General features: G+C 55.1%; 53 protein-coding genes and 1 pseudogene (2 of these 54 running past the window's edge). 33 read left to right on the top strand and 21 right to left on the bottom strand.

Going from position 1 to position 57,671, the window contains the following annotated elements; translation table 11 throughout:
- The 6 genes from FFS28_RS21790 to FFS28_RS02650 form a co-directional block, all read left to right on the top strand.
- Nucleotides 1-662 carry the 3' portion of a mechanosensitive ion channel family protein gene (locus tag FFS28_RS21790; RefSeq protein ID WP_137848691.1) on the top strand. It extends 595 nt beyond the left edge of the window, so the window shows 662 of its 1,257 coding nt (coding positions 596-1,257); its start codon lies off the left edge, out of view; the stop codon is at nt 660-662.
- 301 nt (nt 663-963) lie between these two features.
- Nucleotides 964-1,095 (top strand): hypothetical protein, encoded by a 132-nt coding sequence (locus FFS28_RS21785; RefSeq protein WP_088209180.1) that lies wholly within the window; start codon nt 964-966, stop codon nt 1,093-1,095.
- Between the two features lie 317 nt (nt 1,096-1,412).
- Nucleotides 1,413-1,832 (top strand): translesion error-prone DNA polymerase V autoproteolytic subunit, encoded by a 420-nt coding sequence (locus FFS28_RS02665; protein WP_006175525.1) that lies wholly within the window; start codon nt 1,413-1,415, stop codon nt 1,830-1,832.
- Between the two features lie 2 nt (nt 1,833-1,834).
- Nucleotides 1,835-3,100: a Y-family DNA polymerase gene (locus FFS28_RS02660; RefSeq protein ID WP_137848690.1), complete on the top strand. Its 1,266-nt coding sequence runs from the start codon at nt 1,835-1,837 to the stop codon at nt 3,098-3,100.
- A 108-nt stretch (nt 3,101-3,208) separates the two neighbouring features.
- Entirely contained in the window at nt 3,209-3,406 is a 198-nt protein-coding gene (locus tag FFS28_RS02655; RefSeq protein WP_042319888.1) for a hypothetical protein, read from the top strand.
- Between the two features lie 3 nt (nt 3,407-3,409).
- On the top strand, nt 3,410-3,826 hold the full coding sequence (locus tag FFS28_RS02650; protein WP_042319885.1) for a GFA family protein: 417 nt from the start codon (nt 3,410-3,412) through the stop codon (nt 3,824-3,826).
- Here the strand turns inward: FFS28_RS02650 and FFS28_RS21855 are convergent.
- The 4 genes from FFS28_RS21855 to nifJ form a co-directional block, all read right to left on the bottom strand.
- Nucleotides 3,823-3,948: a hypothetical protein gene (locus FFS28_RS21855; protein ID WP_254915577.1), complete on the bottom strand. Its 126-nt coding sequence runs from the start codon at nt 3,946-3,948 to the stop codon at nt 3,823-3,825. The genes FFS28_RS02650 and FFS28_RS21855 overlap by 4 nt on opposite strands.
- Before the next feature lie 31 nt (nt 3,949-3,979).
- Entirely contained in the window at nt 3,980-4,192 is a 213-nt protein-coding gene (locus tag FFS28_RS02645; protein ID WP_006175511.1) for a KTSC domain-containing protein, read from the bottom strand.
- A gap of 134 nt (nt 4,193-4,326) precedes the next feature.
- A complete protein-coding gene (gene ompC, locus FFS28_RS02640; RefSeq protein WP_006175508.1) occupies nt 4,327-5,436 on the bottom strand; it encodes a porin OmpC in 1,110 nt (369 codons plus the stop codon).
- Between the two features lie 389 nt (nt 5,437-5,825).
- Nucleotides 5,826-9,350, bottom strand: a complete 3,525-nt coding sequence (gene nifJ / locus FFS28_RS02635) for a pyruvate:ferredoxin (flavodoxin) oxidoreductase (RefSeq protein WP_137848689.1) — start codon at nt 9,348-9,350, stop codon at nt 5,826-5,828.
- A 272-nt stretch (nt 9,351-9,622) separates the two neighbouring features.
- Between nifJ and FFS28_RS02630 the strand changes: the two genes are divergently transcribed.
- Nucleotides 9,623-9,889: a putative hemolysin gene (locus FFS28_RS02630; protein WP_042319882.1), complete on the top strand. Its 267-nt coding sequence runs from the start codon at nt 9,623-9,625 to the stop codon at nt 9,887-9,889.
- Here the strand turns inward: FFS28_RS02630 and hslJ are convergent, their stop codons facing one another.
- From hslJ to FFS28_RS02610, 4 genes are all read right to left on the bottom strand, one after another.
- Complete coding sequence (gene hslJ / locus FFS28_RS02625) at nt 9,890-10,327, bottom strand: heat shock protein HslJ (protein ID WP_137848688.1); 438 nt, start codon at nt 10,325-10,327, stop codon at nt 9,890-9,892. It abuts the gene before it with no gap.
- A gap of 125 nt (nt 10,328-10,452) precedes the next feature.
- Nucleotides 10,453-10,581 carry a DUF2474 domain-containing protein gene (locus FFS28_RS02620; protein ID WP_006175504.1) on the bottom strand — a complete coding sequence of 43 codons (129 nt, stop codon included), beginning with the start codon at nt 10,579-10,581 and terminating at the stop codon, nt 10,453-10,455.
- Nucleotides 10,581-11,591 carry a cytochrome d ubiquinol oxidase subunit II gene (cydB, locus tag FFS28_RS02615; RefSeq protein ID WP_137848687.1) on the bottom strand — a complete coding sequence of 337 codons (1,011 nt, stop codon included), beginning with the start codon at nt 11,589-11,591 and terminating at the stop codon, nt 10,581-10,583. Before cydB ends, FFS28_RS02620 begins: the two co-directional genes overlap by 1 nt.
- On the bottom strand, nt 11,591-12,991 hold the full coding sequence (locus FFS28_RS02610; protein ID WP_137848686.1) for a cytochrome ubiquinol oxidase subunit I: 1,401 nt from the start codon (nt 12,989-12,991) through the stop codon (nt 11,591-11,593). Before FFS28_RS02610 ends, cydB begins: the two co-directional genes overlap by 1 nt.
- Nucleotides 12,992-13,389: 398 nt before the next feature.
- On the opposite strand from FFS28_RS02610, the gene ymcF reads away from it, so the two are divergent.
- The 7 genes from ymcF (at nt 13,390) to patD (ending at nt 20,691) form a co-directional block, all read left to right on the top strand.
- The gene (gene ymcF / locus FFS28_RS02605) at nt 13,390-13,578 is read left to right on the top strand and encodes a cold shock small protein YmcF (RefSeq protein ID WP_006175493.1); all 189 of its coding nucleotides are present in this window, start codon (nt 13,390-13,392) and stop codon (nt 13,576-13,578) included.
- A gap of 82 nt (nt 13,579-13,660) precedes the next feature.
- Nucleotides 13,661-15,073, top strand: coding sequence for an aminotransferase-like domain-containing protein (locus FFS28_RS02600; protein ID WP_006175491.1), 1,413 nt, complete (start codon nt 13,661-13,663; stop codon nt 15,071-15,073).
- A gap of 248 nt (nt 15,074-15,321) precedes the next feature.
- The gene (ydcS, locus tag FFS28_RS02595; protein ID WP_137848685.1) at nt 15,322-16,467 is read left to right on the top strand and encodes a putative ABC transporter substrate-binding protein YdcS; all 1,146 of its coding nucleotides are present in this window, start codon (nt 15,322-15,324) and stop codon (nt 16,465-16,467) included.
- A gap of 16 nt (nt 16,468-16,483) precedes the next feature.
- Nucleotides 16,484-17,497, top strand: coding sequence for an ABC transporter ATP-binding protein (locus tag FFS28_RS02590; RefSeq protein ID WP_137848684.1), 1,014 nt, complete (start codon nt 16,484-16,486; stop codon nt 17,495-17,497).
- Between the two features lie 7 nt (nt 17,498-17,504).
- Complete coding sequence (locus tag FFS28_RS02585; protein ID WP_137848898.1) at nt 17,505-18,443, top strand: ABC transporter permease; 939 nt, start codon at nt 17,505-17,507, stop codon at nt 18,441-18,443.
- On the top strand, nt 18,433-19,239 hold the full coding sequence (locus FFS28_RS02580; protein ID WP_058608712.1) for an ABC transporter permease: 807 nt from the start codon (nt 18,433-18,435) through the stop codon (nt 19,237-19,239). Before FFS28_RS02585 ends, FFS28_RS02580 begins: the two co-directional genes overlap by 11 nt.
- A gap of 24 nt (nt 19,240-19,263) precedes the next feature.
- Nucleotides 19,264-20,691, top strand: coding sequence for an aminobutyraldehyde dehydrogenase (gene patD, locus FFS28_RS02575; protein WP_137848683.1), 1,428 nt, complete (start codon nt 19,264-19,266; stop codon nt 20,689-20,691).
- A gap of 132 nt (nt 20,692-20,823) precedes the next feature.
- Here patD and FFS28_RS02570 read toward each other — a convergent pair whose 3' ends face one another.
- A complete protein-coding gene (locus FFS28_RS02570) occupies nt 20,824-21,882 on the bottom strand; it encodes a YncE family protein (RefSeq protein ID WP_137848682.1) in 1,059 nt (352 codons plus the stop codon).
- A gap of 164 nt (nt 21,883-22,046) precedes the next feature.
- Between FFS28_RS02570 and fhuE the strand changes: the two genes are divergently transcribed.
- From fhuE to FFS28_RS02530, 7 genes and pseudogenes are all read left to right on the top strand, one after another.
- A complete protein-coding gene (fhuE, locus tag FFS28_RS02565; protein WP_137848897.1) occupies nt 22,047-24,215 on the top strand; it encodes a ferric-rhodotorulic acid/ferric-coprogen receptor FhuE in 2,169 nt (722 codons plus the stop codon).
- A gap of 6 nt (nt 24,216-24,221) precedes the next feature.
- Nucleotides 24,222-24,399: pseudogene (locus FFS28_RS21780) on the top strand (PIN domain-containing protein); the annotation flags it as partial.
- 313 nt (nt 24,400-24,712) lie between these two features.
- Nucleotides 24,713-26,863, top strand: a complete 2,151-nt coding sequence (fdhF, locus tag FFS28_RS02550; RefSeq protein ID WP_137848681.1) for a formate dehydrogenase subunit alpha — start codon at nt 24,713-24,715, stop codon at nt 26,861-26,863.
- An 863-nt stretch (nt 26,864-27,726) separates the two neighbouring features.
- Nucleotides 27,727-28,044 carry a colicin V family bacteriocin gene (locus FFS28_RS02545; RefSeq protein WP_006175480.1) on the top strand — a complete coding sequence of 106 codons (318 nt, stop codon included), beginning with the start codon at nt 27,727-27,729 and terminating at the stop codon, nt 28,042-28,044.
- Between the two features lie 184 nt (nt 28,045-28,228).
- The gene (locus tag FFS28_RS02540; RefSeq protein ID WP_137848680.1) at nt 28,229-28,918 is read left to right on the top strand and encodes a CPBP family intramembrane glutamic endopeptidase; all 690 of its coding nucleotides are present in this window, start codon (nt 28,229-28,231) and stop codon (nt 28,916-28,918) included.
- A gap of 95 nt (nt 28,919-29,013) precedes the next feature.
- Nucleotides 29,014-30,291, top strand: a complete 1,278-nt coding sequence (locus FFS28_RS02535) for an HlyD family secretion protein (protein WP_137848896.1) — start codon at nt 29,014-29,016, stop codon at nt 30,289-30,291.
- A complete protein-coding gene (locus FFS28_RS02530) occupies nt 30,281-32,398 on the top strand; it encodes a peptidase domain-containing ABC transporter (RefSeq protein WP_137848679.1) in 2,118 nt (705 codons plus the stop codon). The genes FFS28_RS02535 and FFS28_RS02530 overlap by 11 nt, the downstream gene beginning before the upstream one ends.
- A 52-nt stretch (nt 32,399-32,450) precedes the next feature.
- On the opposite strand, the gene FFS28_RS02525 is transcribed toward FFS28_RS02530, so the two are convergent.
- The 4 genes from FFS28_RS02525 to FFS28_RS02510 form a co-directional block, all read right to left on the bottom strand.
- Complete coding sequence (locus FFS28_RS02525) at nt 32,451-32,774, bottom strand: colicin V family bacteriocin (RefSeq protein WP_006175475.1); 324 nt, start codon at nt 32,772-32,774, stop codon at nt 32,451-32,453.
- Nucleotides 32,775-33,646: 872 nt separating this feature from the next.
- Nucleotides 33,647-33,829, bottom strand: coding sequence for a DUF1869 domain-containing protein (locus tag FFS28_RS02520; RefSeq protein ID WP_003856955.1), 183 nt, complete (start codon nt 33,827-33,829; stop codon nt 33,647-33,649).
- Between the two features lie 3 nt (nt 33,830-33,832).
- Nucleotides 33,833-34,186, bottom strand: coding sequence for a TehB family protein (locus FFS28_RS02515; protein WP_137848678.1), 354 nt, complete (start codon nt 34,184-34,186; stop codon nt 33,833-33,835).
- Between the two features lie 27 nt (nt 34,187-34,213).
- A complete protein-coding gene (locus tag FFS28_RS02510) occupies nt 34,214-34,540 on the bottom strand; it encodes a TehB family protein (RefSeq protein ID WP_137848677.1) in 327 nt (108 codons plus the stop codon).
- A 244-nt stretch (nt 34,541-34,784) separates the two neighbouring features.
- Here FFS28_RS02510 and FFS28_RS02505 point away from each other — a divergent pair, with 244 nt between their 5' ends.
- The gene (locus FFS28_RS02505; RefSeq protein WP_003856960.1) at nt 34,785-34,958 is read left to right on the top strand and encodes a GhoT/OrtT family toxin; all 174 of its coding nucleotides are present in this window, start codon (nt 34,785-34,787) and stop codon (nt 34,956-34,958) included.
- Between the two features lie 32 nt (nt 34,959-34,990).
- Here FFS28_RS02505 and FFS28_RS02500 read toward each other — a convergent pair whose 3' ends face one another.
- From FFS28_RS02500 to FFS28_RS02490, 3 genes are read right to left on the bottom strand one after another with little or no spacing between them, the layout of a single operon-like run.
- A complete protein-coding gene (locus FFS28_RS02500) occupies nt 34,991-37,165 on the bottom strand; it encodes a virulence factor SrfC family protein (protein WP_137848676.1) in 2,175 nt (724 codons plus the stop codon).
- A complete protein-coding gene (locus tag FFS28_RS02495; protein WP_137848675.1) occupies nt 37,162-40,143 on the bottom strand; it encodes a virulence factor SrfB in 2,982 nt (993 codons plus the stop codon). The genes FFS28_RS02500 and FFS28_RS02495 overlap by 4 nt, the downstream gene beginning before the upstream one ends.
- A 4-nt stretch (nt 40,144-40,147) precedes the next feature.
- Nucleotides 40,148-41,488 (bottom strand): SrfA family protein, encoded by a 1,341-nt coding sequence (locus FFS28_RS02490; protein ID WP_137848674.1) that lies wholly within the window; start codon nt 41,486-41,488, stop codon nt 40,148-40,150.
- A gap of 282 nt (nt 41,489-41,770) precedes the next feature.
- Between FFS28_RS02490 and FFS28_RS02485 the strand changes: the two genes are divergently transcribed.
- Both FFS28_RS02485 and FFS28_RS02480 read left to right on the top strand, forming a co-directional pair.
- The gene (locus tag FFS28_RS02485; RefSeq protein ID WP_137848673.1) at nt 41,771-43,369 is read left to right on the top strand and encodes an ABC transporter substrate-binding protein; all 1,599 of its coding nucleotides are present in this window, start codon (nt 41,771-41,773) and stop codon (nt 43,367-43,369) included.
- Between the two features lie 96 nt (nt 43,370-43,465).
- Nucleotides 43,466-43,699 carry a YdcY family protein gene (locus tag FFS28_RS02480; protein ID WP_137848672.1) on the top strand — a complete coding sequence of 78 codons (234 nt, stop codon included), beginning with the start codon at nt 43,466-43,468 and terminating at the stop codon, nt 43,697-43,699.
- A 1-nt stretch (nt 43,700) separates the two neighbouring features.
- Here the strand turns inward: FFS28_RS02480 and FFS28_RS02475 are convergent, their stop codons facing one another.
- Nucleotides 43,701-44,150 (bottom strand): DMT family transporter, encoded by a 450-nt coding sequence (locus tag FFS28_RS02475; RefSeq protein ID WP_137848671.1) that lies wholly within the window; start codon nt 44,148-44,150, stop codon nt 43,701-43,703.
- Nucleotides 44,147-44,665 carry a GNAT family N-acetyltransferase gene (locus FFS28_RS02470; RefSeq protein WP_137848670.1) on the bottom strand — a complete coding sequence of 173 codons (519 nt, stop codon included), beginning with the start codon at nt 44,663-44,665 and terminating at the stop codon, nt 44,147-44,149. The genes FFS28_RS02475 and FFS28_RS02470 overlap by 4 nt, the downstream gene beginning before the upstream one ends.
- A 150-nt stretch (nt 44,666-44,815) precedes the next feature.
- Here FFS28_RS02470 and FFS28_RS02465 point away from each other — a divergent pair, with 150 nt between their 5' ends.
- From FFS28_RS02465 to FFS28_RS02455, 3 genes are all read left to right on the top strand, one after another.
- Nucleotides 44,816-45,391 (top strand): helix-turn-helix domain-containing protein, encoded by a 576-nt coding sequence (locus FFS28_RS02465; protein WP_137848669.1) that lies wholly within the window; start codon nt 44,816-44,818, stop codon nt 45,389-45,391.
- Between the two features lie 60 nt (nt 45,392-45,451).
- The gene (gene curA / locus FFS28_RS02460; RefSeq protein ID WP_137848668.1) at nt 45,452-46,492 is read left to right on the top strand and encodes an NADPH-dependent curcumin/dihydrocurcumin reductase; all 1,041 of its coding nucleotides are present in this window, start codon (nt 45,452-45,454) and stop codon (nt 46,490-46,492) included.
- Nucleotides 46,493-46,739: 247 nt separating this feature from the next.
- Nucleotides 46,740-47,408: a GntR family transcriptional regulator gene (locus tag FFS28_RS02455; RefSeq protein ID WP_058608728.1), complete on the top strand. Its 669-nt coding sequence runs from the start codon at nt 46,740-46,742 to the stop codon at nt 47,406-47,408.
- A gap of 154 nt (nt 47,409-47,562) precedes the next feature.
- On the opposite strand, the gene pqqU is transcribed toward FFS28_RS02455, so the two are convergent.
- On the bottom strand, nt 47,563-49,677 hold the full coding sequence (gene pqqU / locus FFS28_RS02450; RefSeq protein WP_137848667.1) for a TonB-dependent receptor PqqU: 2,115 nt from the start codon (nt 49,675-49,677) through the stop codon (nt 47,563-47,565).
- Between the two features lie 241 nt (nt 49,678-49,918).
- Between pqqU and yncE the strand changes: the two genes are divergently transcribed.
- Nucleotides 49,919-50,980: a 7-bladed beta-propeller protein YncE gene (gene yncE / locus FFS28_RS02445; protein ID WP_088209161.1), complete on the top strand. Its 1,062-nt coding sequence runs from the start codon at nt 49,919-49,921 to the stop codon at nt 50,978-50,980.
- 92 nt (nt 50,981-51,072) lie between these two features.
- Here yncE and ansP read toward each other — a convergent pair whose 3' ends face one another.
- On the bottom strand, nt 51,073-52,569 hold the full coding sequence (ansP, locus tag FFS28_RS02440) for an L-asparagine permease (RefSeq protein ID WP_137848666.1): 1,497 nt from the start codon (nt 52,567-52,569) through the stop codon (nt 51,073-51,075).
- A gap of 425 nt (nt 52,570-52,994) precedes the next feature.
- Between ansP and FFS28_RS02435 the strand changes: the two genes are divergently transcribed.
- The gene (locus tag FFS28_RS02435) at nt 52,995-53,978 is read left to right on the top strand and encodes an aldo/keto reductase (protein ID WP_137848665.1); all 984 of its coding nucleotides are present in this window, start codon (nt 52,995-52,997) and stop codon (nt 53,976-53,978) included.
- Between the two features lies 1 nt (nt 53,979).
- Here the strand turns inward: FFS28_RS02435 and FFS28_RS02430 are convergent, their stop codons facing one another.
- Nucleotides 53,980-54,870: a LysR family transcriptional regulator gene (locus tag FFS28_RS02430; protein WP_058608732.1), complete on the bottom strand. Its 891-nt coding sequence runs from the start codon at nt 54,868-54,870 to the stop codon at nt 53,980-53,982.
- Nucleotides 54,871-54,982: 112 nt separating this feature from the next.
- Here FFS28_RS02430 and FFS28_RS02425 point away from each other — a divergent pair, with 112 nt between their 5' ends.
- The 4 genes from FFS28_RS02425 to FFS28_RS21910 all read left to right on the top strand — a co-directional run.
- Entirely contained in the window at nt 54,983-55,381 is a 399-nt protein-coding gene (locus FFS28_RS02425) for a (R)-mandelonitrile lyase (protein WP_137848664.1), read from the top strand.
- 147 nt (nt 55,382-55,528) lie between these two features.
- Nucleotides 55,529-56,530 carry an LLM class flavin-dependent oxidoreductase gene (locus FFS28_RS02420; RefSeq protein ID WP_137848663.1) on the top strand — a complete coding sequence of 334 codons (1,002 nt, stop codon included), beginning with the start codon at nt 55,529-55,531 and terminating at the stop codon, nt 56,528-56,530.
- Nucleotides 56,527-57,648 (top strand): M20 peptidase aminoacylase family protein, encoded by a 1,122-nt coding sequence (locus FFS28_RS02415; RefSeq protein WP_137848662.1) that lies wholly within the window; start codon nt 56,527-56,529, stop codon nt 57,646-57,648. The genes FFS28_RS02420 and FFS28_RS02415 overlap by 4 nt, the downstream gene beginning before the upstream one ends.
- Nucleotides 57,649-57,663: 15 nt before the next feature.
- Nucleotides 57,664-57,671, top strand: partial view of an LLM class flavin-dependent oxidoreductase gene (locus FFS28_RS21910; protein WP_137848661.1) — the beginning only. It continues 1,309 nt past the right edge of the window; only the first 8 of its 1,317 coding nucleotides appear in the window; it begins with the start codon at nt 57,664-57,666; the stop codon falls past the right edge of the window.

Raw genomic sequence — 57,671 nt, 5'->3', positions numbered from 1 at the left:
TCCAGCTGGGAGACTGGATTGAGATGCCGGATAAAAACCTGAGCGGGGAAGTGACTGACATTGCGCTCCACACCATTACGATCCGCAACTGGGATAACACCATCTCACGTATCCCGACGAAAAACTTTCTGACGGAAACCTACACCAACTGGCAGGCGATGTTTTCGTCCGGCGCGCGCCGAATTATGCGCAGCACAACCATCGATCAGCACTCGGTGACCTTTCTTTCTCAGGACATTCTGGCCCCGATGTTGACGATCCGCGGCGTGAGCGAACCGCTGGGGAAACTGATCGATGGCCGCGATCCCATGGGGATTGCCGACAGTTGGTTTGTTGAAAATGGACTGACGAATTTAACGCTATTTCGCCATTATTTGATGGCTTATCTTGCTGAAAGACCGGATATTGTTAAAGACATGTACATCGTTGTGAGGACACTCAAGCCCTCGCCATCTGGCATCCCGCTGGAAATATATTGCTTTACCACCTCAACGCTGTGGATGGATTATGAAAATACGCAATCCGCTATTTTTGAATATATCACTGCGGTTGTCGGGAAATTCTCGCTTCGTTTATATCAGTACCCGGCCGGTCACGATTTCTGGCGCTTATCTCAGGAAAGCCATGCGCAAAAAAGTGCGCTCCCGCCAGGTGAGGGGTAATTATTTCAGGATTAACCTGTGATAACGCAATAGCACGAATTGTACGAAATAAGTCGCCTTTAAATTCAACGGCATGAAGAATAACGCATTCCCGCCTCGCTCGAAGGATAGGTTAACACGGCTTATAGTTACAGGGCAGCCTTCTGCTGCGTACATTTCGGAGTGTCAAATGAAAGCCACGATATCAAACGTCAACAAAGAGCAACCTAAGCAACCGGCCAAGTCGCCGAAAGACGATCAAGGCAAACAACAACCGAGCAAAGGCAAATAAGCCCACTTTTCCCTGTTCGACGGAGGCTGTATGGCTGAACGTCCTGATTTGATTGATCCCATCCCTGAGGATGAGCCGATTCCTGGTGACGATGTACCGGATGTCCCTGATGTGAATGATCCTCTGGCACCGGAAGACCCGGATGTTAAGAGACCGCTGTAATACTGTTCGCATCTCAACCGCCTCACGGGGCGGTTTTTTGTGGCTGAAATTCAGAGATAAACGTTCATGAAGACGGTGAAATAACACAACCAGAGCCTTAGCTTTTATGCGATATAGATCATTTTCGGCCAGGAAAATGATTTAATTTTGTTCGCCTGAACCGCCAATGAAAAAATTTACAATGCCTAACTTTGCAGGGCTAATAGAAACTTACAAACGAAATGATGAAGCTTTGTACAGTTGCGTCGTGCCTCACCCCTTGCAGACAACCTCGCTTAAAACTACTGTATATAAAAACAGTATCGGAGGTGAGCAATATGGAATTCTTAAGACCGGCAGAGTTACGGGAAATTATCGGTATCCCACTTTTCAGCGATCTCGTTCAGTGCGGGTTCCCAAGCCCGGCCGCTGATTATGTTGAGCAACGCATCGATCTCAATGAGCTACTGGTTTCCCATCCCAGCTCGACCTATTTTGTGAAAGCCGCAGGCGATTCAATGATAGAGGCAGGAATTGGTCACGGTGACCTGCTGGTGGTGGACAGTTCCCTGAACGCGGAGCATGGCGATATCGTTATTGCCGCCGTTGAGGGTGAATTTACCGTTAAGCGCCTTCAGTTGCGCCCGACGGTTCAGCTTAACCCCATGAACAGCGCCTACAGCCCAATCATCGTGGGCAGTGAAGACACGCTGGATATTTTTGGTGTGGTGACCTTTATCGTTAAATCAGCGAGCTGAATATGTTTGCACTCTGTGATGTGAATTCTTTCTACGCATCATGCGAAACCGTATTCAGGCCGGATCTGAAAGGCCGTCCGGTGGTCGTTCTTTCAAATAACGATGGCTGCGTCATTGCGCGCAGCGCCGAAGCTAAACCGCTGGTGGTTATGGGCGAGCCCTATTTCAAGCAGAAAGAGGCATTCAGGCGGCATGGCATTGTCGCGTTCAGCAGTAATTACGAGCTTTACGCTGACATGTCGCAGCGGGTGATGACCACCCTGGAAGAACTCGCTCCGCGCGTGGAAATTTACAGTATTGACGAGGCCTTTTGCGATCTGACCGGCGTCCAGCACTGCTGCGACCTTACCGAGTTTGGGAAACGCATCCGGGAAACGGTGCTTAAGCGGACCCATCTGACGGTGGGGGTCGGCATTGCGCAAACCAAGACGCTGGCAAAACTGGCCAACCACGCGGCAAAGAAATGGCAGCGGCAAACCGGCGGGGTTGTCGATCTCTCAAACGTCGCCCGTCAGCGTCGGCTGCTGGCCTTACTGCCCGTGGAAGACGTCTGGGGAGTGGGCAGACGTATCAGCAAGAAGCTCAACGCGATGGGCATCAACACGGCACTGGATCTCGCCGGGCAAAGCACCTGGATTATCAGAAAACACTTCAATGTTGTGCTCGAGCGTACGGTGCGCGAGCTGCGCGGTGAACCCTGCCTCGAACTCGAAGAGTTTGCGGCGGTTAAGCAGGAAATTGTGTGCAGCCGTTCATTCGGCGAACGTATCTCCGACTATGAGCAGGTGCGCCAGGCTATCTGCGCCTACGCCGCCCGCGGCGCGGAAAAGCTACGCGGCGAGCACCAGTATTGCCGCTATATCTCCGCCTTTTTGAAGACATCACCGTTTGCCATCAACGAAACGTATTACGGTAACAGCGCTTCTGTGAAGCTACTCACACCCACGCAGGACAGCCGGGATATTATAAACGCGGCGTCGAAGTGTCTGGACGTTATCTGGCGGGAGGGACGCCGGTACCAGAAGGCGGGCATTATGCTCGGCGATTTTTCCAGCCGGGGTATTGCTCAGCTTAACCTCTTTGATGAGAGCGCCCCCCGCGCCGACAGCGAGAGGTTAATGGCGCTTCTGGACACGCTGAATGCGAAAGAGGGCAAAGGCACACTTTACTTTGCCGGTCAGGGCATCCAGCAGCCGTGGCAAATGAAGCGTGAGATGCTTTCACCGCGATACACCACGCGCATTTCAGACGTCTTGAGAGTTAAGTGATTCATTGCATACGTTTTTATATTGCTACCACGCGGTCTGTGGCAGCGATTATCAGCGCATTTTACAACGTGCCTGCTACGCTTTTGAGAAGGATCAGGGATCATGAGCATGAAGAATAAAGACGAACAAACAGGATTAGTCGGTCTGGCGATTGGCGCAGCGGTCATCGGGTTGGTCTCAGCGCAGCAACACATCAATCGTGACAGTATCATCAACGAGTTGCTCAGGCTCGGCAGGCAGAAGGGCGATGGCGTCGAAGACGACGTGTTCGTGAAGGCCGCTGAACTGGTCAGAAAAGGGGTATAGAAGATGGCTGAAATTCGTCATGCACAGTGCCACTGCGGCGCGGTGGCATTTACCGTTGAACTGACGGACGGGTTTAATACCGCCCGCCGTTGCAGCTGCTCGTATTGTCGAATGCGCGGCGCAATAGCGGTGTCCGCCCCGTTATCGGGGATCACCGTGACCAAAGGGGAAGACACGCTCACCGAATACCGTTTCAATACCGGTACGGCACGACATTTCTTTTGCTCGGTCTGCGGGATTTACACTTTCCATCAGCGACGTTCCAATCCGAACCAGTACGGCGTTAACGTGGCGTGCTTTGAAAACGTCTCGCCTTTTGATTTCGCGGAGGTCGTGGTCATGGACGGCGTTAATCACCCGCTGGATGGGGACAGTGGAGTGTACGGCTATCTGTCGTTTCGTCAAAAAGAGGCTGACTAATTTTGATCCAGAGCGTTTAGCCATTCGCTCAGATGGCCCATCACACCGCCAAAATCAAAAATTAGCGCTATCCAGATACAGCCTAACAGGGCAAGCAGAGCCAGAGAGAGTCGGGTGAACACGCACCTATCCTTATACGTCGCAGACACGCCGTTACTGTACTCTGGTCTCTTTAAACTTGCCCTTAACGACGCCGTCATAAAAGCGGCCTTTTGAGACAACGCTCAAAAAATCAGAAAAAATGCGGGCGGGGACGCGCTGATACTGCAGCGTTTTGCGATCGCGAAAGCGGATTTCAAGCGTGGCGCTTTTTTCGTCGTAGGCAACAGAGGCAATACGTGATGATTTTACAGGATGATGAACCATGGAGATGCCCCTTACCGCAGTGACAGTAGGGTCATCATCTTACAGGAGGGCGCAACTGCGCAAGTTGAAAGTATTATGACGTTTTCCGTTAAAAAGCTAAAAAACAGGCCCGCCAGACAGGCGGGCCTGAGTCATTAGAACTGGTAAACCAGACCTAACGCTACAACATCGTCGGTACCGATGCCGTTGTTTTTATAGAATTGATCGTCTTCATCCAGCAGGTTGATTTTATAATCAACGTAGGTGGACATATTTTTGTTGAAGTAATATGTCGCGCCGACGTCAGCATATTTAACCAGATCCTGATCGTCCTGGCCGTTGCCCAGGTCTTTACCTTTAGATTGCAGGTAAGAAATTGCCGGGCGCAGACCGAAATCAAACTGATACTGCGCAGTCACTTCAAAGTTCTGCGTTTTATTTGCCACAGCGGCGTCATTATCACCGTAAGGCGTCATATTACGCGTTTCAGAATACATGGCCGCGAGATAAATATTATTCGCGTCATATTTCAGGCCAGCGGTCCACGCATCGGCTTTATCGCCACCCGCAGTGGTTTTAGTCACCTGATCGTTGGTTCGGTCAGATGAGGCGTAAGCCGCACCCGCGCTGAAGCCCATACCGAAATCATAGGTTGTGGAGATACCGAAGCCGTCACCGTTTTCATGGCGGGTATCGCGGCCATTGTTGGTGCCTTCCTGATTGTTGCTGGCGTCTTCGTTATTGCCCTGGTACTGCAGCGCAAAGTTCAGACCCTGCACCAGACCATAGAAGTCGGTGTTACGGTAGGTCGCCACGCCGTTAGCGCGGTTAGTCATAAAGTTATCGGCCTTGCTGTAGGAGTCGCCGCCGAACTCTGGCAGCATATCGGTCCAGCCTTCCACGTCGTACAGCACGCCGTAGTTACGCCCATAATCGAATGAGCCGTAGTCACCTGCTTTGACACCGGCGAACGCCAGACGCGTCCAGGACTGGTTGTCAGAGCCTTCGGTGTTGTTCGCCTGAATGTTGTATTCCCACTGGGCATAGCCGGTCAGCAGGTCGTTAATCTGGGTTTCACCTTTGAAGCCCAGACGCATATACGTCTGGTCACCGTCGGCACCCTGGTCATCAGAGAAGTAGTGCAGGCCATCGACTTTTCCGTACAGATCGAGCTTGTTACCATCTTTATTATAAATTTCTGCTGCATGTGCTGCGCCAGCCATTAACAGCGCTGGAATCATCAGTGCCAGTACTTTTCTTTGCATTTTAGTTTTTCCTTTGCAAATTTTTTATTTAATTACTACGTGAACTTTCCTGCATGGAAAGAGGTCTCATGCTAAATCAGTCTTACAGACGAGTAATAAAATATAATTGTTACCAGGTGAGAATTATCTAAAGTAAATAATGCAAAGGAAATGGTGATTTGTTTTGTGAATGGTTTAATTGAAATCATACAAAATTAAAATTATTAATTATCAGAAAAAACAGGTACTCTTTGCACTGTTATATGCCTTTAAGATTCTTCATCCATAATTTCCATGAATATCTTTGGCTGAATTAAACCGATATTCATCGATAATCTGGATTAGCCCGATGCGAATGCATCGGGCTTTTTTTATGGCAAAAAAATGCCCGGACGTGCCGGGCAGAGGAGTTACTCGCTGGTCGATTTTTCCGCTTTCCCGGCCATCTGCGCCAGGAAGTCATAGCGTTTTTGCAGGTCGGCCGCGGCATCTTTCCACAGCTGCTCTGCAACGTCAGGCTGCTGGGCGTTAAGACGACGGAAGCGTTGCTCCTGCATCAGCGTCTCGGCGAGCGCATCTGACGGCGGACGTGAATCCAGCGCCAGCGGCAGTTTGCCTTCGTCTGCACGGCGTGGATCGAACCGGTACAGCGGCCAGAAACCGGTCGCGGTGAGCTGGCGCATCTGATCGTGGCTCAGGGCCAAATCATAGCCATGCTCTTCGCACGGGCTGTAGGCGATAATCAGCGATGGCCCCGGATAGGCCTCCGCTTCCTGAATCGCTTTCACCGTCTGGTTCAGCTGCGCGCCGAGCGAAATTTGCGCGACGTAGACGTGGCCGTACATCATCATGCTGACGCCGAGATCTTTACGCGCCTTGCGTTTACCGTGTTCGCCAAACTTCGTCACCGCGCCGAGCGGGGTCGCTTTCGAGGCTTGCCCACCCGTGTTGGAGTAACACTGGGTATCAAGCACCAGAATGTTGACGTTTTCGGTCAGGCTCAGAACGTGGTCCAGCCCGCCAAACCCAATATCGTAAGCCCAGCCGTCACCGCCAATCAGCCAGATAGATTTCTCAACCAGCGCGTCAGCATCGGTCAGCAGCTGCTCGGCGCCTTCAGTGCCCTGAAGGGCGTTACGCAGCGCTGCAACCTGCTCGCGACGCACTTCAGGCGTGGCTTCCGCGTGCAGGGCCTCGTTCAGCTCTGCCGGGATTTTATCGGCAAACTGCGACAGGAGGCGCATCACGCGCGCGCGATGCTGATCGACGGTTAAGCGGAAGCCCAGGCCAAATTCGGCGTTATCTTCAAACAGCGAGTTTGCCCATGCCGGACCGCGACCGTTAGCGTCGGTGGTGTAAGGGGTGGACGGCAGGTTACCGCCGTAGATAGAAGAACAGCCGGTCGCGTTCGCAATCAGCATGCGGTCGCCATAGAGCTGCGTCAGCAGCTTGATGTACGGCGTTTCGCCGCAGCCGGAGCAGGCACCGGAGTATTCAAACAGCGGGGTAATCAGCTGCGAGGTGCGGATATCAATACGCTCCAGCTTGCTGCGATCGATCTCCGGCAGATTGAGGAAGAAGTCGTAATTAACTTTCTCTTCTTCAACGTGTTCCAGACGCGACATCATATTGATGGCTTTGATTTCCGGGTTCTGGCGATCTTTCGCCGGGCACACCTCAACGCACAGATTACAGCCGGTACAATCTTCCGGGGCGACCTGAAGGACATATTTCTGGCCGCGCATATCGCGGGACTTCACATCCAGCGAGTGCAGGCTGGCCGGTGCCGCTTCCATGTCCTGCGGAGAGACCACCTTGGCGCGGATTGCCGAGTGCGGGCATGCCGCCACGCAGTGGTTACACTGGGTACACAGCTCCTCTTTCCAGATTGGGATTTCTTCGGCGATGTTACGTTTTTCCCAGCGCGTGGTGCCCAGCGGCCAGGTGCCGTCCGGCGGCAGCGCCGAGACGGGGAGGGCATCGCCAAGTCCGGCCAGCATCGCCGCCGTGACGGTTTTGACGAAATCCGGTGCGGCGTCAGAAACCACCGGTGGACGGTTCGGGCTGTCGGCGTTTACCGGCTGCAGCGGAACCTCGAACAGCGATTCGCGTGCCAGCGCCAGCGCCTGCCAGTTGCGTTCAACCAGCTCCTGCCCCTTGCTGCTGTAGCTTTTGGCGATCGCTCCCTGCAGCTCCATCAGGGCGCTATCGCCCGGAAGAATATGGGTCAGGTGGAAGAAGGCCATCTGCATCACGGTGTTAATACGCGCCGCCAGGCCGCATTCACGGGCAATCTTCGCCGCGTTAATCACAAACAGTCGGGCTTTTTTCTGGTTGAGCACCGCCTGAACTTCCTGAGGCAGGCGCGCCCAGACTTCATCCACGCTGTACGGGGTGTTGATCAGGAAAATACCGCCGGGCTTCAGGCGCTCGGCCATCTGGTATTTATCGATAAACTGCAGCTGGTGGCAGCCCACAAAATCGGCCTGGGAGATAAGGTACGCCGAGCGGATCGGGCGCTCGCTGACGCGCAGATGCGATACGGTCAGGCCGCCGGCTTTCTTGGAGTCATAGACGAAATACCCCTGCGCATACCAGGGCGTCGAATTGCCGATGATCTTGATATTGTTCTTGGTCGCAGAGACGCTGCCGTCGCTGCCTAAACCATAGAACAGCGCTTCGAGCTTCGCACCCGAAGGCAGCGTGTTCTCCGGCAGCGCCAGCGAAAGGTTGGTCACGTCATCATAGATACCGACCGTGAAGCGGGGTTTTGGCTTCGCGGCAGCCAGCTCGTTGAACACCGCCAGCACGCAGTCCGGACCGAACTCTTTCGAGGAAAGACCGTAGCGGCCGCCGATGACGCGCGGTAGCGTTTCACGTTCGCCGTTGTTAAAGGCTTCTGCCAGGGCAGTCATAACGTCCAGGTAGAGCGGTTCTGCGAGAGCACCCGGCTCTTTGGTGCGGTCAAGTACCGCCACGCTGCGCGCGCTTTCCGGCAGGGCCGCAAGCAGATGTTTCGCCGAGAACGGTCGGTAAAGGCGCACTTTCAGCACGCCGACTTTTTCGCCGCGCGTCAGCAGTTCATCCACTACCTCTTCGCAGGTGCCAATGGCGGATCCCATCAGCACAACAACGCGCTCCGCCTGCGGATGGCCGTAATATTCGAACGGTTTATAGTCGCGACCGGTGGCGGCGCTGAAGTCGTTCATCGCCTGCTCGACGTGATCGTATACCGCGTTATACCACGGGTTGGTTGCCTCGCGGGACTGGAAATAGGTGTCCGGGTTAGCGGACGTGCCGCGGATCACCGGGTGCTCCGGGTTTAAGGCGCGGGCGCGATGCGCGTCGATCTCCGCCTGCGGCAGCAGGTTGCGAATAGTGTCGTCCGCCAGCGGGACGATTTTATTGATTTCGTGCGAGGTGCGGAAACCATCAAAGAAATGAATAAACGGCACGCGGCTTTTGAGGGTCGCGATATGCGAAATCAGCGCAAAATCCTGCGCTTCCTGCACGCTGCTGGCGCACAGCATGGCGCAGCCGGTCTGGCGCACGGCCATCACGTCTGAATGATCGCCAAAAATGGAGAGGGCGTGGGTGGCAACCGTCCGCGCGGCGACGTGCAGGACAAACGGGGTCAACTGGCCCGCCAGCTTGTAAAGCGTGGGGATCATCAGCAGCAAGCCCTGAGATGACGTAAAGGACGTCGACAAGGCTCCGGTCTGCAGCGCGCCGTGCACCGCGGCAATCGCCCCGGCTTCTGACTGCATTTCCACGACGCGAGGGACATCGCCCCAGACGTTTTTTAACCCATTTCCAGCCCAGGCATCCGCCTGCTCAGCCATCGTTGAACTTGGCGTAATCGGGTAGATGGCGATAACTTCGCTGGTGCGGAACGCGACGGACGCGACTGCACCATTACCGTCAATAGTTTGCATAGGACAACACCCTTACATTGCGCAAAAAAGAGGGACCCGTGAAACGGCGACGAGCCCAGATAATTATCTCCCTATTTTAGCAAAGGTCGGATTTTACGATTTTCGCTTTTGTGTCCTCGATATTCCCTTCATCAATGAGTAGATCAATATTTGGGTGAAAAAATTGCGAGAAATTGTTTCCAGGGCGCATAAATACGCACATCCGCTCTCGACGATACGGCGCACGATGCCTATTATGCATAGGTTTCGCTTAATCTAAGGGGGGAGAGAGTATGCGTTCAGCATTTTGGGTAGGGTGTGCCGCGTTAGTGTTATCGGCGTGCAGTAATGAACCTGTTCAGCAGGCGACGGCGGCGCACGTTACGCCAGGAATGAAAGCGGCGATGTCCAGTTCAGGACAGGCCAACTGCGCGATGATCGGCGGTTCACTGTCCGTTGCCCGCCAGCTGGACGGGACGGCGATGGGGATGTGCGCGCTACCCAATGGCAAACGGTGCAGCGAGCAGTCGCTTGCCGTGGGTTCATGCGGTAACTACTGATTATTCAACCTGCTTAAACATCAGCGTTTTATCCGCTGTCGCCAGCGTTAACTGGTCTTCCGTCAGGTCGACCTGCGCGCCTTTACGCAGCATATCGCTGAGCGTCTGATCCAGCGCGTTCAACTGCGGCTCGGTGCACAGCTTGCGGGTCATGGCCAGGTTTTTGACCTTAAGCTCGCCTTCGGATAATTTCCCCTGGCCGTTGAAGCTGTTACACATCACGCCGGAGACGGCGATATTGTTGATCAGACTGATGTCAGGCTGAGCGCTGAAACGAATTTCAGGCGGCGTTACCTTGCTGGTGACCGCTTTGCCGTCAATATTTTCCAGAACAAAGCGGTGAGTCTTAAGCTGGTCGGGCTGAACAGAGGCTTTGCCCGGGTTAACACAGCCTGCCAGCGCCAGGCTCAGTAAACTTACTGCAACGATCTTTTTCATTTTTCTTCTCGAACTATCAATACGATGAATCTTTTCACAGTGTAACCATACGCCCTGACGTGTTAATGGGGTTTATCTGAAAGTGCGAGAAGAGGCCGGGCTATGCGCTGCACCCGGCCTGAAAACTAATGTGATTTAAAGCCCGCCGCGGTCATCAGCATGCGGAAGAACATGCTGACGCACGCCAGCGCCAGTACGCTTCCACCCCAGATAATGACCAGCCACAGCAGTCTCTTCCAGACAGGTTGTTGCATCAGTGATAACCCTCCCCATGCTGAACTTTCCCGCGAAAAACGTAATAACTCCAGAAGGTATAAACAAGGATAACAGGTATGATCAATAGCGCACCTACCAGCATAAAGCCCTGACTTTGCGCGGGGGCGGCAGCCTGCCAGAGGGTGATGGAGGGTGGGATAATGTGCGGCCAGATGCTGATCCCAAGCCCGCTGAACCCCAGAAAAATCAGCCCAAGCGTCAGGATGAACGGACGGCTATGGCTGTCATCATTGTTCAGGCAGCGCCACTGAAGCACGCTCAGCAGAAGCACCAGTGCCGGAACGGGCAGCAGGAACCAGAGGTTCGGCAAAGAGAACCATCGCGCGGCAATGGCGGGATAGGACAGCGGCGTCCAGACGCTGACCGCAGCGATAATCGCCAGGAGCGCTATCAGCAAGCGTTTCGACAGCTGACGCATGCGGCGCTGCAGGGCATGTTCACTTTTCATCACCAGCCAGGTCGAGCCTAGCAGCGCGTAGGCCACCACAAGCCCCACGCCGCAAAAGAGAGTAAAACTGGTTAACCAGTCAAACGGCCCGCCGCTGTAGGCGCGTCCGGTCACGGCAAAGCCGTTAATGACCGCGCCCACCGTGATGCCCTGCGTAAAGGTCGCCAGAATCGACCCGCCGATAAAGGCTTTATCCCAGAACGGACGATGGGCCGGCGTCGCTTTAAAGCGAAACTCAAACGCCACGCCGCGAAAAATAAGCCCGATCAGCATTAACGTCAGAGGAATGGTGAGGGCGTCAATAATCACCGCATAGGCCAGCGGGAACGCGCCGAACAGCGCCGCGCCGCCCAGCACCAGCCAGGTTTCATTTCCGTCCCAGACCGGCGCAACGGTATTGACCATCACGTCGCGATCGTCCGCGTCCGGTATCGCCGGAAACAGAATGCCTATCCCCAGATCAAAGCCGTCCATAACGATATACATCAGGGTGGCGAAGACAATGATGACAAACCAGATAAGGGAGAGATCGATACCCATTATGGCTGCTCCTTATATTCAGTCGTAACCGCCGACAGCGGGCGGGAAGGGCGTCCGTCAGACTCCGTAGCGAACGATTCATGGGGCTGAGGTCCTTTCTTTATCAGCCGCACCATATAGCTGTAACCCACGCCAAACACCGAGGTATAGACGATGAAGAAGGCCAGCAGACTCACGCTCATATGCAGATCGCCATGGGCAGAAACCGCATCCCTGGTGCGCTGAAGCCCGTAAACCACCCACGGCTGGCGGCCCACCTCGGTGGTGACCCATCCGGCCAGGATCGCAACCAGCCCGGATGGCCCCATCAGCAGGGCAAACCACAGGAACGGACGCGAGGTATACAGCCGCTTTTTGTAACGCAGCCACAGCGCCGCCACGCCCAGCAAGAGCATCAACATCCCTAGACCGGCCATAATGCGGAAAGACCAAAAAACGATGGTGGAATTAGGTCGGTCTTCTTTTGGGAACGATTTGAGGGCCGGAACCTGTTTATCCAGACTGTGCGTCAGGATCAGGCTGCCGAGCGCCGGGATCGCCAGGCCAAAACGCGTGCGCTCCTGCTCCATATCCGGCCAGCCAAACAGCAGCAGCGGCGTTGGCTCACCCGGCGGATTTTCCCAGTGTCCTTCGATGGCGGCGATTTTGGCAGGCTGGTGCTTAAGGGTGTTAAGCCCGTGCATATCGCCCACCAGCGCCTGAATGGGCGCGACAATCAGGGTCATCCACAGCGCCATCGAGAACATTGTGCGAATGGCGGGGGTAGCGTTGCCGCGCAGCAAATGCCAGGCGGCAGACGCGCCAACAAACAGCGCGCTACTGAGGAACGCGGCGATAGACATATGCAGCAGACGATAGGGGAAGGAGGGGTTAAAGACCACGGCAAACCAGTCGACCGGCACCACCTGGCCGTTGACGATCTCATAGCCCTGCGGCGTCTGCATCCAGCTGTTCGAGGAGAGGATCCAGAAGGTAGAAATAATGGTCCCTAAAGCCACCATGCAGGTGGCAAAAAAGTGCAGCCCGGGCCCGACTTTATTCCAGCCAAACAGCATCACGCCGAGGAAACCGGCCTCGAGGAAGAAGGCGGTCAGCACTTCATAGGTAAGCAGCGGCCCGGTAATACTGCCGGCAAACTGCGAGAACCCGCTCCAGTTGGTGCCAAACTGGTATGCCATTACCAGCCCGGAGACCACGCCCATACCGAAGTTAACGGCAAAGATCTTCGACCAGAAATGGTACAACGCGCGCCAGACCGGTTTTTTTGTTTTCAGCCACAGGCCTTCCAGCACGGCGAGATAGCTCGCCAGGCCTATGGTGATCGCCGGGAATATAATGTGAAAGGATACGGTAAAGGCAAACTGTATCCGCGCCAGGTGAAAAGCATCTAAACCAAACATGCACAGCCTCAATGTCAATCGGTGTACTGTTATGGTATAGGGCGGGGAAGAACACTGTCAGACGCAGAAAAGTGAAATTTATATATAACAGTTTGTGAAAATCAGGTATTTTTCGAATCTGATATACTGTGCTTTAACGAATAAAAGATTCGTTTTTATAAATTTAATGCATTAAACCGCTTGCTTTGTCGTCAACCTCGTGCGTTAATGGTCTTCTGGTTTGGAAACCGAATAAATATCTGACGTAGTTTTATAAAAGCAGTTCTCATCACGTTGTGCCTCTCCGCAGCCTCTCTTGGGTCTTTTTCTACACTCCGATTAGCTTTTTGTTTCAGACCACTCTATCGCCTGAAAGGCCCATTAGCACTTTACGTATTTTACGTTTACAGGAGAATCTTATGATTTCTTATATCCATTTCCGCTGCCCATGCTGTCATGGCTCGCAGTACCGCACCTCAGCTTTTGATGTGTCTGACAAAAACCCGTACGGCGCAAAATGCATTTTTTGCAAATCGTCGATGATTACGCTGGACCACCTGGCCGCTGCGCACGCCGCACAGAGCCATGTGACTGAGTACCGTAAATAATCAACCTCGCTGACCATAACAGTTAGCAAAATCTTCTCTTTTTCTCCTGCTGATATACACTGTCGGCAATAAGGAGAATCTGATGAAAAAATACCAGCGTCTGGCGCAACAAATCATCTCGCAGATTGAGCTTGGCGTATGGTTGCCGGGCGATAAGCTGCCTTCTCTGCGAGAGCAGGTCGCCAGCAGCGGCATGAGTTTTATGACCGTGGGTCACGCGTATCAGATGCTGGAAAGCCAGGGGCGCATTGTCGCCAGGCCGCAGTCGGGCTACTACGTTGCCTCGCGCCCGACTGCACAGCAGCCAGCCCCTCCGGCTCAGGTGATGCGCGACGAAGTGGTCGACATTAACACCTACATCTTCGACGTGCTTCAGGCCAGCCGCGACCCGTCCGTCGTCCCCTTTGCCTCTGCGTTTCCCGACCCCCGTCTGTTCCCGCTCCAGCAGCTCAACCGCTCACTGGCTAACGTCGGCAAAACCGCCACGGCGATGAGCGTGATTGAAAACCTGCCGCCCGGTAATGTGGATTTACGTCACGCTATTGCCCGCCGCTATGCGCAGCAGGGGATGAACATCTCGCCGGACGAGATTGTGATTACCGCTGGCGCACTCGAAGCGCTCAATCTCAGCTTACAGGCGGTGACGGAGCCGGGCGACTGGGTGATCGTCGAAAACCCCTGTTTCTACGGCGCGCTGCAGGCGCTGGAACGCCTGAAGCTCAAGGCGTTGTCTATCGCAACAGACGTCCGGGAAGGCATCGATCTCAATGCGCTGGAGCAGGCGCTGAATGAGTATCCGGTCAAAGCCTGCTGGCTGATGACCAACAGCCAGAACCCGCTGGGATTTACCCTCACTGCCGATAAAAAGGCGCAGCTCGTGGCCCTGCTGACGAAGCACAACGTCACGCTGATAGAAGACGATGTCTACAGCGAGCTCTATTTTGGCCGCGAAAAACCGCTCCCCGCAAAAGCGTGGGATCGTCAGGATATGACGCTGCACTGCTCCTCGTTTTCGAAATGTCTGGTGGCGGGATTTCGCATTGGCTGGGTGGCCGCGGGGAAACATGCGCGCCGCATTCAACACCTGCAGCTGATGAGTACCTTATCCACCAGCTCACCGATGCAGCTGGCGCTGGTGGACTACCTGGCGACCAAGCGCTACGACGCTCACCTGCGCCGCCTTCGACGCACGCTCGCCGAGCGCAAACAGCAGGCCTGGCAGGCGCTGTTGCGCCACATGCCCGCGGGCGTCAAAATCCATCACAGCGACAGCGGCTATTTTTTGTGGCTCGAACTGCCCGCGCAGCTTGACGCAGGCTTACTAAGCGAGAAGGCGTTAACCCACCATATCAGCATCGCCCCGGGGAAGATGTTTTCGACCTCCGACGTCTGGACGCCGTTCTTCCGTTTTAATACCTCCTGGACGTGGGGCGAGCGGGAAGAGCAGGCCGTTATCCAGCTGGGAACGCTGATTAGCGACATGCTGGACGCCTGATTTTCGCCTCTCCTGCGGTCTGCCCGGTGACGCACTCGCCGGGCTGTATCATAGGAAATCCGCATACCATCTCCCAACGCTAACCCCTTGTCTATAATCCAGTTAACGGGGAATGCGCCCTCGGTCACACCTTGATGAAAATTCCTTAAGCCGCGCGGTGCGGCGCATTTGCGCGGTCTACGTTTAGTTAAGGAGATATTTTTACGGCACGGCTGCCGCTAAATTTCATTGCGACAGGAGTAAATCGAATGAGCAAGAATTTTGCCCGCAGCAGCCTGTGCGCGCTTGGCATGACGATCATGACAGCGCAAGCCGCCGAGCCACCTAAAGCCATTGGCGACGGGGAAGGCCGACTGGATATCATTGCCTGGCCGGGGTATATCGAACGCGGTCAGACGGATAAAAACTATGACTGGGTTACGCAGTTCGAAAAAGAGACCGGGTGTGCGGTTAATGTAAAAATGGCGGCCACGTCAGATGAGATGGTCAGCCTGATGGCGAAAGGGGGCTACGATCTGGTTACGGCCTCGGGTGATGCCTCGCTGCGCCTGATTATGGGCAAACGCGTTCAGGCGATTAACCCCGATCTGATCCCGAACTGGAAAACAATCGACCCGCGAATGGTGAAAGGCGAATGGTTTAACGTTGGCGGTAAGGCCTACGGCACGCCGTATCAGTGGGGGCCGAACCTGCTGATGTACAACACCAAAACCTTTCCCACGCCGCCGGACAGCTGGAACGTGGTCTTCGTAAAACAGGATCTGCCGGACGGTAAAACCAATCAGGGCCGGGTCCAGGCCTATGATGGCCCAATCTATATTGCCGACGCGGCGCTGTTCGTTAAAGCCACCCAGCCTGCGCTCGGCATCACCGATCCGTATCAGCTCACGGAAACCCAGTATGCCGCCGTGCTTAACGTATTGCGGGACCAGCATGCGCTGATCCACCGCTACTGGCATGACACCACCGTACAGATGAGCGATTTCAAAAACGAAGGCGTGGTGGCGTCCAGCGCGTGGCCATATCAGGCAAATGCCCTGAAAGCGGAAAACCAGCCAATCGCTACCGTATTCCCGAAAGAGGGCGTCACCGGTTGGGCGGATACCACCATGCTCCACGCCCAGGCGAAACACCCGATGTGCGCGTACAAATGGATGAACTGGTCGTTAACGCCAAAAGTGCAGGGCGATCTGGCGGCATGGTTCGGTTCGCTGCCGGTTGTGGCGGAAGGCTGTAAGGCCAGTACGCTGTTGGGCGAGAAAGGCTGCGAAACCAACGGTTATAACAACTTCGACAAAATCATGTTCTGGAAAACCCCGGTGGCGCAGGGGGGCAAGTTTGTGCCGTACAGCCGCTGGACGCAGGATTACATCGCCATCATGGGCGGGCGTTAATTGCCGGGAGCAGAACATGACGTACGCGGTAGAGTTCACTGACGTTTACCGCCTGTACGGTGACGTACGGGCGGTGGATGGGGTCACCATTGGCATTCATGACGGAGAGTTTTTCTCAATGCTGGGGCCGTCTGGCTCCGGCAAAACCACCTGCCTGCGCCTGATTGCCGGGTTTGAGCAGCTCAGCGGCGGCAAAATCACTCTCTTCGGCAAAGAGGCCAGCGAACTTCCGCCGTGGGAGCGTGATGTGAACACGGTGTTCCAGGACTACGCGCTGTTCCCGCATATGTCGATCCTCGATAACGTGGCCTACGGCCTGATGGTGAAGGGCATCGACAAAAAAACACGACACGCGCGGGCGAGCGAGGCGCTGGAAAAGGTCGGTTTAGGTTTTGCCCTTGCCCGCAGACCGTCGCAACTCTCGGGCGGCCAGCGTCAGCGCGTGGCGATTGCGCGCGCGCTGGTCAACGAGCCTCGGGTATTACTGCTGGATGAGCCGCTCGGGGCGCTGGATCTGAAGCTGCGTGAGCAGATGCAGTTTGAGCTGAAAAAACTGCAGCAGGAACTCGGTATCACCTTCATTTTTGTCACGCACGATCAGGGTGAAGCCCTGTCGATGTCCGACCGCGTGGCGGTGTTTAACAATGGGCGGATCGAGCAGGTAGATACCCCGCATGCGCTCTATATGCGCCCGCGCACGCCGTTTGTCGCCGGTTTCGTCGGCACCTCAAATGTGTTCGATGCGGGCATCGCCCGTAGCGTCTGTGGTATGGAGGGCATGTACTCGCTGCGCCCGGAACATATTCGCCTTAATCAAGGCGGAGAAGTTCAGGTTCAGGGCGTGGTACAGGCGGTCCAGTATCAGGGGGCGGCAACCCGCGTGGAGCTTGCGCTGGCAGATGGCGCAAAGCTGCTGGTCAGCCAGGCGAACCTCGGCGGTGGGATCTTACCGTCGGGCGTTGAACCCGGCCAGAAGGTGCTGGCATCCTGGTCGCGCGAGGCCATGGTGCGGCTGAATGAGGAGCGGTGAAATGGAGATGCGCGTTTCACCTGCGCCCGGGCCGCACGGCACCCTGCGCCGTATCACCGCGCTGTTCTGGCGCAAACCCGCATTAGGGCTGTTCCTGCTGCTCCTTGCCCCGCTGATGTGGTTCGGCATTATCTATTTAGGCTCGCTGCTTACGCTGCTGTGGCAGGGGTTCTATACCTTCGATGACTTCACGATGTCGGTCACGCCGGACCTGACGCTTGCGAACATTCAGGCGCTGTTCAACCCGGCAAACTACGACATCATCCTGCGAACGCTGGCGATGGCTATCGCCGTTACCCTTGCCAGCGCGATCCTGGCCTTCCCGATGGCCTGGTACATGGCGCGCTATACCCGCGGCAAATGGAAAGCGTTTTTCTATATTGCGGTGATGCTGCCGATGTGGGCCAGCTATATCGTCAAAGCCTACGCGTGGACGCTGCTGCTGGCGAAAGATGGCGTCGCGCAGTGGTTTCTTGGGCATATGGGGCTGGAGCCGGTGTTGATGTCGATACTCACTCTCCCGGCGCTTGGCGGCAATACGCTGTCGACTTCCGGGCTGGGGCGTTTTCTGGTGTTCGTCTACATCTGGCTGCCGTTTATGATTTTGCCGGTGCAGGCTGCGCTGGAGCGTTTACCTGCGTCATTGCTGCAGGCCTCTGCCGATTTGGGCGCGCGTCCGCGTCAGACGTTCCGCTACGTCGTATTTCCGCTAGCTGTACCCGGTATTGCGGCCGGGTCGATATTTACCTTTTCGCTGACGCTCGGTGATTTTATCGTGCCGCAGCTGGTTGGGCCGCCGGGATACTTCATTGGCAATATGGTCTATTCCCAGCAGGGGGCGATCGGCAATATGCCGATGGCGGCGGCATTTACGCTGGTACCGATTGTGCTGATTTCTCTCTATCTGGCGTTTGTGAAACGCCTGGGAGCGTTCGATGCACTCTGAGCGCGCACCGCTGTTTCTGAAAATTGCCGCGTGGGGTGGGGTGATCTTTCTCCACTTCCCGCTGCTGATCATCGCCATCTATGCGTTTAATACCGAAGACGCGGCCTTCAGTTTCCCGCCGCGCGGGTTGACGCTGAAGTGGTTTAGCGTAGCTGCCTCGCGCGGAGATATCATTGATTCCGTGACGTTGTCACTTCAAATCGCCGCCATGTCGACGGCTATTGCGCTGGTGCTGGGCACGCTGGCGGCCGCGGCGCTGTGGCGCAGCACATTTTTTGGCAAAAACGCCATCTCGCTGTTGCTGCTGCTACCCATTGCCCTGCCGGGGATCATCACCGGCCTGGCGCTGCTGACGGCGTTCAAAACCATCAACCTTGAACCCGGATTTTTCACGATCGTTGTCGGACACGCCACCTTCTGCGTGGTGGTGGTATTTAACAACGTGATCGCCCGGTTCCGCCGTACCTCCTGGAGCCTGGTCGAAGCCTCGATGGATTTAGGGGCCGACGGCTGGCAAACCTTCCGCTACGTGGTGCTCCCCAATTTAGGGTCTGCGTTGCTGGCGGGGGGGATGCTGGCCTTTGCCCTGTCGTTTGATGAAATTATCGTCACAACATTCACCGCGGGGCATGAGCGCACGTTGCCGCTGTGGTTGCTCAACCAGCTTGGACGTCCGCGCGATGTGCCGGTCACCAACGTGGTTGCGCTGCTGGTGATGCTGGTGACGACTCTACCCATTCTGGGAGCCTGGTGGCTCACCCGCGACGGCGAGACTGTCGCCGGTGGCGGAAAATAACGTCGATTTCAACAGGACAATGCTATGCAAAATCAACTGCTGATAAAGGGTGAACTGGTTAACGGCGAAGGGGAAAAGCAGCCGGTGTATAACCCCGCCACGGGGGCGGTACTGCTTGAGATCGCCGAGGCGTCTGCTGCTCAGGTCGATGCAGCCGTTCAGGCAGCCGATGAGGCTTTCGACACTTGGGCACAAACCACGCCAAAGACCCGTGCCGAGTGTTTGCTTAAGCTGGCGGATGCCATTGAGGCGAATGCGGATGAGTTTGCGCGTCTCGAATCGCTTAACTGCGGGAAGCCGCTGCACTGCGCGCGCGGGGATGAGATCCCGGCGGTGGTGGATGTGTTCCGCTTCTTTGCCGGTGCGGCGCGCTGTCTGAACGGTCTGGCAGCCGGAGAGTATCTTGAAGGGCACACCTCCATGATCCGCCGCGATCCGGTGGGCGTCGTGGCCTCGATTGCCCCCTGGAACTACCCGCTGATGATGGCGGCCTGGAAGCTGGCCCCGGCGCTGGCCGCAGGGAACTGCGTGGTGATCAAGCCCTCGGAAATCACGCCGCTGACGGCATTGAAGCTGGCCGAGCTGGCGAAAGATATCTTCCCGGCCGGGGTGCTCAACGTGCTGTTTGGCCGGGGTAAAACCGTTGGCGACCCGCTCACCGGACACGAAAAAATACGTATGGTCTCGCTTACCGGATCAATTGCAACCGGGGAGCACATCATCAGCCGTACGGCCTCCTCCATTAAGCGCACGCACATGGAGCTGGGTGGGAAAGCGCCGGTTATTGTGTTTGACGATGCAGATCTGGATGCGGTGGTGGAAGGCGTTCGCACCTTTGGCTTCTACAATGCCGGGCAGGACTGTACGGCGGCGTGCCGGATCTACGCCCAGAAGGGAATTTATCCCGCGCTGGTGGAGAAACTGGGCAAAGCCGTTGCCAGCCTGAAGATGGGCGCGCCCGAGGATGAATCCACAGAGCTTGGCCCGCTCAGCTCTGACGCGCACCTGGCCCGCGTCTGCAAGGCCGTTGATGAAGCTAAAGCGCTCAGTCATATCAGCGTCGTCACCGGGGGCAGTAAACGTGACGGGGCAGGCTATTACTTTGAACCGACTCTGCTGGCCGGGGCAAAGCAGGAGGACGCTATAGTGCAGCGCGAAGTCTTTGGGCCGGTGGTGAGCGTCACCGAATTTGACGACGAGGCGCAGGTCCTGGCCTGGGCCAACGCTTCGCAATACGGTCTGGCATCGTCCGTCTGGACAAAAGATGTGGGCCGCGCCCATCGGCTGAGCGCGAGGCTGCAGTACGGCTGCACCTGGGTCAATACCCACTTTATGCTGGTAAGCGAAATGCCGCACGGCGGGATGAAGCTCTCAGGCTACGGGAAAGATATGTCGGTATACGGGCTGGAGGATTATACGGTTGTCCGGCATGTCATGATAAAACACGACTAAATTCAGCGCCGCGCTGATGTGAAATAGCATTTGAGCGGCGCATCTTTTTCGGTCTTGCGGATTGCTGTTTAGATACAGCTACAACGACCACTTTGATAAATTAGCCATCCCTCACAGGATGGCTGTATTTATTTAATTTAATGAAATACGAACCACACTATCTGGGCCTTTCGTAGTGTTGTCGTCATTGAAGTCCTGCTTCACTGTTACGTATAACGTTTTACCGTCTGGTGTCACCAGGAGGCTGTTAGGATGGCTGGTGAACGTCCAGCTGTTTTTCACGGCATAGCTGCCAGCGTCAAGCTGCAGCACCTTCTTTGACTCGCGCTGGCTGATGTAAATTTCGTTGCGCGTAGCGTTGAACTTAATCCCCAGCGCATCGCCTTCAAGACGCTTGATAACTTTCCCGCTGCGCTCATCAAATACCAACGTGGTTTTGGCTTTTGAATCATCGGTCACGAACAGGCGGCCGGTGGTCGGATCTTCTGCCATGTTGAGAAACAAATACCCTTTTTTATCTCCCGGCGTCCAGCGCTGTTCGATTTTATACGTGCCCGGGTTAATCACCAGAATTTCACCGCCGCCATTGGCGGCATAAAGGCGATCTTTCAACGGCGAATAGATAATCCCCGTCACCCATTTTCCGGCATTCTCAATTCGGGCTTTTAGCGTCATGGTGCTGGCATCAACCACGGAGATAAAACCAGGGTCGGCAACGCCGCCGATAAACAGTTGTCCCTTGTGGAAGAGGATCTCACGTGCGCCAACCGGGTCGCCATCCTTATCTTTGCCTTCAAACATCAGGCGCTGCAGCACCTTGCCGCTTTGCACGTCCACTTTCGATACACCGCCATCAAGGGTGTTGGTGGTGTAGTAGACCTTGCCATTATCGTCCGCCGCCATGCCGAAGTTTTTCAGGTCGGTGTGGGTTTCACTTTGCGTGGCAAGCGTTGTGGGATCCAGTTTATAGAGCACTCCACCGTTGACGTTTTTAAAGCCCTGCGCGCTCGCGACGTATAACGCGTTTGCCGTTGGAGAATAAACCATCTCATACAATCCATCAGCGAGTTCGCGCTGCTTGAATGCAGGCGAATCAGGGGAAGTTGCTGACGCGGTTGCGCTCAGGGTTAACGCCGCGGTAAGGACGCTGACGCCCCATGTCTTTCCGTTTAGCCATTGCAATTTGTTCATTTTTTGTTCCTGTCAGACGAGAAAGGCGCTGATTTTTTATAAATATACATTTATTTACATTTCACTTACAAAATAACCTGTGCATAATAAAGCAAATAATTATCATTTCCATTCTTATTTAGATAGATAACTTGCAAAAACGACAACAACTGACAGGTAACATGATGATGCTTAACGGCAGGGCTAATCGCGCGAAAGCGCCCGCAGGATTAATTCATACGCCATTCTCACTTTCACTGCTTGCGCTGGCGATGTCCGCCGTCATGCACCCGGCACAGGCGGATGAGAATACACAAGAACAAGAAATGGTTGTCTACGGCGACGGGAGCGGGAGCGCCGATTCGCAGCAGGATTATGCGGTAAAAACCACGCGCTCAGGCACCAAAATGCTGCTGACGCCGCGCGACGTTCCCCAGTCAGTAAGCGTCGTGACGCGCCAGCGTATGCAGGATCAGGATCTGCAAACCATTGACCAGGTATTAACCAATGCCACCGGCGTTTCGTCGCAGCAGGTTGATAGCGAGCGTTCCAGCTACTTTTCTCGCGGCTTTGAAATCACCAATTTCGCCTACGATGAGATCCCCACATCGATGGGCGACGCGTGGAACTTTGGCGATGCGCAGGAAGATACCGCCATTTATGATCGTATCGAGATTGTGCGCGGCGCGAACGGCCTGATGACCGGCGCTGGCGATCCGGGAGCAACGGTGAACATGGTGCGTAAACGTGCCGACAGTAAAACCTTCAGGGGCAACGTCAGCGCAAGCTACGGAAGCTGGAACAAACAGCGTTATGTGGGCGACATCTCCGCGCCGCTCAATTCCGACGGCAGCCTGCGCGGGCGCGTCGTGGCAGGTTATCAGGATCAGGACAGCTGGCTTGACAGATATGGTAAGCGCAAGAAATTTCTCTATGGCGTAATTGAAGGCGATGTAACGAAACATACAACGGCCTCGCTGGGCTGGGATTATCAGCAAACAAATACCGCCAACCCGACCTGGGGCGGATTACCCAGCCTGTACAGTAACGGCAGCCGCACCCATTACGATCGCAACGTGAATACCTCGGCGGACTGGACGGGATACAACGTTGAATCACGTAAAGTTTTTGCTAACCTCACTCACAGCTGGGATAACGGCTGGTCGATTCGTTTCAGTGGAACCCACGGCGAGCAAACGTTCAACGACACTCTGCTCTACGTGATGGGTAATCCGGACGCCACCACCGGTGAGGGCGCAACAGGTTGGGGAAGTAAAGATCGCGGCAAACGTACCCTGGACTCCTTTGATACCTACGCCAGCGGACCTTTTGAACTACTCGGGCGTCAACATCAGCTGATGGCCGGAGCCAGCTATAGCCGGCAGCACAATGCCACCTTCAGCAAAGACGGGCCGATGGACAGCGATCGGATTGGCATCTTCAACAACAGCTGGGACGGCAGCGTGGCCGAGCCGGAGTGGGGCGACTGGTATCAAAATGCGGATGATATCGTGCGGCAAAAATCGGTGTATACGGCGACACGCCTGTCGCTGGCGGATCCATTGTCGCTGATTGTTGGCGCACGTTATACCCAATACAGCTCAGACGGCAGCAGCGGCGATATGCGTAAATACAACACTACGCCTTACGGCGGGCTGGTATATGACATCAACGACAGCCTTTCCGCTTACGCCAGCTATACCTCAATTTTTGCCCCGCAAACCAAACGCACGAAAGATGGCGCATGGCTTTCCCCCGTCACCGGCAAAAACTATGAAACGGGCCTGAAGGCCGACTGGATGGACGGTCGACTGACCACCAACGTTGCCGTATTCCGCATCGAACAAGAGAACGCAGGAGAGGCCATAAGCGGAGAATTTGTTAATGGATCCAGCGAACAGGCTTATCGTGCAACCAAAGGCGCAGTGAGCAAAGGGGCGGAATTTGAAGTGAACGGTGCCGTTACCGACAACCTGCAGCTTACCTTCAGTGCGACCCGTTACGTTGCCCGTGATTCAGATGGCCGCTTTAACAGCTTCGCGCCGCAGACGCAGCTGAAGCTGTTCAGCCGCTACCGCGTTCCGGTGCTTCCGGAACTGACCGTAGGCGGCGGGGTTAACTGGCAGAATCAGGTGTACAAAGATGTCACTGGTCCGGACGGCGAAACGCAGCGCCTCTACCAGGGCAGCTATCCGCTCGTCGATTTGTTCGCACAGTATCAGCTGACTAAACATCTGGCGGTACAGGCAAACGTCCGCAACCTGTTCGACCGTGAATACTACTCCTACCTCGATGACTCTGCCGTCTATGGCGAACCGCGTAGCGTCTCGGTAAGCATGAATTACACATTCTGATGCAATCAGCATATTGTTATCCCGGCCATCACCTGTTCCGAAATGCGCTTCGACTCCACCGCGCCGAAAGCCTCGCCGCGCCACCCTCAACGGGTTGATGCGTTTTGCGCCCGCCTCGATGTCATCCTGCCCCTGGGATGGCGTCGCGGTGGATGCGCGCAGTTATCTGGCGATCATTACGCGGGCTGGTTCTATTCATCGGATGCGGCCACTGCGTACTGGAAAACACCGTTCGCCACTGCAGGAACATTGTCTCTGACACCTTTGAATGGATTATCGACAAATATGCCGAAATCATCGTCATTACGTGTCAGCGCAACGTTTAAATTACTGAATTATAGATGTTATATAATTGGCATATTTCATGCATGACTGTGAAAAGGGGGGAATATTGTCCCCAGAGTTGATGATGAAACCCGAGGTTACGCTGCTTTTCAAGTAACGAAACCGCATAATTTTATCATGTCAAAAATTCACTTTTAACAGGTCTGTTACTGATGAAAAAAGTTACTACCGTCTGCCCTTATTGCGGCGCAGGCTGCAAACTTAAGCTGATTGTTGAGAATAACAAAATTATCCGTGCCGAAGCGGCCGATGGCGTGACAAATCAGAATGAACTTTGCCTGAAAGGTTATTACGGCTGGGATTTTCTCAACGATACCAGGCTACTCACACCACGACTGACGCAGCCGATGATTCGTTATGAGAAGAACGGTAAACTTAAGCCCGTAAGCTGGGATGAAGCCATCAACTATACAGCTAATCGACTTAAATCCATCAAAGAACAGTATGGCCCACGCGCAATTATGTCCACGGGATCATCACGTGGAACAGGTAATGAAACTAATTATGTAATGCAGAAGTTCGCACGAGCGGTCCTGAATACCAATAATATTGACTGCTGCGCACGTGTTTGCCACGGACCATCAGTTGCAGGTCTGCAGATGACACTGGGCAACGGTGCAATGAGTAATTCAATCGGCGATATTGAAAATTCAAAATGTCTGCTGGTGTTTGGCTATAACTGTGCCGATTCACATCCAATAGTAGCGCGCCGTGTAATTAAAGCGAAACAAAACGGTGCCCGAATCATCGTTTGCGATCCGCGTCGCATTGAAACCGCCCGTATAGCCGATCAGCATCTGCAACTGAAAAATGGCTGCAATATGGCACTGGTAAATGCTTTTGGTTATGTGCTGCTTGAGGAACATCTTTACGATCAAGCATACGTTGAGAAATACACCGAAGGCCTGGATATTTACCGTGAAGGGGTTCAAGGCTATAAACCGGAGGACGTTGAACACCTCACCGGTGTTCCGGCCGAGTCAGTTCGTCAGGCAATGCGTACTTACGCTGCCGCACCGTCGGCTACCATCATGTGGGGGATGGGCGTGACGCAGTTTGGTCAGGCGGTTGATGTGGTTAAAGGGCTCGCAAGCCTTGCGTTGCTGACGGGGAATCTGGGGCGTGAAGGTGTAGGGGTTGGCCCGGTTCGGGGACAAAATAACGTACAGGGTGCGTGCGATATGGGCGTGCTGCCCAACCAGTTTCCGGGTTATCAGGATGTGGAAAATAAGCAGGTCCGGACTAAGTTTGCCAAAGCCTGGGGCATAAACGTCGATGACATGGACGACAAAGCCGGCGTACGTATCACCGAAGTTCCGCATCAGGCTCTTGAAGGTAAGATTAAAGCCTACTACATCATGGGTGAAGACCCGTTACAGACCGAAGCTGATCTTGGTCTGGTACGTAAAGGTTTTGAAGCACTTGATTTTGTTGTCGTTCAGGACATTTTCATGACCAAGACAGCTGAAGTGGCAGATGTTATTTTACCCGCCACTTCATGGGGTGAACATGGCGGCGTATTTACCTGTGCCGACCGTGGTTTCCAGCGTTTCGAGAAAGCAATTGATACCCCTTACAATGTCAAACGCGACTGGGAAATTATCAGCTTAATTGCCACAGCGATGGGATACCCGATGCATTACGACAATAACCAGCAAATCTGGGACGAAATGCGCGAACTTTGTCCTCTCTTCTTTGGTGTTACATACGAAAAAATGGGTGAAATGGGTCATGTGCAGTGGCCATGTCCAACACCCGAACATCCGGGTACACCCTATCTTTATAAAGACAACAGATTCGATACCCCAACGGGGAAGGGCCAGCTATTTGCCGCTCCTTGGCGTGCGCCAGCGGAACTCCCGGACGAAGAATACTCGCTGGTGCTTTGTACGGTCCGTGAAGTTGGCCACTACTCATGTCGTTCCATGACGGGTAACTGTGCGGCATTGCAAAGCCTTGCTGATGAACCTGGTTTTGTACAAATCCATCCGGAAGATGCAAACGAGCGGGGTATCAAAGACAAGCAGCTGGTGTGGGTCAGCTCGCGCAGGGGAAAAGTGATAAGCCGTGCAGATGTGAGTGAGCGCATTAATGCAGGGGCGGTATATATGACTTACCAGTGGTGGATAGGTGCGTGCAATGAGCTGACGCAGGACAACCTTGACCCGATATCCAAAACGCCGGAAACCAAATATTGCGCGGTCAACGTTAGTCAGATTACCGATCAGTCGTGGGCAGAAAACTATGCACGGACGACTTATAGCACGATGAAGGCGCGTTTACTGCAGGCGGTGGATGCCTGACGGATCTGTAGCACATCACTGTCCGTATTATTATGCAGAGTATTAGTTGGTACGCGTATATGCCTTGAGTCAATGCATACTGGCAATACTCTGCTGAACGGAAATCAAATTGTTACCTGTCTAAATGTGATAATTGATCCAGATGGAGTTACCGGGCTGACGGTGATGTGAGGATGACCTAAAGCGGGCAGGCGCACGACTGCCCGTAGGGCGCGCAGATCGTTGTTATAATTGCCCGGATCAATCACAGTCACATCCGTTATAGAATGAGGTAATCAATATTTTCACTCTCTAATCCGTATTGGCGTGAAATCTACTATTGACTGTCTGAGGGGGCAGAATAGTAGTCCGGAGATTACGCGACAATTGTTATCGGAATACGCTAATTAATGTGATCATGATCACATTTAGGGGTGTTGTTAGTATGATTATGGCAGCATTAGTTGTTAAATAAGACTCATTAGCATTTGCAAAGGTTGCGACAATACAGGTAAATAAAAATGACGATGAACTATTTTTCATAAGGTGATCCTGTGCTGTTTAATGAGTACAACAAGCATGGTTTGTTGTTCTTTTACTTATTCAAGCTGAATATTTCTTTGCTAGTGCTGTCCGTTAGAGACAAGGAGTGGTCATGGTTTTTAGAAATAAGCAAAGGAACTGTGATATTGCAGATGCGATTATTTCTGGCATTATTAATATCGTCATTTTCTATTCTTTTATTTCTCTATATAACATATTTGTCAATGACGAACCTATAATATCAGTTTCGAGAGCACTGGTTTCGGTATTTGCCGTTGTATGCATCTTTTTTTTGAGTAATGGATATTATTCGGTGTTAAATAAAATAAGGAACTACAAAGATGAAAATACTTACAAATAGTCAAATCAATACCGTGTCTGGAGCGGGAGGCGATATCGGCCGCGAAATTGCGCAGGGACTCGGTGCTGGTGCAGGTACGTATGTCGGCGGCACACCGGGGGCCATTGCTGGTGGAATAGCTGCGGGACAGGTGTATGACTGGGCTGCCGCCCATACACCCGATCCGGCGATGTCACCTTCTGGGCTGGGTGGAACAATCAGACAGAAACCTGCGAATTTGCCCTCCGAAGCATGGAACGCCGCGGCAGGACGAGAGTGCATATGGAGTCCTAATAACCTCAATGATGTTTGTTACTGATCCCTATGATGTCCGTATGATCTGTAACTGTGCCAAAAGGCCGGTTAAGCCGCCTGAACAGTTCACAGGACCCCAATCCTCTCTGCTTCCTTAAGAAGCATGTGAGCAGAATCATCAGGGTCATCCTGATGTGTACAGTCAGTGCGGTTTATGAGCATAATTTACACTTTTACTGGTCCAAAATATGAATGTTGACGGATACAACAGTGAAACTATTGAAAGGAGCAAATCTGTTACCGGTTGCTTTGCGATGTTCCTTCTTTTTATGGGTATCACGTTCTTACCCCTGTTTTATGACGGTAGTAAGGTGCTGTTAGACAAGGGATATCTTTATCCCTTGCTCTTTAGTCTGGAATTCATGATTATCTTTCCTCTTTATTACTTCTACTTTTGTAAAAGAGAAGGTTACGGCTGGGGGAATTTCCGGACCGGTATATTCTTCCCGCTCTTTTTGTGTGTCCTGTTTATTCAGTATGTTATACCTTCGCTTATTTTTACAGAACAGGCTGAAAGCTGGTCTGTGTCCCAATTGGCACTGAAAGGTCACGTATTCTGGATGAATGCTGTAATGATGATCCTGATTGTGCCGGTTTATGAAGAAATGATTTTCCGTGGTTGTCTTTTAAGCGTGTTCAGATACTGGTTCGGAAATAATATTTACGCTGCCGGAATTTTGGTCTCTCTTATATTTTCTGCGTGTCATCTGCAGTACCTGGACTGGCAATCGTTTGTGATGCTGTTTCTGGTCTCTGGTGTATTTGTCGTAGGACGAGTCAAATCCGGTGGAATACTGATGCCCGTTCTTCTTCATATGTTGATGAACATGACCGTGATCGGTGTGCCCTTTGTCAGCGCTTATCTGGGGAACGTCTGATAGCGTGAGCAGTTATGGGCGTTTTCGGCTATGACGCTTTATGTTTGCCGGCGTATGCACCACTTTTTATCTCAATTTTGATCCGGGAAGGAGATATGTTTCGAAAGGAAGCTCTGGAAAGCAGGAAAAAGACGTGGTACGGAAATGCGGTTTTACTACCGGGTGTTCCCGTCTGGCTGGTCATGGCAATGTCGGCGTTTTTCCTGACCTGTCTCATGACCTTCATCATTTCAGGTTCTTACACCCGACGTATTAACGTTCTGGGGGAAATAAGCACCTGGCCGAGGCCGGTAAATGTCTATTCTGGTATGCAGGGCTTTGTCGTCAAACAATTCATCAAAGAGGGGGACAGCATAAGGAAAGGGGAAGCTGTCTATCAGATTGATGTCAGTAAAAGTACCCGCAGCGGGGTGGTCAGTGATACGCAACGTCAGGATATTGATAACCAGTTGGCCCGTATCGGGAATATGATCGCTGGCATCAGGAAAAGTAAGGAAACAACGCTACGGACGCTTGAAAAACAGAAGTTGCAGTACAGCGAGGCTTTCAGGCGTTCTGCCGCTATTGTCCGTCGGGCGGAAGAAGGGATAAACATGATGAAGCAAAATATGGAGAACTACCGCCAGTATCAGAAACAGGGACTTATAACTAAAGATCAGTTAACCAGCCAGGTGGCACTGTATTATCAACAACAGAATAGCCTGTTGAATCTGAGCACACAGAATGCGCAGAACATCCTGCAGATAACCAGTCTGGACAGTCAGATCCAAACGCAGGCAGCTGAATTTGATAACCGCATTTACCAGATGGAACTGCAGCGTTACGAGTTACAGAAAGAACGTGTCACTACGGATGCCGGAGGCGATGTCATAGTTCGTGCATTGTCGGACGGAAAAATTGATTCGCTTAGTGTTACGCCGGGACAGATGGTCAGTGCAGGAGACAGCCTTCTGCAAATCGTTCCGCAGAACGTAAAAAGCCATGACCTGGTTTTGTGGGTACCGAATGATGCTCTGCCCTATATTTCTGTGGGTGACAGCGTGAATGTGCGCTACGAAGCTTTCCCGGCGGAAAAATTCGGACAGTTTGCGGCGAAAGTGATGCTGGTTTCCCGAACACCAGCGTCTTCCCAGGAAATGCAGACCTATGCGGGAGCGCCTCGGAACACTGCGGGAGGATCAATTCCTTACTATAAAGTGGTCGTCAGGCCGGAACGTCAGTCAATCGCTTACATGGGTAGAGATCTGCCGCTGGAAAACGGTATGAAGGCACAGAGCACATTATTTCTCGAGAAACGACGGATTTATCAGTGGATGCTGTCACCTTTCTACGACATGAAGCACAGCGTTACAGGGCCAGTGAATGACAACTAAACGCGTCCTGGCTGACCTGGGGAATAAACTTGATCTCAAACTTCGCAAACGCGTGCCAGTCGTGCATCAGACGGAATCGTCAGAATGTGGACTGGCCTGTCTGGCGATGGTTTGTGGCCATTATGGCCGAAACGTTGACCTCATTGCCCTGCGTCGGCAGTTTAACCTGTCTGCCCGGGGAGCCACGCTTGCGGGCGTCATGGAGACGGGAACTCAACTTGGAATGGAGACGCGGGCTTTATCACTTGATCTCTATGAACTCAGCGACCTCAGGCTACCCTGTATTCTTCACTGGAATTTTAATCACTTCGTGGTGCTGGTAAGCATCAGTAAGAAGGGGTTCGTGCTCCATGATCCGGCCCGGGGCCGGAGAATAGCAGATCCCAATGAAATGTCTCAGTGCTTCACCGGTGTTGCGCTGGAGGTATGGCCCGGCAGTACTTTTGTTCAGGAGACCGTCCAGAACCGGATCAGCATGCGGGCGTTACTACGCGGTGTTCATGGCATACGCGGCGCGCTGACCAAAATCTTCTGCTTTTCACTTTTCATTGAAACAATCACCCTGATGATGCCTGTGGGCACCCAACTGGTGATGGATCACGCCATTCCCGCAGGCGATCAGGGGTTGCTTACGCTCATCTGCGCAGGCCTGATGTTTTTCATCCTGTTACGGGCCACGGTCAGTATGATACGAGCCTGGTCAACAATCGTTATGGAAACGCTGATAAACGTGCAATGGCAGTCAGGGCTTTTCCGCCATCTGCTCCAACTGCCACTGGCATATTTTGAACGACGAAAACTGGGTGATATTCAGTCCCGCTTCGGTTCGCTGGATACGCTGCGTACGACATTTACGACCAGCGTGGTGGGGGCCATCATGGACAGTATTATGGTTGTCTGTGTGCTGGTCATGCTCGTACTTTATGGAGGATGGCTGACTGCCGTGGTACTGAGCTTTACCGCATTATATGTGATGATCCGTTTACTTACCTACAGCCATTACCGCCAGTTATCCGAAGATGCATTGGTCAGGGGGGCCAGGGCCAGTTCCTATTTTATGGAGACCCTGTACGGCATCGCGACCATTAAAATGCAAGGAATGGGACAGCGTCGAAGCCGTCACTGGCTCAATCTTAAGATTGATGCCATCAATACCGGCATCAGGCTCACCAGGATGGACATGTTATTTGGTGGGATAAACACCTTTGTAACTGCCTGTGACCAGGTTGTGATCCTGTGGCTGGGCACCAGTCTCGTGATTGATAACCAGATGACCATCGGCATGTTTGTCGCGTTCGGGGTTTTCCGCAGCCAGTTTTCAGCGCGGGTGGGTTCGCTGACAAACTATTTGCTTCAGCTGCGCATGATGAGTCTGCATAACGAAAGGATTTCGGATATTGCCCTCAATGAGCGGGAAGAGATTAAGCCGGACTCAGGACTGAAAGCCGCGATGGAGCCAGCGGGGCTGGAGACCCGGGGCCTTAGCTACCGATATGACAGCCAGTCTCCTCCTGTTTTCGTCGACCTCAGTCTCTGCATCAGGCCCGGAGAAAGCGTGGCCATCACGGGCCCCTCCGGATCGGGAAAAACGACACTGCTGAAGGTGCTTTGCGGACTGTTTGAGCCCAACTCCGGTCAGGTATTAATGGACGGAACCGATATCCGACAATTGGGCATCAATAATTATCATAAAATGATTGCCTGCGTGATGCAGGATGACCGTCTTTTCTCAGGCTCGGTGCGTGAAAACATCTGTGGCTTCGCTGAAACCACCGATGATGACTGGATGATGGAATGCGCCAGAGTCAGTTATATTCATGACGTGATCATGGCCATGCCCATGGGGTACGAAACGCTTATCGGTGAACTGGGGGAAGGGCTGTCAGGTGGGCAAAAACAGCGGCTGTTTATCGCCCGGGCGCTTTATCGCCGTCCCGGAATATTATTCATGGATGAGGCCACCAGCGCACTGGATACCGACAGTGAAATCGCAGTTAATCAGGCAATTAAACGACTGAATATTACACGGATTATTGTTGCGCACAGGGAAACGACGCTGAAGTCAGCTGATAGAAGAATCATTATTGGGACAGCGGCTGTGCCGTAGCCCAGCCTGAAATTGCCCGTCACAGTTTCCTGTACGGGCAGGTTATTAACTTTCAGGAACAATCTTTACCGCCAGAAAGGAAACATTTTGCAAAGTCCGCTGCGCCAGCGGCATTCGTGACAGTATCAGGATCGTGCGGATTAAATGGGGTACCTCCCAGCGTTCCCCCCAGTCCTGACGGCGACAGAGACGGATCGGGAGTATGCGTTGACGCCCAGTCATACGTCTGCCCTGCGGCGATCCCCCCGACAATCGCACCTGGTGTGCCGCCGACATATGTGCCTGCGCCTGCACCAAGGCCCTGGGCAATTTCCCGACCGACGTCACCGCCTGCACCGGCTACCGTATTGATTTGATTAGTGGTCAGTTCTTTCATTTCTGTATCTCCTTATTTTATACATCACCATAGAAAAGCCATTACAAACAAAAAAATGCATACAACCGCAAAATGACCTGTGGGGTTTATAGGACCCGTGATCCTACGCAGTGCTTAACGATTATCTGAATACATCAGGATGCCGTCCTTCATCGCGATCCGGGTGAAGATGGACACTGACAATAATGCAGGCAGCGACATTTGAAGGAGGCGGGGGATAATCTTCAGGCATGCACCAGATACAGGGTGACAATGCATGCCAGCCACTTCCTCACGATACATCGAAATGATAATGAGTATTATTTAACTATTTGTTCCAGCAAATGCCTACAGGGAACACGTTTAAATGTGATCGGGATCACCAACAGGCCGTGTGTCGGGGAAAAGACCCGTCATTCCCGGGTAAGGTGGTGAAGGTAAACAGGTTGCCTGTGTTCAGCCAGTCGGGTGCCTGAATACTGCTGCCGGGCACCCGACTGGCCATTTTGCTGAAATGGCTTTTTTCGAGCGAAGCCCTCTGGTAACCCGGTAGCCGATTCAGACCTCTCACAACACGCCTGTTCGCCAAAAATAAATAATCTAAAAACCACAAAGCGTAGCGCTCTGTATCGCAGATGGAAGGGCAACATCAGGCTGCTTTTACTGTTCCGGGTGCGCTATACATGGGAGGAAGACAACAAAGAACAGGGTTATAAAAAGAGAGTTTTGCTGAAAGGGGGGAACTAAAGGGGGACATCAATCCAACAGGCAGGCAGATTGACTAATGGGCATTGAGTTGATGGAGAATGACCCCCGACAGTCGCTAAACGACTGTCGGATGGCAGTATGTCGCTCATCGTCAGATACGACACCGCCACTGATGATCACGTTATTTACCAGCCGCACACCTCGTGCTCATTCTCGGTATCGTAAGCACGCACGGTATTCACCAGATCTTTTACCACGTCGGCGGCGACATCCGGTATCAGCAGCTCCATAGGGGCTTCCGTTTCATAATCGACCGATACACCGTTGCTGTTATTCGTGACCGTAACGGTATAGGTTGCCTTGCCCATGATTTACTCCTTATGCGTGTTAACCACTTTTCCAATACCTGCACCGCTGAGCGTGATGTCAGGATCGGCGAAAAAGTCGATATTAAAATAGGTATCGTCGGTCAACAGCTCAATGCGGTGCCATTTCTGCGGTGGGGAGATACCAAACGATCCCGCTTCAATGACCAGCTCCAGATCCGGCTCGGTGGCGTCGCCGTCGGCAAAACCGAAGTAACGCACTGCACCCTGCATCACGGATAAACGGCCATAAACGCCAGCTTTGGTGTTGTGATGAGTAAAGAGGGCTTTCGGTGCCGTCTCTTTCGTCCAGAACGGCGTGGAGCGGGTATGAACAAAATTCTCAGGAATACGTAGCATAGAGTTTTCCTTCTTGATGTCAGGCGCTTAAAGCGACTTCAGTACGTCAGGCTCGACAAAAAAGTCGATGTTAAACAGCGTGTCGTCGGTTATCACTTCAATGTGGTGCCATCTCTCCGGCGGAAAAACGCCGAAATGGCCCGCTTCGATGATCAGTTCACTGTCAGGCTCAGGCGTGACTTCATCAGCATAGCCTAAGTAACGTACTGCACCCTGTGAAACGGACAGGCGAGGGTAAACGCCCGGACGCGTGCCCTTATCAAGATGACGGATGAAAATCCCGGCGGGAGCCGTCTCTTTGTTCCAGAAAGGGGTGGAGCGGGTATGAATACAACTTTGCGGAATGCGTAGCATGTTTCCTCCCATAAAAGCCTGTCTCCATTAGACTGCTTTTCGTGAAGGCAAATTTATCATAATGTGCATTTATAATACATGTTACTAATAAAGAGGATCCCTTGTGCTCCGGGGTTGTTACGAGGTGTACTCAGTTGTTATTACCCTTATTATTAAAGGGGTTATGATGTAACGAAAAAACTTGATCTGTGTCAACGTATGACGCATATTGCGTGCGGTTATTTTTTCGGCTCAGGTAAACAGAATGACGTTGTATCAAAAGATGTTGGTTTTCTACGCAATCATGGCGTCAATCTGCGCGTTAATCACCTGGTTCCTCTCCAAAGATCGCAAGCGCATTCGTCTTCTGAGCGCGTTTCTTGTCGGTTCGACCTGGCCGATGAGCTTCCCGGTCGCACTGCTGATCTCGCTTTTCTGAAAACAGCCCGCACTGCTGCGGGCCGTGAAAGGTTAGCCTAACAGCCTCTGCAACGCCTTTCTTGCACAGGGTTGAACGTCGTGGGGATGATGATACTCGATGTTCTCAATCGCCCGGCTGTAGAGGGCAACCAGCCAGTCGTACACGTAGACCGTAGCGGCATGCACGGGCTGCTCGCCCAGACGCGTGAGCCTTGGCGTGTCGCTGCTGACCACCGGTGTCACGAAGATCGCCTGGCCTTTACGCAGGCGGCTGGCCGGACGTTCGGCGACAGGCGTCTTTTCATACCCCAGCCAGCCCACGAAATTCCCCATTACGGCATGAAGCTGCGCTGCGCTGCTTTTATCCCCCTCGACAATATTCTGCACTTGCGCAGGCAGATCCAGGCGATAGCTGGCGACGACCAGAACGTCCGCCACCTGCTGCAGAACCGCAGGCTCCAGGCCCAGACGGGCAGCGGCGGCCTCATTGCGACTCCACTGGCGCAGGTGGTTGATCCAGACTTTATGCGCCAGACGCGCCTTGTCTTTGGTCTGGAACGTCCCGGTGCTTTCCTGGGTATTATCCGCGAAGAGATCGATCGTATCGGTAAACAAGCCGTTGACCTGTTCTTCACGCGGCTGCTGAACGGCCAGCAGCGTCTCAAACGCGCTTAACGGAGGAAGTAAACCCTCCAGCAGTTCACCATGGCGGGCGGCACTGCCCTGCAGGGTGCGGACCATGTTTTCGGCCTGCGCGCGTCTGGCCTCGGGTGTTTGCGTCAACGGCGCAAGCCAGGGCTGCATCAGCGCCGCCAGCGCGTGCTGTAGCGATGAGTGTAATGCGCGCAGGCGTTTCTGACGTTGAGCAGGCAGGGTGGCTTGCGACAGCCACTCCACCACGCGCTGCATGCTGTGGCTATCCAGCGCCTGCAGGGTTCCCCAGCGCAAACCCGGTTGACCCAGCAGCTGTTGCACCGCCTCGTCGAGATTGTGTTTGGTGGTAAACCGCGCGTCATGCGGCGTAATGGCCCACACCAGCCCCGGCAGGGCCGACGCGTCGGCTGACTGGGTTTCTTGCACCCAGTTCAGCAGCACGTTGGCCGTATGGGCCGTCTGATCGTGTCGGGCCGTCGCGTTGCAGACAACCAGGACATCAGGCTGCAGCTGCTGGCGATAGTGATCGAGCAACCACTGGCGCTTGGCCTGCCTCAGCAGCGGCGTCTCATCCGTGGTGAACGCCGGAATATCAATCAGATCGACATCGTCCAGCACGCCGTGCTCAACGGGCAGCACCAGCTCGCGGGTCAAAAACGCCAGCACGTCGACGGGAATGCTGATGGCGTTAAGCATGTCGCCGTGGCTGAGCGGGTGTAGCAACGCTTCCTGCGCGTCGGGTGAGGTCAGGGCGGTGTGGGTGAGAAACCCTTCGCACGGCAGACCGAAGTTATCCACCAGCAGGCTCAGCGGGGCAGCAAGCTCGCGCGCATGGCTGGTCTGATGCAGCACATGCGCAAACCTCAGCCACTGCTGGGTTAACTCCTGCTGTTCGCCCCACAGCAGCGACCAGACGCTGGCGCGAGTGCTGAGATCGAGGGAAGGCACAAGCGTGGCAAACTGATGCCAGAGCGCGTCATCAATCTGTTGTTTCGCACCCGGTACCGCGTTCTGCCAGAAGCGGGCGATAGCTCCCACTTCCTGCGCGCTCATTCCCGGCACACCCTGCGGCTGGCGAAGCGCGCGCCATTTTTCAAGCCGGGCCTCGATAACCGATTTCTCCACCGGGCGGATCTGCGGATGAAGGAGAGTGCGTGCGATAAACAGCTGTACCAGTTCCGCTTCCGTGACCAGGCTCAGACGCAGCGGGAAGGCGTCATCCGCAATGTCAGGGTGCTTTTTCGTAAAGCGAACGGCCATGTTGGTCAGGCCGTGGCCCGGGTTAATATGCGAAAAATAGTCGAACGTGCGCTGCCCAAGGGACACGTTCATTCGGCCGCTACCGCTGCCGCACAGCGAGGTGAGCAGGTGCGCTTTCGCCGCCTGCGAATGACCGTACAGGCCAATGCTGCTCTGGCTTGCCAGCGCGCGGTCAATCGCCTGTTCACGCGCCTGGGCTGCATTCAGTCGCGCCAGCAGCGCATCCGCATCGTTATCCAGCATCGGGGCATGTTGGCGCGTCTCGTTAATCCACCCGATCAGGGCCTGAGTGGTGGTCGTCGTCGCAGTCATTTCAGGTATACGCTCCCGCTGTCGATCCAGTAATGGCTACCGCTATGACGGCGATCGGCCAGGGTATTCAGTTTAAACGTTAAGGCATCTGGCGGAACGGGCGTGCCGTCCTGCAGCCACGCGTCGCTCAGCTCGAACGATTCCGGGCCTTCATGCTTGCCGCCGCCGCGCAGTTTGAGGCGCACGTTCAGCACGCCGTCGCCGGCAATGGCTTTTGCCAGTTCGGCAGAGTTGATGCTCAGGGTGTACAGCGGCGTGGCCGGCCAGCGGGCGTTTGCCAGCTGGCGGAAGCCCAGGGTGACGTTTCCGCGCAGCGGGAAGTGAAGCCGCGCGTCGAGTCTGGCACCCGGCTTATCAAGATCGACCTCCTGATACCAGACGTTCTCGTCGCGCAGGGTATTCACCGTGTTGTCCAGTACGCCCAGATAACGCACGGTGGAGTACGCACCGATGTCAGCCGCTTTGAAGTTAAAGCGCGGCAGGCGCAGATCAAGCGCCAGGCTGCATAGCATCGCCCCCACCGCAGCGGTTGATTTCGGATTGCCAATGCGCCCCTGCTGGCTGAAGGGATACCACTCGTGAACCTGGTACTTATCCAGCCAGACGATGCGGTTTACCGGCACCGGCTGCAGGTGGCGGATTAACGCCTGAACGCCGGGCAGGCAACCCGGACGGCCAGTGATCAGCAAAATGTCACAGCTGTAATGCGAGATCGCTTCACACACCGCATGAAGCGGTGCCGCCAGCGTGAACTGGCCCGCCAGCATCGCGTCCTGCATTTCCCGGAAATTGACGTGCAGCGGAACCGCGAACAGGTCGAACGCGTCGGACCCTGCTGGCAGGGCGTGGTCGATGGCCTGTTGCAGATAGTTCATCACGTTGCGCGTAGGCTTCTGCGGGAGCAGATCGCCAAAAGTGGCGTGCAGCCCGGCCAGCGGATCGTCGATATCGCTCGATTCCCACGCCGCCAGAATCGCGTGCCCCAAAGGCATAAAGAGCTGAAGGGCGGTTTGCTGGCGCAGCACGGCCTGGGTATCAATACGGCCTGAATCCCCGAACAGCGAAGCCATCAGCAGGGACGCGTCCGCCATTCCTGATTTTTGCAGCTGGGTTTGCAGTGCGGGAAGGACATAGCGCTGGATAACGTCCAGCAGGGTGTCATCCCCGGCGACCTTGAACCCTTCACGGAACAGCAGCTGAGGGGTAATTTTGACGTTGTTACCCGAGCCGTCGTCGAGCTGATAGTGGGTAATGGCCATATCGGTCGTGCCGCCGCCAATGTCGATAGAGGCGACGCGCAGCGCCCGACCAGGCTCAACGCCAGGCTGCGGTTCACGATCGGGACGAGCAAGCGAAGCGAAAAAGGCTTCGGTCTGTCCGCCAAAATGAGAAATCGCTTCGTTGTAAAGCCACACCAGCTGACCACAGCTCGCCTCATCCCACTCCATCTGGATTTCAGGAACCGGCACAACGCTTTTTTCCTGCTGTTTACGGCTGGCAAAATCGTCGTCCTGCGGGTGCCATCCCATCGCTTTCCAGACGATGGCGATCGCTTCAAACATGCGACGGCGGAAGATCTCACGCTCCTGTTTCGGCATGGCCGACGGCAGGGTGAGGATCAGGGTGCGCAGCTGGCGCGGCGAAGCCGGGAAGCCAAGGCGCAGGCGGGTGGCGACGCTGTTAATCTGTCCCAGCGCCTGCGCCAGCAGTTCACACAGCATATGCGTCATCAGGGTGCTGCGGCTGTACTGCGGCGAGAAAACCGGCAGCCGTTCATCCTGCGGCAGCGTAAAGAGCGGTTCGCCGTCGTCGTTCATCAGGTTCATCAGCGGGAACGCCGTCGCCAGGGGTTCCCGCTGCGTTTTGCTGTTCATCTGGCTAAAGCGCCAGTCCTGCACAACCGGGGTTTCATCCCACAGGTAGCGGCGCGGGCTGGAAATGCCGCTGTTGCCCTCGGTGCCCAGCCGCTGCATCGCCAGCTTACGGGCCTCGTCGCCCACGCGAACGATAGAGGGCCAGACAAAGGCATCCTCGCGGCCACTTTCAACCGAGAAGTGCTGTTTGCCAAAGCGGGCCTCTGAAAACTCCAGGCGGCTGGTGAACAGCGGATCGTTAAGGAACTGCGGTTCGCTCAGGGAACGCACCTGCAACTCGGCGGTCTGACGCAGGCCGTCATTGGCATCGCCATGATCTTCGATAATAACGCCACAGGTATGGGTGTTTCCCACGTCGAGGATCAGGTCGACGGGGATCGCCGGGGTGCTGAGCGTATGGGTGACAAATTTCACCTCGGGCACGGTAAGCTGCTCGCCGAGCAGCGTCAGCAGGTTCAGCCAGTGCGCCTGGTATTCAAAGCTGCGCATGGCCTGATGCAGATCGCGCTCGGCGCGGTTTTCAACTTCCATCGCGTACTGGCTAAAGGCTTCGCGCAGCCAGCCGTCGATCCAGGTCTGGTCGAGGAAGCTTTCGACTTCGCTATCGCGCCAGGCCAGCGCAAATCGCGTGCCGTTCAGAATATCGTTTTCAACGGGGGAGAGTGCGGCGGTGGCATGCTCCGCAATCTGGCTGTCGAGCGCCAGGGTGACGCGGTGCGTATTGCCTGCCGAATCTGGTGCAGTTAGTTTGCGGATCTGCACGCGTGCCCAGTTATCAGGCCCCTCTACAAAGGTGCGCGGCGGGTTAAAGCGCAGAAACGGCAGTGGAAGCCAGACGCCGTCCAGCACAGCAAGGGACTGGTGCAGCGTAATGGTGCTCTCGGGCTTCAGGACTTCTGGCTGGCCGCCGCCCGTCGCCGGAAGCGTGTAGCGGCCATTGACCAGATCGTAATCAAGACGCAGCAGAGGGCCGTTGGCGGTTTTGCGGACAAACCGCCCGGTGCTGGCGGTGTCCTGGGGCGTCAGACCAAAATCCAGAAATTGCACGCCGCTGTTAGCAATAAGCGTGACGCTCTGTTTGTAGTCGCAAAGATTTACCAGCATAGGATCAGGCACCTGCTTTTTTGAACGTCAAAGGAACAACGGTTTTGGCATCATATCGGGCGCTGCATTCCGCCACGTCGCTGGTGCCGGATTTACAGGAGACTTCCGGCATCGGATAACGCGAACCATCCGTGCAGCGGGCGTTGCCGCGGCTTTTGATCATCAGTTCACCGTTGCTGTGCAAGCCGGAGAAGATCTCCGCGCGACAGACAATATTGTCCCCGTGAACGACGCGGGCAGTGCCTTTGTTGTTCTGGATCTGATAGCGCAGCGAGGGCGGCTTGCCGGTGATCGGATCTTTCACGTCCAGAATCACGCGCCAGGTACCGTTCAGGAAGCGGGTCGAACCGGCTTTCACCTGATCGGCCTCCATGACCATGGCATCTTTCGGGATCGCAGCAATCACTACAGGCTCCGGCTCAGGCGCTTTCACCGGTGGTGCCACGACGACGGCCTGGTGCAGCGGCAAATTCATCGCCAGCGGTTCGACCGTTTTTACCGGTGCAGGCGCGATAACGACCGCAGCAGGCGCTGCTACAGGAGCAGGTTCGGCTGAAGGTGCCTGTTCAGGCCACAGCAGCGGAGTGGCGATGGCGGCAACAATCACGGCGGCAACGGGCAGCGACCACAGCGGGACGCGGCGTTTTTTTACCACGATTTTGGCCGGAGGTTCGCCAGCGGGTTCCGTCACCTTATGGGCGGGCGCTGGCTCATAGAGCGCCTCTTCCGTAATGCGTACGCCGGGAGCGGGCGGGGCGGGAGTCATCAGCGGCTCGTCGGCTTGGGCGAACGTGACAGGTGCGGCTTCGGGTTCCGGTTCTGGCTCGGGTTCTTCGATGACCACCGGGGCCGGTTCCGGGATCAGCGCGTCGCGCAGGCAGCTCAGCACATCATCGCGGGCGTTTTCGTTAAGGTTCACGAAGCCCCAGAAGCAGATCACCGGTTTGCCATCCACCAGATACAGAAAGTTTTCGCCAGGGAACTGGAACGCTTTGGAAAGCAGGGAGCCAAACAGCTGCTGGGCGGTTTTCGGCGACTGGATACACTTTTTGCTCAGCGACTCCACGCTCGCCAGCGTACTGTCGAGGTAGCGCAGGGCGCGAAACCGGTCGTCTTCTCCGGCGGCTTTCCAGCTTGTCACCGCTCCCTCAATGGGGGCATACCAGTCAACGCGATCGCCGCCGTCGTTGACCTGCGGGATAGCCAGACAATCAACTATCGACTGTTGCTTGCGCAAGCGGAGTGCTTCCCGGATTTGCAGCGCTGATTCAAATACGGCCTGTCCGCCGCCGCCAACGGCCTGAAAATCATCCAGATTACCGCTGCGTAAAAGTGTTTTTGCCACGATGTGTTCCCATAGACTTCTTCACACCGTTACTTTAACGAAAAGGTAAAACAAGCAAACGGCAGAGGAGACGCCAAAAGCGCCGATTTCTTGCGGCATTGTTCGTAACGGTTGTGCTTGACGAAGAAGGGAACTTAAGGCAAATCACACTCTCTGCGCTGGCTGGAAAATCAGCGAAAAATGCTGCTTTAGAATAACCTGATAGTGTTTCGTTATTTGCCAGGGGATATCGGCTGTGCTGTTATTACTGTCCACAATAATAAAACCGAAAGGGTTATAACCATGTCTACAGGGAAAACGCTGCTCGCCCTCGCGCTGAGCACTCTTTTACCGGCAAGCGCCGCATGGGCGGCAAATAACGATACGCTTATTTACTGCTCTGAAGCCTCGCCAGAGTCGTTTAACCCGCAGATCGCCAGCTCCGGCCCGACGTTCGTTGCCAGCTCTCAGGTACTTTACAACCGGCTGATTAACTTTGATCCGGTGAAAAATACGCCGGTGCCATCCCTGGCGGAGTCATGGACCATTTCTCCTGACGGCAAAACCTATACCTTTACGCTGCGTAAAGGGGTTAAGTTCAACAGCAACAAATACTTCAAACCTACCCGCGATTTTAACGCCGATGACGTTATTTTCTCCGTCATGCGTCAGAAAGACCCTAAGCATCCGTATCACAATGTCTCTCAGGGGAATTACGAATACTTTAACGACGTGGGTCTTGATAAGCTGATTCAGGACGTGAAAAAGATCGATGATTATCACGTACAGTTTACGCTCAGTGAGCCAAACGCGGCGTTCCTCGCGGACTGGGGAATGGACTTTGCTTCCATTCTGTCAGCAGAGTATGCGGACGTGATGCTCAAAAAAGGAACGCCAGAGAACGTCGATACCTGGCCAATCGGTACCGGCCCGTATGTTCTCCAGCAGTACAAAGTGGATTCGCTGATCCGCTACGTGGCGAACCCCAACTACTGGGATGGCGCGGTTCCCACGAAGCACCTGATCTTCTCCATCACGCCTAACGTGGAAACCCGTCTGGCGAAACTGCAAACCAATGAATGCCAGGTGATCCCTGCGCCGTCGCCGGTGCAGTTTGATGTCATCAAGAAAAACAAAGACCTGACGCTGCATTCGGTAGATGCGTTGAACGTGGGCTATCTGGCGTTTAACACCGAGAAAAAACCTTTTGATAACGTGCTGGTACGCCAGGCCCTGAACTACGCGACGGATAAAAAAGCCATCGTGAATGCGGTCTTTATGGGGTCCGGTACGGTGGCAAAATCGCCGATCCCGCCGAACATGATGGGCTTTAATCACGACCTGAAAGATTACGCTTACGATCCTGAAAAAGCCAAAGCGCTGCTGAAGCAGGCCGGGCTTGAGAAGGGCGCGGAGGTGACGCTGTGGTCCATGCCGGTTCAACGGCCTTATAACCCGAATTCGCGTCGCATCGCAGAGATGATCCAGAGCGACTGGGCGAAAGTTGGCGTGAAGGCCAAAATCGTCTCCTACGAGTGGGGCGAGTATCTCTCCGGTATGCGCAAAGGCGAGCACGACTCGGCGCTGTTTGGCTGGATGTCGGACAACGGCGATCCGGATAACTTCGCGGACGTTCTGCTGGGCTGCAATAGCATCAAAACCGGATCCAACGCCGCGCGCTGGTGTGATAAGGGGTATGATGGGCTGGTGCAAAAAGCAAAATTAACCAGTGACCCAACCGAGCGTGCGAAACTCTATGGTCAGGCGCAGGAGATTTTCTACCAGCAGGCTCCGTGGATTGCCCTTGCAAACGGCAAGACGTTCTATGCCACCCGCAGTAACGTCACCGGGTATAGCGTCAGCCTGATGGGCAGCGATTTCTCGAAGGCGAAATTGAATTAACCATTTTGCCCGGTGGCGCTGCGCTTACCGGGCCTACAAGTCTCGGGTAGGCTGGGTGAGGCGTAGCCGCCACCCGGCAAATTATAAGGAGTGACAGTGTCACATTTAAATGAAGTGATTGTCCGCGTCGATGCCGCTCTACAGGAGAGCGTAATCGCCCACATGAATGAACTCTTGATCGAACTGAGCGACGACACTGAGCTTAGCCGGGAAGATCGCTACACCCAGCAGCAGCGGTTACGTACCGCGATTGCCCATCACGGCAAGCAGCACAAAGAAGAGATGGACGCTCGCCTCGAACAGCTGACGAAGGGCGGCACAATCCTTTAACTCAGAACTGACGGCGGGCCACCAGCCACGCGCCGACCACCAGCATTACTGCGCCGCAGACTGGACCGATCAGGGCGCGCAGCGGGACCCCGTGGCTTTTCAGCATATCCATTACCAGCCCGCCAATCAGTTGGCTGGCTACCAGCACGGCGATGGTCGTTGCCGCGCCAACGTTCTGGTATCCGCTGATACTGGCAAAGACAAAAAACGATCCCAGCAAACCGGGGATCAGCGTCCACCAGCGTATCGTCGCGGCCAGTTCGCTGAATCCGCTAAAACCCTGCTTAATCAGTAAAAGGCTGACAAACAACACGATACCGACCAGCGAATTGAGCAGCATGGCGATAAGGATGGTGGACGAAGACTGGGTGATGCGCACCATCAGCATATTTTGCACCACCAGACCGATGCCCGCCGCAACCAGACAGGCCAGCGTAATCGACTGATTCATGGCAGGGCGTCCGGATCGCTGCGCTCGTCCAGCTGCAGCTGCATAAAGGTTAAATCCAGCCAGCGGCCAAACTTGGTGCCCACCTGCGGCATTTGCCCGGTAGTGATAAAACCCAGCGTATCGTGCAGATGGATCGAGGCGTGGTTTTGCGTCTCTATTCCCGCCACCATCACGTGTTTGCCCCTTTTGCGGGCTTCATCAATCAGCGCATTCATCAGTACCCGGCCAATCCCTTTTCCCTGATGGTCCGGGTGAACGTACACCGAGTGCTCAACCGTATGGCGAAAACCTTCGAAAGCCCGCCAGTCGCCGAACGAGGCATAGCCCGTCACCGTGCCGTTCTCCTCGCTGACCAGTACCGGAAAATCGGCCAGCGTCCGCGCTTCAAACCATGCGATGCGGTTATCGACATCCACGGTTTTGTCGTTCCAGATAGCAGCGGTGTGCAGTACCGCATGGTTGTAGATGTCACCGATGGCGGCGCAATCTTCTTTGCAGGCATGACGAACGATCATGGCGAATCCTCTGAGCGTGTTGTTCACTATAGTAGTACAGAATTGTCACGATATTACACAAGTGTGACGTGACTACGCTACGGCATAATCCATATTTTTTTGTTATGAAAACTGCGTTGAAATGCTGTTCATACACTATAGTATGACGTCATGAACACTATTTCAGACAATATGAATCAACGGATTAGCGCCAGAATTCGCCTTGAACGGGAATCCCGGGGATGGTCATTGAGCGAGCTGGCCGACCGGGCCAGCGTGTCGCGTGCCATGATCCACAAAATTGAACGCGGAGAAAGCAGCCCCACGGCGACGCTACTTGCGCGTTTGTCCGGGGCATTTGGCATCAGCATGTCGACCCTTATTGCCCGCGCCGAAATGCAGGAAGGCAAACTGCTGCGTCTGGCGAACCAGCCGGTATGGCGCGACCCGCAAACTCACTATCTTCGCCGCCACGTCTCACCGCGAACCGATCTGCCTATCGATCTCGTCCAGGTTGAACTCCCTGCAGGCAGCGACGTGCCCATGCCCGCATCATCCTACGCGCTGGCGCGCCAGCTGATCTGGCTGCAGTCCGGGAAGCTGGTCTTTCTGGAGGGGGACACCCGCCATGACATGAACGCGGGAGATTGCCTGGAGCTGGGGCCGCCAAACGACTGTCGGTTTATCAACGAGACCGATGCACCGTGCGTGTATCTGGTGGTCAGGCTTAATCAGTCCGGAACGTAACAATCATGTGGCCCGTCGAGACGGGCCGCGCAGGACATTTGCACAAATGAGGAGCGATCTATGAGTCAATCTGCAATGCAAAATCGTCGCTGGGTACTGGCGTCTCGCCCGCATGGCGCACCGACGCCAGAGAATTTTCGTTTAGAGGAACAGCCCATTCCCGAGCCGGGAGAGGGCCAGGTGCTGTTGCGCACCGAGTGGCTGTCACTCGATCCGTATATGCGTGGACGCATGAGCGATGCGCCATCCTATTCGCCACCCGTTGAGATTGGGGCGGTGATGGTGGGGGGAACGGTCAGCCGCGTTGAGCGGTCAAACCATCCCGATTTCAAACCCGGCGAGTGGGTGCTCGGCTACAGTGGCTGGCAAACCCATGCGTTGTCCGACGGAAAGGACCTGGTGAAACTGGGTGACAACCCTTCGCATCCTTCGTGGTCGCTGGGTATCCTGGGTATGCCGGGCTTTACTGCCTATATGGGACTGCTGGATATCGGTCAGCCCAAATCCGGCGAAACCCTGGTGGTGGCCGCAGCAACCGGGCCTGTCGGCGCGACGGTCGGGCAAATCGGTAAAATCAAAGGGTGCCGCGTCGTGGGCGTAGCCGGTGGCGAGGAAAAATGCCGTCATGCGGTCGAGGTTCTGGGATTCGACAAGTGTATCGATCACCATGCGGATGACTTTGCGCAGCAGCTGGCCGATGCCTGCCCGGACGGCATCGACGTCTACTATGAGAACGTCGGCGGTAAAGTCTTTGATGCCGTATTGCCGCTGTTGAACACCTCCGCTCGCGTGCCGATTTGCGGCCTGGTCAGCGGCTATAACGCTACCGACCTGCCGGACGGCCCCGATCGTTTGCCGCTGCTGATGGGCACACTCCTCAAGAAACGCATTCGCATGCAGGGGTTCATCATCGCCCAGGACTATGGTGATCGTATCGACGAGTTTCAGGCGCAGATGGGCCGCTGGGTGCAGGAGGGCAAAATCCATTATCGTGAGCAGGTCACGGATGGGCTGGAAAACGCACCTCAGGCATTAATCGGCCTGCTTGAAGGGAAAAACTTCGGCAAAGTCGTGATACGCGTGGCGGCTGATAACAAATAAATCGTTCATGGCGGGGTTTCCCGCCATAATCATTTGTGAAGATACGATATATTGTCTTTAATTAAACAGCATAGCGATCGGCGCCATCAGCATAGACGGCCCGACCGTGATAAAAAATACCGTTTGCAGTATTTGCGTTTATGCGCATCTCCCAATACCAGGCATAACGATACAGGATATATCAACCCGGCGGCGTTTTTTAACGGCCGCTGCAAAGAGCATTTTGTTTTGGCTACGGGAAGTGAATATGCTTGATTTGGATCATTTAGAAAAGGCACAACGAATCAGTCTGACTATGCAAGTTGAGATCAGTTTGAAAGGGGCATTAATTACCGGCTCTCTGAAACCTGGTGCACGGCTGATTACCAAAGAAATTGCAGATAAATTAGGCACCAGCATTACGCCGGTGCGTGAGGCGCTTTTGCGGCTGGTCTCCGCAGGGGCACTGCATGCCACGCCAGCACAGGCTTTTCTGGTGCCGGAAGTGACACTCGAACGCTACAAAGAGATCAATACCATCAGAAAGCAGCTGGAGCCGATGGCTGTCGCTGCTGCCTGCGGCCACATGTCTGAAGCCAAAGTGAATGCGTTACGTGAATTGTCTGAAGCTTTTCATGAGGCCATGCGGCAGGGCAATGTGCAGCGGGCCCTGCACGCCAACCGCGTATTTCGTTTCAGTCTTTATCAGTATGCTGAAATGCCAACGCTGAGCGCGCTCATCGAGCAACTGTGGGTGCGCATTGGGCCGTGCATTAACTATTTGCATGACGAGCTGAAGGACGTTCCGGTTGAGACCTACCACTATGCGGAGCTGCTTGACGCCCTTGAGCAAAAAGATGTCGTCGCCAGCCAAAAAGCGATCGATAAATTGATTGATGAAGCGGATACACTTTTACAACGGCAATATTTTAGCTAGGGAATTATCGGGTAAGGAGTCTATTTTTTATTCATAGCATTTATTTGATGAATAATTCCCGGGGCATTTCGCCACCGGGAATACGCATTTCTAAATCCATTCGAAAATCAGGCTCGCCAATAACGCAGGTTAACTGGCGAGGCCGACTTGTTACTTATTCAAACCGGTAAGACACCGACAGTCCGACGCCATAGTTACGGCCCGGAGCAGGTTCGTAATAACGACCGTTAGATTCATTGACGATCACCGATCCGGCATACTCTTTGTCGAACAGGTTGTCGATGCGACCAAAGAGGTCCATACCCCAGTTACCGTAGTTAAACTTATACCCGGTGTTCAACCCGACGACCGTATACGATGGCGCTTTCGCTGTGTTTTCGTCGTCCGCCATAATATCGCTCATATACCGCACGTCGGTACCGGCGTACCAGCCATCCTCCGGCTGCCAGCCGAACGCGGCGTAACCCATATTACGGGCGATCCCCGGCATCCGGTTGCCGTTACAGTCTCCCTCGCTGCACACGTTAGTGCGGTAGGTGGCATCGAGATACGTCCACGCCATTTTCAGCTTCCAGTTTTCGGCGAACTGCTGGTCGAGCGAAACCTCCACACCCTGACGTCGGGTTTTACCGGCATTTTTATAGCTGGTGCGCCCGCCCGCGCTGGAATCCACCACGATCTCATCGTCGGTGTCGGTGCGGAACAGCGCCGCCGTCAGCAAGCCATTGCCAATGCGGGTTTTACTGCCCACTTCATAGGTGTTGTTGGTTGAGGGTTGCAGACCAATGTTCAGCCCACCCTGGTTATCCGGACGATAGGAAAGCTCGTTGATGGTCGGCGTTTCAAAGCCACGACCGGCTGCGGCATACAGGTTCCACGCGTCGGTCACGGCGTATTTCACCGCACCAGCCGGGAGCCATTTGTGGTAGCTCGCGTCACCGCTGTCATCGCCGTTTTGCGGGGTAACATAGTGGTCATTTGAGTCGAACCAGACCGAGCTGTAGCGCACGCCCGCATCCACCGAGAGTTTCTGCGTTAGCTGCCAGCGGGTTTGCAGGTAAGGGTCAACGTTCCACATTAAATTGCGTTCGTTGCGGCGCTTGTCGCCTTTGACGCCGTAATCCGGCACGCCGTTATGCATCACGAAGTTCTCGTAGCCGCGGCGATCTTCGCTGAGGTTTTCGTAGTTCAGGCCGGTAGTAAAGGTGACCGGCACCAGCAGTTCACCGCGGTGGGTCCAGCGGGTATCGATGCCCTGATAGTGGCGCTGCATATCAATCACGCCGCCGGAGTGGGTGGGCCTCAGCTGCGGCTGGTAAGGAATCGACTGATACTGCGTCATCTCGCGCTCACCGGCGTACATCATCACGCTGAGATCGTCCTGCTCGCTCAGCTGACGGTCATAGCGCAGCCCTGCCTGGGTCTGCTTGATGGTCTTGCGGGTGTTAAACGCATCGCCGCGCGGAGACTGGCGCGGATCGTTTTGCCACTCCTGATAGCTCAGCCCGCCCGGATCGTTGGCTTTCATGTCCACGCTGTTAAAGATCAGCGTCAGCTTGCTGACGTCATCAATGCGCACGCCGAGTTTAGCGTTGGCAAGGTTTTTGCGCGCGCCGCTGTGGTCGCGATAGCCTTTGGTGGTGAAGCGGGTGGTTGAGACGGTGTAATCCACATCGCCCGCATGCGTCCCGTCGCCCATTGCGCCGGTCGCCTTCATGCCGTAGCGCCAGGTACCGTAGCTGCCATAGTAGCTGCTGGCTTCAATGGTTGGCGGCTGCTGTCCGGTTTGGGTGTTGATATTAATGACGCCGCCAGAGGCGTTTCCGTACAGGGCCGAAAAGGGGCCGCGAAGCACTTCAACGCTCTCCACGCTGGAGAGATCGATGTTTGAGGTCTGGCCCTGACCGTCGGGCATGGTTGCCGGAATACCGTCCACATACATGCGGATGCCACGCACGCCGAACGTTGAGCGTGCGCCAAAGCCGCGCATCGAAAGCTGAAGATCCTGCGCATAGTTCTGACGGTTCTGAACCTGTAGCCCCGGCACGCTGCCGAGCGATTCAGACAGGTTAATGCGCGGCGCGGCGTGACGCATATCATCGCCGTTCACCACGCTTACGGCAGCAGGCGTATCAAGCTCGGAGACGGTCTGCGGGGTCGCGCTGACGATCATGGTCTGTTCCTCTGCGGCCACGGCGCTCAGCGGGCCAAACGTGACGGGAACCAACAACAGCGGGAGCGTTGCCCTACGGGCAGAAATGATTTTCATGAAATAAACCGGTTATGAAAGAAAACGAACCAAATGGAACATGTGCATACATGTTAAATCTTTTGTAAATCTTTTGAAAACTATAACCGCACGTTGCGTTAATGGAAGGGCAGAGAGGAAAGAAAAACTCCACATTTAACAAATTAATGATTACTATTCTCATTAAAAATGGACAAAGCCACGACTTTGTCTCCCGGAAGCGATGTCAGCAGTACACACTCTCTTTTAAAAAGGAATTGTTATGTCTTTACGTCATCTGTGCTCACCGCGCCTGAAAAATTCTCTGCTGTTAAGTTCGTTACTCCTTGCCGGAGCGTTCCAGGCGCACGCCGCCGACGACATGCTGCGTAAGGCTGTGGGTAAGGGTGCTTACGAAATGGCGGTGAGCCAGCAGGAGAATGCGCTGTGGGTTGCGACGTCGCAAAGCCGCAAGCTCGACAAGGGCGGCGTGGTCTATCGACTGGATCCGGTTACGCTGGAAGTGACGCAGGCCATTCATAACGATCTCAAACCGTTTGGCGCCACCTTCGACAAATCCACCCAGACCCTGTGGTTCGGCAACACCACCAGTAGCGCCGTGACGGCCATTGACGCGAAAACGGGCGACGTGAAAGGGCGTCTGGTGCTGGATGACCGCAAGCGTAGCGAAACGGTTAAACCGCTTCAGCCGCGCCAGCTGGTTGCCGATGACACCACCCATACCGTTTACATCACCGGTGTCGGCAAAGAGAGCGTGATCTGGGTAGTCGACGGCGCCACGCTGAAACTGAAAGAGACCATCGCCAATACGGGCACTTACGGTACTGGCCTGGCGCTGGATGCGCAGGCGAAACGTCTGTACACCACTAATGGCGACGGCGAACTGCTGACGATTGATACCGCGACCAACAAAATCCTGAGCCGTAAGAAGTTGCAGGACGACGGCAAAGAACACTTCTATCTGAATCTGAGTCTTGATACCGCAGGCCAACGCGCGTTTGTGACTGATTCAAAGCAGCCTGAAGTGCTGGTGGTGAGCCTGAAAGACGGAAGCGTTGTCGAGAAAATCGCCGCGCCGGAATCGCTGGCGGTGCTGTTCAACCCGGCGCGCAATGAGGCGTACGTGACCCATCGCGAAGCGGGCAAGGTCAGTGTGATTGACGCGAAAACCTACAAAGTGACAAAAACCTATGATACGCCGGTCTACCCGAACAGCCTGGCGCTGTCTGCCGACGGTAAAACGCTGTATGTGACGGTGAAGCAGAAATCGACTCGTCAGCAGGAAGCAACCCAGCCTGACGATGTCATTCGTATCGCGCTGTAATGTGGGTATTGCCCGGTGGCGCTGCGCTTACCGGGCCTACAAAACCGTGAAACGTAGGCCGGGTAAGGCGAAGCCGCCACCCGGCTTTTTTATTATCGTGACGTCTCTTCAACCAGCGGGCGGTCATGCTGATCATCATCATGATGAACCGGCGCGGTGCTGTGAATTTCGTTAACGCGCTTACGCACGCCAAACCAGCCGACAATCAGTACAACGGCTAACACAGGAATGGTCGCGATGGTGTATGTACCGTTCGGGTAGTCAAACGCCATCAGCACCAGCACGCTGAACAGGAACAGCAGGGTCAGCCAGGATGTTACCGGTGCCCCCGGCAGCTTAAAGCTCACCTCGGCGGCTTTCCCTTCTTTAATCGCTTTGCGCAGACGCATCTGGCAAACCACGATAAAGGCCCAGGAGGCGATGATGCCCAGCGCGGCCACGTTCAGGACAATCTCAAACACCTGAGACGGCACCAGATAGTTCAGGAACACGCCAAAGACATACACCACCAGCGTGGCGAGGATACCGGCGTACGGCACCTGCTGCTTGCTCATCTTCGACATGAATTTCGGCGCGGAGCCGCCCATGGACATCGAGCGCAGAATACGGCCAGTCGAGTAGAGGCCGGAGTTCAGGCTGGAAAGGGCGGCGGTCAGTACCACGATGTTCATGATGCTGCCCACGTACGGCACGCCGAGCTTAGAGAAGAAGGTCACAAACGGGCTTTGTCCCGCCTGATAGGCATTCCACGGCAGCAGCAGTACCAGCAGCACCACGGAGCCAACGTAGAACAGGCCAATACGCCAGATCACGCTGTTGATCGCTTTTGGCACCATGGTCTGCGGATCTTTACATTCGCCTGCGGCGGTGCCGACCAGCTCAATAGAAGCAAAGGCGAACACCACGCCCTGAACCAGCACCAGTGCGGGCAGCAGGCCGTGCGGGAAGAAGCCGCCGTTATCGGTGATGAGGTGGAAGCCCGTGGCGTTGCCATCCAGGGGTTTACCCGTGCCGAGGAACACCGTACCGACCACCAGGAAGATAACGATCGCCAGCACTTTCACCAGCGCAAACCAGAACTCCATCTCGGCGAACCACTTCACGCCGATCATGTTCATGGTACCGACAATCGCCAGCGCGCCGAGGGCAAAGACCCACTGCGGTACGTCGCCAAACGCGCCCCAGTAGTGCATGTACAGCGCAACCGCGGTGATATCCACGATCCCGGTCATCGCCCAGTTAACGAAATACATCCAGCCCGCCACGTAGGCGGCTTTTTCACCGAGGAATTCGCGGGCGTAAGAGACGAAACTGCCGCTGGAAGGGCGATGCAGTACCAGTTCGCCCAGCGCGCGGAGTATGAAGAAAGAGAAGATCCCGCACACCAGATAAACCAGTGCGAGAGCAGGGCCAGCCATCTGAAGACGTGCGCCAGCACCCAAAAACAGACCCGTACCAATAGCGCCGCCGATGGCAATCATTTGAACCTGACGGTTGCCCATCGCCTTGTGGTAGCCCTCTTCGTGAGAGTTCAACCAGCGACGTTTCGCAGCGTGATGTTCGGCCGCGCTTTTATTGCTTGTTTTCATTGAGTTACCTGTTTACCTGTCTGAACCATTAACGTGATAGTCCTGTCTGGCAGAGAGCGACACAAACGATTGCTTCTGCGCAGGCACATGCCGCCTTTCCAGTCATTCTGCGTATGGATAAGGCAAAACATGGCGTGGCATCCTACCTGCAATTTTTAGGTGACGCAAAATATAACCGTGCCGAAAGTGATGCTCATCGAAGGAAATCGTGTGGTCCGAGCAGAGCGGATCATAACGCACTAAAAGTCGGCGAGTTTTTAGACAAACCAGCAGGCGCAGTGATGATTTATTCATCAGCACTGCTTACCGTTCGCCCGAAGTCATTAATGAGTAAAATTCATAGGCACTAGCGGTTTTGCGCTGTAGTGTTCATAAACAAACCCACCTAAAGTTATCCCGACAGAAATAAAAACACGAGGTGAAGAATGCAACAGCGACAGTTAGGTAAAGACGGACTGACGGTTTCAGCGCTTGGGCTGGGATGCATGGGATTAAGCTACGGTTATGGCCCGGCAACGGACAAACAGCAGGCCATCGCGCTTATCCGCGAGGCGGTCGAGCGCGGGGTGACCTTTTTCGACACGGCGGAGATTTACGGGCCCTATATCAATGAAGAGGTGGTTGGCGAGGCGCTGGCACCGTTTCGCAACCGCGTAGTGATTGCCACTAAGTTCGGCTTTGATTGCGAACGGCCGGGGCAGGCGCTGAACAGTCGTCCGGAACATATCCGCGCGGCGGTGGAAGGATCTCTGGCGCGGCTGAAAACCGATTACATCGACCTCTATTATCAGCATCGCGTCGATCCTGACGTACCAATGGAAGATGTCGCCGGAACCGTTGCCGATCTGATTGCCGAAGGCAAGGTGAAGCATTTTGGGCTTTCTGAAGCGGGCGTAGATTCCATTCGTCGCGCCCACGCGGTATGTCCGGTGACTGCATTGCAGAGCGAATATTCCCTGTGGTGGCGGCAACCAGAGCAGCAGCTCCTGCCGCTACTGGAGGAGCTGAACATCGGGTTTGTACCCTTCAGTCCGCTGGGTAAAGGCTTTCTGACCGGGGCAATCGACGCCAGTACGACCTTCGACAGCAGCGATTTTCGCAACGTCGTTCCGCGCTTTAGCGAGGCGTCGCGCCAGGCGAATCAGAAACTGGTTGAGGTGGTCAAGAGCATGGCAGCGGAGCAGGGCGTAACGCCAGCCCAAATCGCCCTGGCGTGGCTGCTGGCAAAAGCCCCATGGATTGTCCCGATTCCTGGCACAACCAGGCTGCACCGGCTGGAGGAAAATCTGGCTGCGGTAAACGTGACCCTGTCACAAAAAGACCTTGCCAACATTCATCACGCGCTGGCAGACATTGACGTAGTCGGCGAGCGTTATCCGGCTCACCTCCAGTCGCGTGTCGGGAAATAAGCTACCGATAGCGCAGCGCGTCAACCAGCAGCGAGAACGCGGTGGTGTGCTGGCGGCGGCTCGGGTAGTAAAGGTGGTACCCGTCAAAGGGCGGGCACCACGCCTCCAGCACGCGGAGTAATCGCCCCTGGTCGAGCGCCTCGCGGACGGTATCTTCCGGAACGTAAGCGAGGCCCAGACCGCTCTCGGCGGCATCAATACGCTGCGGAAGATTGTTCAGCGTCAGCTGGCCGTCAACCCGCACGCGCAGCTCGCGGCCATCGCGCTCAAACTCCCATGCGTATAAACCGCCGCGCGTCGGCAGGCGCATATTGATGCAGCGGTGATGCTGGAGCTGTTCCGGCGTATCGGGCGTGCCGTAACGCTCAAAATAGTCTGCTGAACCAACCACCGCCATGCGCATATCCGGCGCTATGCGCACGGCGATCATGTCTTTTGCCACCTGTTCGCCGAGGCGCACGCCCGCGTCGAAGCGCCCGTCAACGATGTCCGTCAGCCCGTTATCTACCGTAACCTCGACGTGAATGTCAGGGTATTGCGTCATAAAGGGTTTAAGCACCGGCCACAGCACGGCAGACATCGCATGCTCCCCGGCGGTCAGGCGAATATTCCCGGCGGGTCGATCGCGGGTATCACGCAGTGCAGTGAGTTCTTGTTCAATCTCCAGCAGGTGCGGGCTGAGTCGCATCAACAGCCTTTCACCAGCTTCTGTCGGGGCCACGCTGCGCGTGGTGCGCGTCAGAAGCCGAACCTCGAGCCTCGCCTCCAGGTTACGCATCGCGTGGCTGAGCGCCGACTGGGAAACTCCGAGCTGCGCGGCCGCACGGGTAAAGCTGCGTTCCCGTGCAACCACCATGAACGAGAGCAGATCGTTAAAATTGTCTTTAAGCATACTGACGCCCTGATTTATGAATTCGTCTCATAGTTCCTTTCTGATTATGCACTCTAATGCTCGCCTGCGCTTTGCGCTACTGTTACCTCAACAGCAAAAAAAGGAGACAACGATGAAGATTATCCGCAGTGGTTCATTACCTTCCGCGAAGGGGCCGGAAGCCTGGTTTACCGGTACCGTACGCATTGACGCCCCGTTCCAGGCAACCGAACCGGCAAAAGTGGGCGGCGCAACGGTGACGTTCGAGCCGGGTGCGCGCACCACCTGGCACACGCATCCGCTCGGGCAGACGCTCATCGTCACCCAGGGGCGCGGCTGGCTGCAGGCGTGGGGAGAAGAGGCCGAACCGCTAAATCAGGGCGATATCGCCTGGATCGAGCCAGGCGTAAAACACTGGCACGGTGCCTGCGCCGAAACGGCAATGACTCATATTGCGATTGCCGAATCGGTTAACGGCAGCCCGGTGGAATGGCTGGAAAAAGTCACCGACGAGCAGTACCCCGGGGCCTGACCAACAACGGGAAAAACCGCCAAGGCCTTATTCTTAGCATGGTTTTGTATATCTGATTTCCGGCAAACCAAATGTAAATTAATTGTTTCTCAGCGATGAAATACGCCTTTAATAATGACGGCATGTTAAGTCAAACGAGAAGCGAACATGTCCTGGCGAATCAGCATTCTGGATAAAAGCCCCGTTGCGGAAAATGAAACGGCCGCCGATGCGCTGGCGCGAACCCTAAGCCTGGCGCAGCTGGCGGAAACGTTGGGTTACCACCGCTTCTGGATTGCCGAGCACCACAATACCCCTCAGCTTGCCAGCCCCTCACCGGAGCTGCTGATTGCCTGGATCCTCGGGCAAACACGGCGTATCCGCGTGGGATCGGGCGGCGTCATGCTTCAGCATTACAGCCCTTACAAGGTGGCAGAGAATTTTAACCTGCTGGCCGCTTTAGCCCCCGGACGGGTCGATCTTGGCGTCGGAAAAGCGCCTGGTGGCCTGCCGCTCTCTACCCGTGCGCTTCAGCATGGCCTGAACCCGCAGGAAAAAGGGAGCTTTGCCGATCAGCTCACGCAGCTTGATCGCTGGCTTCGCCCTGAGTATCAGTCTGCGGACGAGGCCGTGCGCGCCACGCCGCTGCCGCCGCTGCCCGCACAGGGCTTTTTGCTTGGAGCCAGCGTCGAAAGCGCGCTTCTTGCGGCGTCGCTCGGCTGGCATTTTGTCTTTGCTGCCCATCTTAATGGCGATCCGGATCTACTGCGCGAGGTGGTGGCGACCTGGCGCGAGCACAGCACCCTTGACGTTATCGTGGCCGTGCAGGCCATCGTGGCAACGACGCAGTCCGAGGCACAAGCCCTGGCGCAGAAGGTGGAAGTGTGGGGCGTTGAGCTGGCAAACGGCCAGCGCGTGACGGTAGCCAGCGAGGAGCAGGCCTACGCCTTTGCGCGTCAGGCCGGGAGCGAACCGCTGCGTATTGCCCGCCGGGCGCAGTCTCTGCTGGTCGGAACGGCTGATGCGGTGGTGGCGCAGCTTGAAGCTTTGCATCAACAGTGGGGCATTGATGAGTTCATCATCGATACCCCGATTGCAGAAGGTACACGCCGCACGCGATCCCTTCGTCTGCTGGCAGAGGCCAGACTGAATAAGGCGGTGACGGTATGAATCTTAGCGAACAGCTAATTTCCTGGCGTCGTGAGCTGCACCAGCACCCCGAGCTGTCCGGTCAGGAGGTTGAAACAACCGCGCGGCTGCGCCAGTGGCTGACTCAGGCTGGGATCGCGCCGCTGCCCTATGACCTTCAAACCGGACTGGTCGCGGAAATTGGCTCGGGTAAAAAGCTAATTGCCCTACGGGCGGACATTGATGCTCTGCCCATTGAGGAGCGCAGCGGCGTGCCGTTTAGCTCGCAGCGCCCGGGGGTGATGCACGCCTGCGGTCATGACGTGCATACCAGCGTTATTCTTGGCGCAGCGCTAAAACTGAAAGCGCGGGAAGCTTCGCTTGCCGGGCGAGTGCGGATCCTCTTCCAGCCAGCCGAAGAGAACTTTGGCGGTGCGAAAAGCATGGTCCGTGCCGGTGCGTTACGCGACGTGAGCGCCATCTTCGGTATGCATAACGAGCCGTCGCTGCCGGTTGGTGAATTTGCCACCCGCGGCGGGCCGTTTTACGCCAACGTTGATCGCTTCGCCATCCGCATTACCGGCAAGGGCGCACACGCGGCGCGTCCTCACGAGGGCAACGATGCCATCGTGCTGGCAAGTCAGCTGGTGACGGCGCTGCAAAGCGTGGCCAGCCGGAACGTCAACACGCTGGATTCGGTGGTGCTCAGCGTCACGCGCATCACCGGGGGCAATACCTGGAACGTTCTGCCGGAGACGGTTGAGCTGGAGGGGACGCTGCGCACTCACCGCAGCGACGTGCAGCAAAAGGTAAAAGCGCGTGTCGGCGACATCGCCGCCGGGTTTGCCAGCGCCTTTAACGCCCAAATCGATATCACCTGGTATGCCGGACCCGCCGCGCTGGTTAACGACGAGCACTGGGCGGCGTTTGCCACCTCGGTCGCCAGAGAAGCGGGCTACGAAACCCATCATGCGGAGCTGCATATGGGCGGGGAAGATTTTGCGGTGTATCTGCAAAATATACCCGGCGCGTTTGTCAGCATCGGCAGCGCCAGCCCCTTTGGTTTACATCACCCGGCGTTTAACCCGGACGAAGCGTTAATTGAACCCGCTGCCGCCTATTTTGCGCAGCTGGCGGAAAAAGCGCTGCAACACGTTTAATTATAAGAGGTGAATATGTCTGC

The organism is Enterobacter sp. 2VL (assembly GCF_005503595.1).
Classification (GTDB): Bacteria; Pseudomonadota; Gammaproteobacteria; order Enterobacterales; family Enterobacteriaceae; genus Enterobacter; species Enterobacter cancerogenus.
Note: the sequence above shows the minus strand (reverse complement) of the source record. Positions and strands in the feature narration are given on the sequence as shown.

Bases quoted from the DNA above. Each gene is read 5' to 3' on its own strand.
- FFS28_RS02650 (WP_042319885.1), top strand. From the start codon at position 3,410: ATGGCTGAAATTCGTCATGCACAGTGCCACTGCGGCGCGGTGGCATTT.
- FFS28_RS02500 (WP_137848676.1), bottom strand. From the start codon at position 37,165: ATGACTGCGACGACGACCACCACTCAGGCCCTGATCGGGTGGATTAAC.
- FFS28_RS02525 (WP_006175475.1), bottom strand. From the start codon at position 32,774: ATGAAAGAACTGACCACTAATCAAATCAATACGGTAGCCGGTGCAGGC.
- FFS28_RS02515 (WP_137848678.1), bottom strand. From the start codon at position 34,186: ATGCTACGTATTCCTGAGAATTTTGTTCATACCCGCTCCACGCCGTTC.
- cydB (WP_137848687.1), bottom strand. From the start codon at position 11,591: ATGGGTATCGATCTCTCCCTTATCTGGTTTGTCATCATTGTCTTCGCC.
- FFS28_RS02535 (WP_137848896.1), top strand. From the start codon at position 29,014: ATGTTTCGAAAGGAAGCTCTGGAAAGCAGGAAAAAGACGTGGTACGGA.
- ansP (WP_137848666.1), bottom strand. From the start codon at position 52,569: ATGAAAACAAGCAATAAAAGCGCGGCCGAACATCACGCTGCGAAACGT.
- FFS28_RS02590 (WP_137848684.1), top strand. From the start codon at position 16,484: ATGACGTACGCGGTAGAGTTCACTGACGTTTACCGCCTGTACGGTGAC.
- FFS28_RS02470 (WP_137848670.1), bottom strand. From the start codon at position 44,665: ATGATCGTTCGTCATGCCTGCAAAGAAGATTGCGCCGCCATCGGTGAC.
- FFS28_RS02585 (WP_137848898.1), top strand. From the start codon at position 17,505: ATGCGCGTTTCACCTGCGCCCGGGCCGCACGGCACCCTGCGCCGTATC.
- FFS28_RS02530 (WP_137848679.1), top strand. From the start codon at position 30,281: ATGACAACTAAACGCGTCCTGGCTGACCTGGGGAATAAACTTGATCTC.
- FFS28_RS02465 (WP_137848669.1), top strand. From the start codon at position 44,816: ATGAACACTATTTCAGACAATATGAATCAACGGATTAGCGCCAGAATT.
- FFS28_RS02540 (WP_137848680.1), top strand. From the start codon at position 28,229: ATGAATGTTGACGGATACAACAGTGAAACTATTGAAAGGAGCAAATCT.
- ompC (WP_006175508.1), bottom strand. From the start codon at position 5,436: ATGCAAAGAAAAGTACTGGCACTGATGATTCCAGCGCTGTTAATGGCT.
- ydcS (WP_137848685.1), top strand. From the start codon at position 15,322: ATGAGCAAGAATTTTGCCCGCAGCAGCCTGTGCGCGCTTGGCATGACG.
- hslJ (WP_137848688.1), bottom strand. From the start codon at position 10,327: ATGAAAAAGATCGTTGCAGTAAGTTTACTGAGCCTGGCGCTGGCAGGC.
- FFS28_RS02455 (WP_058608728.1), top strand. From the start codon at position 46,740: ATGCTTGATTTGGATCATTTAGAAAAGGCACAACGAATCAGTCTGACT.
- yncE (WP_088209161.1), top strand. From the start codon at position 49,919: ATGTCTTTACGTCATCTGTGCTCACCGCGCCTGAAAAATTCTCTGCTG.
- nifJ (WP_137848689.1), bottom strand. From the start codon at position 9,350: ATGCAAACTATTGACGGTAATGGTGCAGTCGCGTCCGTCGCGTTCCGC.
- patD (WP_137848683.1), top strand. From the start codon at position 19,264: ATGCAAAATCAACTGCTGATAAAGGGTGAACTGGTTAACGGCGAAGGG.
- FFS28_RS02545 (WP_006175480.1), top strand. From the start codon at position 27,727: ATGAAAATACTTACAAATAGTCAAATCAATACCGTGTCTGGAGCGGGA.
- FFS28_RS02505 (WP_003856960.1), top strand. From the start codon at position 34,785: ATGACGTTGTATCAAAAGATGTTGGTTTTCTACGCAATCATGGCGTCA.
- FFS28_RS02620 (WP_006175504.1), bottom strand. From the start codon at position 10,581: ATGCAACAACCTGTCTGGAAGAGACTGCTGTGGCTGGTCATTATCTGG.
- FFS28_RS02475 (WP_137848671.1), bottom strand. From the start codon at position 44,150: ATGAATCAGTCGATTACGCTGGCCTGTCTGGTTGCGGCGGGCATCGGT.
- FFS28_RS02520 (WP_003856955.1), bottom strand. From the start codon at position 33,829: ATGGGCAAGGCAACCTATACCGTTACGGTCACGAATAACAGCAACGGT.
- fdhF (WP_137848681.1), top strand. From the start codon at position 24,713: ATGAAAAAAGTTACTACCGTCTGCCCTTATTGCGGCGCAGGCTGCAAA.
- FFS28_RS02580 (WP_058608712.1), top strand. From the start codon at position 18,433: ATGCACTCTGAGCGCGCACCGCTGTTTCTGAAAATTGCCGCGTGGGGT.
- FFS28_RS02630 (WP_042319882.1), top strand. From the start codon at position 9,623: ATGCGTTCAGCATTTTGGGTAGGGTGTGCCGCGTTAGTGTTATCGGCG.
- FFS28_RS02495 (WP_137848675.1), bottom strand. From the start codon at position 40,143: ATGCTGGTAAATCTTTGCGACTACAAACAGAGCGTCACGCTTATTGCT.
- FFS28_RS02665 (WP_006175525.1), top strand. From the start codon at position 1,413: ATGGAATTCTTAAGACCGGCAGAGTTACGGGAAATTATCGGTATCCCA.
- fhuE (WP_137848897.1), top strand. From the start codon at position 22,047: ATGATGCTTAACGGCAGGGCTAATCGCGCGAAAGCGCCCGCAGGATTA.
- FFS28_RS02425 (WP_137848664.1), top strand. From the start codon at position 54,983: ATGAAGATTATCCGCAGTGGTTCATTACCTTCCGCGAAGGGGCCGGAA.
- FFS28_RS02435 (WP_137848665.1), top strand. From the start codon at position 52,995: ATGCAACAGCGACAGTTAGGTAAAGACGGACTGACGGTTTCAGCGCTT.
- FFS28_RS02645 (WP_006175511.1), bottom strand. From the start codon at position 4,192: ATGGTTCATCATCCTGTAAAATCATCACGTATTGCCTCTGTTGCCTAC.
- FFS28_RS02420 (WP_137848663.1), top strand. From the start codon at position 55,529: ATGTCCTGGCGAATCAGCATTCTGGATAAAAGCCCCGTTGCGGAAAAT.
- FFS28_RS02415 (WP_137848662.1), top strand. From the start codon at position 56,527: ATGAATCTTAGCGAACAGCTAATTTCCTGGCGTCGTGAGCTGCACCAG.
- FFS28_RS02510 (WP_137848677.1), bottom strand. From the start codon at position 34,540: ATGCTACGCATTCCGCAAAGTTGTATTCATACCCGCTCCACCCCTTTC.
- FFS28_RS02660 (WP_137848690.1), top strand. From the start codon at position 1,835: ATGTTTGCACTCTGTGATGTGAATTCTTTCTACGCATCATGCGAAACC.
- FFS28_RS02610 (WP_137848686.1), bottom strand. From the start codon at position 12,991: ATGTTTGGTTTAGATGCTTTTCACCTGGCGCGGATACAGTTTGCCTTT.
- FFS28_RS02600 (WP_006175491.1), top strand. From the start codon at position 13,661: ATGAAAAAATACCAGCGTCTGGCGCAACAAATCATCTCGCAGATTGAG.
- FFS28_RS21785 (WP_088209180.1), top strand. From the start codon at position 964: ATGGCTGAACGTCCTGATTTGATTGATCCCATCCCTGAGGATGAGCCG.
- FFS28_RS02430 (WP_058608732.1), bottom strand. From the start codon at position 54,870: ATGCTTAAAGACAATTTTAACGATCTGCTCTCGTTCATGGTGGTTGCA.
- FFS28_RS02655 (WP_042319888.1), top strand. From the start codon at position 3,209: ATGAAGAATAAAGACGAACAAACAGGATTAGTCGGTCTGGCGATTGGC.
- FFS28_RS02485 (WP_137848673.1), top strand. From the start codon at position 41,771: ATGTCTACAGGGAAAACGCTGCTCGCCCTCGCGCTGAGCACTCTTTTA.
- ymcF (WP_006175493.1), top strand. From the start codon at position 13,390: ATGATTTCTTATATCCATTTCCGCTGCCCATGCTGTCATGGCTCGCAG.
- FFS28_RS02570 (WP_137848682.1), bottom strand. From the start codon at position 21,882: ATGAACAAATTGCAATGGCTAAACGGAAAGACATGGGGCGTCAGCGTC.
- curA (WP_137848668.1), top strand. From the start codon at position 45,452: ATGAGTCAATCTGCAATGCAAAATCGTCGCTGGGTACTGGCGTCTCGC.
- pqqU (WP_137848667.1), bottom strand. From the start codon at position 49,677: ATGAAAATCATTTCTGCCCGTAGGGCAACGCTCCCGCTGTTGTTGGTT.